The sequence below is a fragment of the Streptomyces sp. NPDC001100 genome (assembly GCF_053598575.1).
In genome coordinates this window covers 55546-97547 of sequence record NZ_JBSFKO010000039.1, presented here as the reverse complement: position 1 = coordinate 97547, position 42002 = coordinate 55546, and the positions used below count along the sequence as shown (strand labels likewise).

The 42002-nt window shown below is 70.1% G+C and carries 33 protein-coding genes (1 of these 33 running past the window's edge); 14 read left to right on the top strand and 19 right to left on the bottom strand.

Translation table 11 applies throughout. From position 1 onward, the window contains the following. The 14 genes from ACWDEW_RS39540 to ACWDEW_RS39475 form a co-directional block, all read right to left on the bottom strand. On the bottom strand, nucleotides 1–238 hold a 238-nt coding region (locus ACWDEW_RS39540; protein WP_450519752.1), incomplete at its 3' end, for an NAD(P)-binding protein. A 102-nt stretch (nucleotides 239–340) separates the two neighbouring features. Next, the gene (locus tag ACWDEW_RS39535; RefSeq protein ID WP_450519740.1) at nucleotides 341–967 is read right to left on the bottom strand and encodes a hypothetical protein; all 627 of its coding nucleotides are present in this window, start codon (nucleotides 965–967) and stop codon (nucleotides 341–343) included. A 64-nt stretch (nucleotides 968–1031) separates the two neighbouring features. Then, complete coding sequence (locus ACWDEW_RS39530) at nucleotides 1032–2360, bottom strand: cation:proton antiporter (RefSeq protein ID WP_450519738.1); 1329 nt, start codon at nucleotides 2358–2360, stop codon at nucleotides 1032–1034. Between the two features lie 30 nt (nucleotides 2361–2390). Beyond that, entirely contained in the window at nucleotides 2391–3356 is a 966-nt protein-coding gene (locus ACWDEW_RS39525; RefSeq protein ID WP_450519736.1) for a chlorinating enzyme, read from the bottom strand. Nucleotides 3357–3400: 44 nt separating this feature from the next. Then, a complete protein-coding gene (locus tag ACWDEW_RS39520; protein ID WP_450519750.1) occupies nucleotides 3401–4180 on the bottom strand; it encodes a thioesterase II family protein in 780 nt (259 codons plus the stop codon). Nucleotides 4181–4206: 26 nt separating this feature from the next. Further along, complete coding sequence (locus ACWDEW_RS39515) at nucleotides 4207–4998, bottom strand: thioesterase II family protein (RefSeq protein ID WP_450519734.1); 792 nt, start codon at nucleotides 4996–4998, stop codon at nucleotides 4207–4209. A 30-nt stretch (nucleotides 4999–5028) separates the two neighbouring features. Then, the gene (locus ACWDEW_RS39510) at nucleotides 5029–6297 is read right to left on the bottom strand and encodes a cytochrome P450 (protein WP_450519732.1); all 1269 of its coding nucleotides are present in this window, start codon (nucleotides 6295–6297) and stop codon (nucleotides 5029–5031) included. Further along, on the bottom strand, nucleotides 6294–8546 hold the full coding sequence (locus ACWDEW_RS39505; protein WP_450519730.1) for an amino acid adenylation domain-containing protein: 2253 nt from the start codon (nucleotides 8544–8546) through the stop codon (nucleotides 6294–6296). Before ACWDEW_RS39505 ends, ACWDEW_RS39510 begins: the two co-directional genes overlap by 4 nt. A gap of 235 nt (nucleotides 8547–8781) precedes the next feature. Next, nucleotides 8782–10047, bottom strand: a complete 1266-nt coding sequence (locus ACWDEW_RS39500) for a cytochrome P450 (protein ID WP_450519728.1) — start codon at nucleotides 10045–10047, stop codon at nucleotides 8782–8784. Between the two features lie 295 nt (nucleotides 10048–10342). Continuing rightward, the gene (locus ACWDEW_RS39495; protein ID WP_450519726.1) at nucleotides 10343–11179 is read right to left on the bottom strand and encodes a hypothetical protein; all 837 of its coding nucleotides are present in this window, start codon (nucleotides 11177–11179) and stop codon (nucleotides 10343–10345) included. Between the two features lie 74 nt (nucleotides 11180–11253). Then, nucleotides 11254–12828, bottom strand: a complete 1575-nt coding sequence (locus ACWDEW_RS39490; protein ID WP_450519724.1) for a carbamoyltransferase C-terminal domain-containing protein — start codon at nucleotides 12826–12828, stop codon at nucleotides 11254–11256. After that, nucleotides 12822–13604, bottom strand: coding sequence for a thioesterase II family protein (locus tag ACWDEW_RS39485; protein WP_450519722.1), 783 nt, complete (start codon nucleotides 13602–13604; stop codon nucleotides 12822–12824). The genes ACWDEW_RS39490 and ACWDEW_RS39485 overlap by 7 nt, the downstream gene beginning before the upstream one ends. Before the next feature lie 60 nt (nucleotides 13605–13664). Next, on the bottom strand, nucleotides 13665–14960 hold the full coding sequence (locus tag ACWDEW_RS39480; protein ID WP_450519720.1) for a cytochrome P450: 1296 nt from the start codon (nucleotides 14958–14960) through the stop codon (nucleotides 13665–13667). Beyond that, nucleotides 14957–16807 (bottom strand): non-ribosomal peptide synthetase, encoded by a 1851-nt coding sequence (locus tag ACWDEW_RS39475; RefSeq protein ID WP_450519718.1) that lies wholly within the window; start codon nucleotides 16805–16807, stop codon nucleotides 14957–14959. Before ACWDEW_RS39475 ends, ACWDEW_RS39480 begins: the two co-directional genes overlap by 4 nt. 439 nt (nucleotides 16808–17246) lie before the next feature. On the opposite strand from ACWDEW_RS39475, the gene ACWDEW_RS39470 reads away from it, so the two are divergent. Further along, entirely contained in the window at nucleotides 17247–18200 is a 954-nt protein-coding gene (locus tag ACWDEW_RS39470) for a TauD/TfdA family dioxygenase (RefSeq protein WP_450519716.1), read from the top strand. An 83-nt stretch (nucleotides 18201–18283) separates the two neighbouring features. Here the strand turns inward: ACWDEW_RS39470 and ACWDEW_RS39465 are convergent, their stop codons facing one another. Further along, nucleotides 18284–19261, bottom strand: coding sequence for a D-2-hydroxyacid dehydrogenase (locus ACWDEW_RS39465; protein WP_450519714.1), 978 nt, complete (start codon nucleotides 19259–19261; stop codon nucleotides 18284–18286). Beyond that, nucleotides 19261–19473 (bottom strand): MbtH family protein, encoded by a 213-nt coding sequence (locus tag ACWDEW_RS39460; RefSeq protein WP_450519712.1) that lies wholly within the window; start codon nucleotides 19471–19473, stop codon nucleotides 19261–19263. Before ACWDEW_RS39460 ends, ACWDEW_RS39465 begins: the two co-directional genes overlap by 1 nt. Before the next feature lie 299 nt (nucleotides 19474–19772). Here ACWDEW_RS39460 and ACWDEW_RS39455 point away from each other — a divergent pair, with 299 nt between their 5' ends. The 10 genes from ACWDEW_RS39455 to ACWDEW_RS39410 all read left to right on the top strand — a co-directional run bounded on the left by ACWDEW_RS39455 (nucleotide 19773) and on the right by ACWDEW_RS39410 (nucleotide 36967). Then, nucleotides 19773–20411: a phosphopantetheine-binding protein gene (locus ACWDEW_RS39455; RefSeq protein ID WP_450519710.1), complete on the top strand. Its 639-nt coding sequence runs from the start codon at nucleotides 19773–19775 to the stop codon at nucleotides 20409–20411. Between the two features lie 55 nt (nucleotides 20412–20466). Further along, a complete protein-coding gene (gene gntD / locus ACWDEW_RS39450) occupies nucleotides 20467–21492 on the top strand; it encodes a guanitoxin biosynthesis L-enduracididine beta-hydroxylase GntD (protein WP_450519708.1) in 1026 nt (341 codons plus the stop codon). Between the two features lie 89 nt (nucleotides 21493–21581). After that, the gene (locus tag ACWDEW_RS39445; protein WP_450519707.1) at nucleotides 21582–22778 is read left to right on the top strand and encodes a pyridoxal-phosphate-dependent aminotransferase family protein; all 1197 of its coding nucleotides are present in this window, start codon (nucleotides 21582–21584) and stop codon (nucleotides 22776–22778) included. 83 nt (nucleotides 22779–22861) lie between these two features. Continuing rightward, nucleotides 22862–23983, top strand: coding sequence for a capreomycidine synthase (gene vioD / locus ACWDEW_RS39440; protein WP_450519705.1), 1122 nt, complete (start codon nucleotides 22862–22864; stop codon nucleotides 23981–23983). After that, nucleotides 23983–27867, top strand: a complete 3885-nt coding sequence (locus ACWDEW_RS39435; RefSeq protein ID WP_450519703.1) for an alpha/beta fold hydrolase — start codon at nucleotides 23983–23985, stop codon at nucleotides 27865–27867. Before vioD ends, ACWDEW_RS39435 begins: the two co-directional genes overlap by 1 nt. A gap of 37 nt (nucleotides 27868–27904) precedes the next feature. Continuing rightward, complete coding sequence (locus ACWDEW_RS39430) at nucleotides 27905–28651, top strand: thioesterase II family protein (RefSeq protein ID WP_450519701.1); 747 nt, start codon at nucleotides 27905–27907, stop codon at nucleotides 28649–28651. A 61-nt stretch (nucleotides 28652–28712) separates the two neighbouring features. Continuing rightward, entirely contained in the window at nucleotides 28713–30530 is a 1818-nt protein-coding gene (locus tag ACWDEW_RS39425) for a non-ribosomal peptide synthetase (protein ID WP_450519699.1), read from the top strand. Between the two features lie 52 nt (nucleotides 30531–30582). After that, a complete protein-coding gene (locus tag ACWDEW_RS39420; RefSeq protein WP_450519697.1) occupies nucleotides 30583–32265 on the top strand; it encodes a PhpK family radical SAM P-methyltransferase in 1683 nt (560 codons plus the stop codon). Nucleotides 32266–32339: 74 nt separating this feature from the next. Further along, nucleotides 32340–35687 (top strand): amino acid adenylation domain-containing protein, encoded by a 3348-nt coding sequence (locus ACWDEW_RS39415; protein WP_450519695.1) that lies wholly within the window; start codon nucleotides 32340–32342, stop codon nucleotides 35685–35687. After that, entirely contained in the window at nucleotides 35684–36967 is a 1284-nt protein-coding gene (locus tag ACWDEW_RS39410; RefSeq protein WP_450519693.1) for an MFS transporter, read from the top strand. The genes ACWDEW_RS39415 and ACWDEW_RS39410 overlap by 4 nt, the downstream gene beginning before the upstream one ends. A gap of 71 nt (nucleotides 36968–37038) precedes the next feature. Here ACWDEW_RS39410 and ACWDEW_RS39405 read toward each other — a convergent pair whose 3' ends face one another. Together ACWDEW_RS39405 and ACWDEW_RS39400 are read right to left on the bottom strand one after the other, a co-directional pair. Continuing rightward, the gene (locus tag ACWDEW_RS39405) at nucleotides 37039–37776 is read right to left on the bottom strand and encodes a LuxR C-terminal-related transcriptional regulator (protein WP_450519692.1); all 738 of its coding nucleotides are present in this window, start codon (nucleotides 37774–37776) and stop codon (nucleotides 37039–37041) included. 64 nt (nucleotides 37777–37840) lie between these two features. Beyond that, nucleotides 37841–38029, bottom strand: a complete 189-nt coding sequence (locus tag ACWDEW_RS39400; protein ID WP_450519690.1) for a hypothetical protein — start codon at nucleotides 38027–38029, stop codon at nucleotides 37841–37843. A gap of 317 nt (nucleotides 38030–38346) precedes the next feature. Between ACWDEW_RS39400 and ACWDEW_RS39395 the strand changes: the two genes are divergently transcribed. Both ACWDEW_RS39395 and ACWDEW_RS39390 read left to right on the top strand, forming a co-directional pair. Further along, on the top strand, nucleotides 38347–39318 hold the full coding sequence (locus ACWDEW_RS39395) for a LuxR C-terminal-related transcriptional regulator (protein WP_450519748.1): 972 nt from the start codon (nucleotides 38347–38349) through the stop codon (nucleotides 39316–39318). A gap of 556 nt (nucleotides 39319–39874) precedes the next feature. Further along, complete coding sequence (locus tag ACWDEW_RS39390; protein WP_450519688.1) at nucleotides 39875–40546, top strand: hypothetical protein; 672 nt, start codon at nucleotides 39875–39877, stop codon at nucleotides 40544–40546. Nucleotides 40547–40849: 303 nt separating this feature from the next. Here the strand turns inward: ACWDEW_RS39390 and ACWDEW_RS39385 are convergent, their stop codons facing one another. Beyond that, the gene (locus ACWDEW_RS39385) at nucleotides 40850–41449 is read right to left on the bottom strand and encodes a TetR/AcrR family transcriptional regulator (protein WP_450519686.1); all 600 of its coding nucleotides are present in this window, start codon (nucleotides 41447–41449) and stop codon (nucleotides 40850–40852) included. Nucleotides 41450–41551: 102 nt separating this feature from the next. Between ACWDEW_RS39385 and ACWDEW_RS39380 the strand changes: the two genes are divergently transcribed. Then, on the top strand, nucleotides 41552–42002 hold the beginning of the coding sequence (locus tag ACWDEW_RS39380; protein WP_450519684.1) for an epoxide hydrolase family protein. Its footprint extends 713 nt past the window's final position; only the first 451 of its 1164 coding nucleotides appear in the window; its start codon is at nucleotides 41552–41554; its stop codon lies off the right edge, out of view.

Sequence of the window (42002 nt, the reverse complement as noted above, 5' to 3'; positions counted from 1 at the left end):
CGAAGAGACGGATCTGCGGCTTGTCCAGGACCTGGTGCAGGGCGGTGATGATGCCCTTGATGCGCGGGTGGTCGGGGGCGACGCCGTACCGGATCAGGCCGAAGGGCGCGGGCATCCGCTCGAAGAGGTCGATGGACACACCGGGTTCGGCGGCCACCTCGGACTTGAGCAGGGCGTCGGCGGCGTAGATCCCGGCGGGGCCGGCTCCGACGATGGCTACCCGCAGGGGGCGCGGCATGATCAGGTTCCCTTCGAGAGACGGCATACGACGTCCGCGACATGTGTCACGGGGTGCGGACGGAACGGATGTGGGGCCCATCGCGGCGACGGCACCGGGAGGTCACCCCGTACGGTCACCGGCGACAAGCACCACCGACACACGCCCCGACTCGCTCCGCAGTGCGAGAACATCCGTCCCGGCAAGTGTGGGCACCGAGGCGGACGACGGGCGTGCGACGTTCAGGACGTCCCGGTAGAACGCGGCGTGCCGATCCGGGATCGTCGGGTCGAACCGCAGCGCCACATGAGTGGCGCCGGGCGCGTCCCGGTGGGTTGCCTGAGGGGAGATGGGCACCCAGTTGCGGCCGTCGGAGGGGAATCCGGTCCGCGCGCCCGTCGGCAGCAGTGTGCACGTGACGTCGGCGATGCCGGAGACGATCGGGTGGCCCTGCGCGGACCGGGTGACCGTGGCTCCCGCCGCCAGCGCAGCGTCCCGCGTGGCGTTCACGTCGTCGCAGGTGACAGCGATCTCCGCGACGCGTTCCGCAGGACGGGGTCCCCAGGGGCACGTCGCCCAGCCCGAGGTGACGACCACTCGGACGTCACCACGCCGGAGCAGCACCGAACTGCGGTCCACCTCGACGGAGTCGGCCACCCGCGTGAAACCGAGCGCGGAGACGAGACGGCGGATGACAGGGATCTTGTCCCGCGCGTAGATCTCGATGTGCGACACGTCGTGCGTCGTCATGGTGTCTCGCTCCTTCCGGGGGCTGTCTTCTTGGATGCCGGTACCGGCAGTCCTGCCGTGCGGTTCAGGTGGTGGTGACGGGCTCACCGACGAACCGGCGTTCCCGCTCGATCTCCGTGCTCGCCAACGGGATCCGGTTCGTGGTCCGCCGCAGGATCGGCGGTGCCATGACCGATGTCACCAGCGCCACCAGCACGATGACGGTGTACGAGGCCGTGTTGAGCAGTCCGATACCCAGGCCGACCGAGGCCAGGACGATCTCCACCACCCCGCGCGCGTTCAGTCCGGCGCCGACGGCCAGCGACTCGTGGTGACTCGATCCGCTCAGCCGTGCTCCCGCATAGCCGCCCGCGAGTTTCGCCCCGACCGCGACGGCCAGCGTGACCAGGGCCGCTACCAGCACCGAGGGGTTCGCGAGCGCGTACAGGTCCGCCTGAAGTCCCGCGGTGGCGAGGAACAGCGGGGCGAGAACCGCCATGACGAACGGCCTCACCGTACGCAGGAACCGTCGTCCCGCCGCGCCGCGAGCGCCGATGACGATGCCGCAGAGGAAGGCGCCGAGGATCGGCTCCATCTTCAGGGCGTGGGTGCCGGCGGCCGCCAGCACGAGCAGGACGACGACCGTCGCGGCGCCCACGCCGTCGGAGTTGTCCGACCTTTCGACCAGGCGCAGCAGCCGTCCGATCACCGGCCGCGCCACCCACACCGTCACCAGGAGGATCAGCAGCAGACAGCCCACCGACTCGGCCACGGTGCCCGCCCCGAACCCCGCGGTCGCCGTCGCGGACACGCCGGACAACAGCAGCCAGCCCACGATGTCGCTCACGGCCGCCGCACCGATGATCAATTGGCCGACGTTGCGGTGCAGGAGCTTCATGTCCAGCAGCGTCTTGGCGATCACCGGTAGGGCGCTGACCGCGACGGCAACCCCGATGAACAGCGCGAAGGTCGTACGGCTGCCCCGCTCCCCCAGCATCGCCGCCGGCAGCAGGAACCCGAGGCCCACGCCGACCACGAGCGGCAGCAGCACACTGCCCGCGCTCACCGCCGTGACAGCGGCCCGTCGGCGGCGCAGCAACGCCAGGTCGATGTGGGCTCCGGTGATGCCCACCAGGAGAAGGACTCCCAACTGGGCGACCGCGGCGAGCAGGTGCGTCTGGCCGGGGTCCGCGGGGAACAGCCGGTGGGAGAGGTCAGGGGTCAGGTGGCCCAGCACGGACGGACCGATGACGATTCCTGCGGCCAGTTCGCCCACGACGGGCGGCAGGGCCAGCCGTGCCGCGAGCCGTCCGAGCACGGTGGCCAGTGCGAGCAGGACACCGCTCTGGGTAAGGAGGAGGAGCATCTGATCGTGCGGGATCCCCGCTACCGCGGCGACGCCGAGTGTCGACATGTCATTCCCTCCGGTGTGCTCCCCTTTCGCCTATTCGGCGCCGACGCGGCTGCGGACCTGAAAGGGGTAGCCGCGCTGCGAGGTCTCCACGAAGCGGTTGTGGCCGTAGACGTCCCGGCCCGACACCAGGACGTTGCCGAACTTCTCCAGGGACGCGCTGCCGCCGAACTCCTGTAGTGCCGAGGAGTGCGGGTACACCTGGACGGAGGTGGGCAGATACCGGCCGGCGAAACCGAGCCGCATCTGCTTCGACAGGCCGGCGTGCGGGTGCGATGCGTGCATGAGCGTCGACCAGAAGATTACGAACTGTCCCTGCCGCATCACCTGGGAGACGGCGGCGGACTCGTCGGGCCGCCACTGCGGGTCCTTCTGCAACTGCCGGTAGTCGTAGCCGAAGAAGCCCCGGCGTACGCCGTCCTTCTCGCGCCGGTTGATCGCCGCCGGGTCGTAGGTCATGGTCTTCGACTCGTCGTAGTTCATCGTGCGGTGCGAGCCCGGGATGAACTGGAGACAGCCCGTCTCGACCGTGGCGGGGGTGAAGGCGGTCCACACAGTGACGGTGCCGCCGAACCCGGCGTCCTCGGGCCAGACGATCTGCGGGTGCTTGGAACCGGCGACGTTGGAGAAATTGTCGGCCTGATGCCAGTCCGTCCCCTCGTCGCCCGGATACTTCGGGAAGAACTCACTGCGCCAGCACAGCGTGTCGGGCCCGAGGACGGAGGAGACCCGGTCGACGATCTCCGGCCGGGTGATGTGCTCGGACAGGAAGTCCACGTCCAGGTGGCGGTCGTAGTTGGCGAGGTTGGTAGTCCCGGAGGCGCTGTTGTCCGAGCTGTAGACGGCCAGGTCGGTGTCGAGGAGGTCCGCGCGGAGCCTGCGCAGGTGCTGCTCCATCTCCTCCTCCTCGTACAGGTCGAAGGGACCGAGGTAGCCGTCGCGGCGGAACTGCTCCAGTTCCGCGGCGGTCAACGAGAAGTCGGAGGACTGTGGGTTCATGGTGTCTCCAGAGGCGCTACGGGTGGGGGAAGGACGGGCGGGCTTCAGGGACGGACCGTCCGGCCGGTACCAGAACGGACGGCTCCGTCGGCGCGCCGCGGGAACAGCTCCAGCAGGTCGCCGGCGATCACGTCCGCCACGGTCGCCAGTGAGCCGTTGATGAAGAAGTGGCCGCCCGGCAGGACGCTCTGGCGGAACGTGCCGTGGGTCTCCATCCGCCACGCCCCCATCCGCTCCGGTGAGGCCGGTCCGTCCTCGGCACCGGAGAACGCACGAATGGCCATGGGCAGCATCGGGCGGGAGCGGTAGGGCCAGGTCGCCACCGCGGTCAGGTCGGCCCGTAGCGTCGGCAGCAGTAGTTCCAGCAGGTCCGGATCGTCCAGCACGTTCGGTGCGGTGCCGCCGAGATCGCGCAGGTAGGCAACCAGCTGCTCGTCACTCTCGTTCCAGGCCGGCACCTCGCGCTGCAGATACGGTCCCGGACTCGCTGCCACGAACAGAGCGGAGGGCAGCGGCAGTTCGCGGGCGCGCAGGGCGTGCGTGAGGTTGTAGGACACCTGGGCGCCCATGCTGTACCCGAAGAAGGCGTACGGCAGGTCCAGCCGCGGACCGAGCGCCTCGGCCAGCGCCTCCACCAGCGGGCCCATCCGGTCGAAAGGGGTTTCGGCGATCCGGTTCTCGCGGCCGGGCAGCAGTACCGCTTCCACACCGACGTCGGCGGGCAGGTGATCCGGCAGGTTCCGGAACATGCCCGGTCCGCTGCCGGCGCAGTGCAGGCAGATCAGCCGACAGCGGGGGGACTCGCCGGGACTCAACCGCCGCACCCAGCGGTCCCGTCGACCCGTGCCGGTCACCGCGGCCCATCCGCGGTCGTGGGCAGCAGGCCGGCCGAGAACCGGTCGAGAAGCGCGGCCGGTGCCTCTGTGAACGTGTGGTGCTCGCCCTCCAGCACGTCGAAGACGGTGTCGCCGCAGCGGTCCCAGCCGCCCATGGTCTCGTGTGGGACCTCAAAGTCCCCGCTCCAGCCGAGGACCGTGAGCGCGACAGGCAGGCGGGGCGGATCGGGCACGTGGTAGCGCTTGTTGGCCTCGATGTCCTCGCGGAGGATGCTGAGCGTGAGGTCGATCAGGCTCGGTACCGGTTCGCCGCCCAATTGGACCGTCAGCTGACCTATTTCCTCGCGCAGTTCGGCGTCCGTCAGGCCGAGGAACCGGCCGCGCGGACCGTCCTGCGGTGCGACCTGCGAGGAGAGGAACAGCTGGGTCGGCAGCCGGTACCCCCGCTCCGCGAGACGCACGGCGGTCTCGTACGCGGCGAGGGCGGCCCCGCAATGGCCGAACAGACCGTAGGGCCGGTCGAGGTAGGGCAGCAGCCCGTCCGCCAGGTCGTCCGCCAGCGCCTGGTACGTCTCGTGCGGCCGCTCCCGTATCCGGTTCTCGCGGCCCGGGAGCTGCACCGGGCAGATCTCGACGCCGTCCGCGAACCGCGGCCACCGCCGGTACATGCTCGCTCCGCAACCGGAGTACGGAACGCAGAACAGCCGGGCCGGTGCGTCCGCGGACGGTTCGCGCAACAGCCACGGGCTGCTTGGGCGCTCTGACGGCGACGGCGGGGCGTCGTGATGATGTGGTGGGCTCGGCATCGCAACCATTTCCCTGGGTCGGGCGACCGGTCAGTAACCGACGGGTCCGCGCCGGGCCCGTACCCGTGCGGTGATCGGCAGGTGGGTGTATCCGTGCACGAAGGCGGAGTACAGCCGGCGGGGTGTACCGGATATCTCGAAGGAGTCGAAGCGGCTGAGGAGTTCCGCGAACAGCAGGCGCAGCGTGACCTTGGCTACGGTGTGACCGACGCAGAAGTGGGCTCCGGCGCCGAAGGTGATGTGTCGGTTGGGCCGGCGCCGGATGTCGAAGGTGAACGGGTCGGTAAAGACCTCTTCGTCGAAGTTGGCCGAGTTCAGCCAGGTGACCAGGGCGTCGCCCCGGCGAATCCGGGTCCCGCGCAGGCGCGCGTCGCGGGTCGCGTAGCGGAGGAAGTGGCCGGCAGGCGAGGACCAGCGCAGCGCCTCCTCCGTGCCCCGGACAGTCAGTTCCGGATGGGCGGCCCAGTCCTCGAGCACGCCGGTGTCCGCCTGGGTGGCCAGAACGCTGCTGGCGACGTGGCCGGTCGTCACGTTGGCACCGAGCAGAAGGCTGTAGCAGTTGGACATGATCTCGCCGGGTGACATCGTGCGGCCGCCGAGGTCGAGGGTCAGCAGAAAGCTGAGCAGGTCGTCGCCGAGGTTCTTCTCCCGTTCGTGGGCGAGGTCCTGGAAGTAGGCGAAGAGTTCGCGGTGGGCGGTCTCCAGAGTGGCGGTGGGCCCGTCCGCAAGCATGAGCTGGGGGTCGTCCGGCGCCACGCAGGCACTGGTGAAGCCGGTGAGCGGCTCCCAGTCGGCTTCCGGGATGCCCATCAGCACGCCCGTGACGGCCATCGGCAGCAGCGTCATGGCCCGCGCGAAGTCGAAGACGGCGCCGTCGGCGAGCGGTTCGACGAGGCGGGTGACGGTGCTGCGGATACGTTCACGGTGGGCGTCCACCGACTTCATCGACAGGGCCCGTTGCAGCGGCTCGCGCATCCGCGCGTGCCGGGGCGGGTCGGTGACCGCCATCTGCCGGCCGCCGGCCGGGTCCTCCGTGCCGAGCATGCGCAGGAGGTTGCCGCGCTCGGAGGTGAACGCCGTGTGGTCGCGCAGGACGCGGTCGCAGTCGCGGTACTTGGTCAGCGACCAGTAGTCCCGGCCCGACACGGTCGTGCGGTGGTCGACCGGACTGTGACGGCGCAGCTCGCGCCATACGGCGTGGGCCTCGCGGCCGTCATCGGTGTGCAGGGCCGGATCCGCGGGGTCCAACCGCCCGGCGTGTGCCGGGCAGCCGGTCACCACCGCGGCCGGTGCACTCACTGACCGAGTCCCTTGGCGAACTCGGCGACGGTCGGCCGCAGATAGAACTGCCGGGCGGGGACGTCGATGTCGTGGGACCGCTTGAGCGTGGCGAGCACCTCCGCGACCGTGAGGGAGTGTCCGCCGAGGTCGAAGAAGTTGTCGTCGACTCCGATCGGGTCGATCTCCAGAACCGAACCCCACAGCTGCGCCAGCCGGCGCTCCATCTCGGTGCGCGGGGCCACGAACGGCGTGCGCAAGGTACGGGGACCGAAGGACGGGTCGGGCAGCCGACGGCGGTCCACCTTTCCGTTGGGGCTCAGCGGCAGTTCGGCGCTGACCAGGACGGCCGACGGCACCAGATAGGGCGGCAGGGTGGCGCGCAGCCTCTCGCGCAGCAGGATGCCGAGGTCGTCGCGGCCCTCCCCGGCGCCGGACGACGGCACCACATGGGCGATGAGCCGTTTGCCGCCGGTCTCGTCCGGCTGCGCGACCACGACGGCGTCGCGCACCTCGTGGAACGCCTTCAACTCGGCCGCCACCTGGACGGGTTCGACCCGGTAGCCACGGATCTTCACCTGGTCGTCGATCCGGCCCAGGAACTCCAGGTCGCCGTCCGTGTTCCAGCGAGCCAGGTCTCCGGTCCGGTACATCCGGGCGCCCGGCACTCCCGAGAACGCGTCCGGCACGAACCGTTCCGCGGTGGCAGCCGGGCGATGGGCATAGCCCTGGGCCAGGCCGTCCCCGGCCGCATACAGCTCACCGCGCACACCGGGCGGCACCGGACGCAGCAGGCTGTCGAGGACGGCGACATGCGTGCCGGTGACGGGGCGTCCGATGGGGACGGCATCCGTCCCGGCGAGGTCCCGGCTGGTCCAGCAGGTCGTGAACGTCGTGTTCTCGGTGGGCCCGTAGGCGTGGGTGAACGTCAGGTCCGGGTGAGCGTCCAGGAGACGGCGCCGATGGTCCGGCGACATGACCTCACCGCCCGCCATCAGGTGCCGCAGGCCGGCGAAGGCGTCCAAATGATTGCTGACGAGTTGGTGGAACAGACCGGTCGTCAGGAACAGGACACTGACCCGCTCGCGGCGCAGTACGTCGCCGAGCTGTCCGACCTCCAGCGTCCCCTCCGGCGCCACGGCGAGCCTGCAGCCGTGCACCAGGGGTGCCCAGATCTCCAAGGTCGAGGCGTCGAACGCCACCGGGGCCAGTTGCAGGAAGACGTCCTCGGGCGTGATGTCCATCCAGTTCGGTTCGCGCACCAGGCGCGACACGGCACGGTGGGACACCGTGACACCACGCGGTTCACCGGTGGACCCGGAGGTGAAGCTGACGTAGGCAACCGAGTCCGGGTCCTGCGCCGCCGGGGCCTTCGGCACGCTGCCCCGGACAATGTCCCGGGCGGCCGGATCGATCACGGGAAGGCCCGCCGGGGCACGGTCGCCCAGGCCGCCCTCGGCCACCAGGAGGTAAGCGCCCGCGTCGCGGACCAGCCGCGCGTGGCGCTCGGGCGGGTCCTGCGGGTCGAGAACCAGGTAGGCCCCGCCGGTCTTGAGGATGCCGAGCAGGGTGACGATCAGCTCCGGGGAGCGTCGCTGGAGCACGGCGGCCAACCGGTGCGGGCCGAGCCCGGCCGCTCGCAGCTGTCCGGCCAGTCCGTCGGCCCGCGCGTCGAGTTCTCCGTAGGACAGCGTCCGATCGCCCCGGCCGACGGCCGGCGCGTCGGGTGTGGCGGCGGCCCGTTCGGCCACCAGTTCGTGCACACAGCGGGCCGGTGGTGGTGTCCGGTCACCGTGGCCGAGTAACGCGAGGCCGGGGCCCTCCGCCTCCGTCACCAGGTCCAGGGCAGAGATCCGGCGGTCGGGGTCGTGAGCAGCGCTCAGTGACGCGGCGCGCGCGGCGGCTTCGATGCCCGGGGCGCGGGCACCGTGGACGAGCAGTGCCGTGGTGTCGCCCTCGTGCAGGAGCAGGTGGTCGGCGTCCGTTCCGCCTGCTGGTGTCCCGGTCTCGTCCTCAGCGCCGCAGACCGGGACGGCCGGGAGGTCGTCCAGGGCTGCCGCCGCCCGTTCGGCCAGCTCGCGGAACGCGGGGTCGTCGCCCAGTCCGAGGGTGACGGTGCCGGAGGTGACCGTGGCGTCGCCGCGGACACGACAGGAGACGGTCACGTCGTCTTGGCCGGTGTGCCGGTGGACCACCGCGGCGAAGGCGGCGAGGGCCCGCGGCGCCGTCACGGTCTGCGGTGCTTCGGTCCTGCTCATCAGTTCGGTCATGGCCGTCCTTGTGGAGGGGGGCGAGAGAGGAGATCAGGGGTTTCGGCCTCCGGGCAGGCGGCTCAGATGCCGTTCTTCACAATCACCGGAATACGCCTGTCAGTAATACTTAGATTTCTTTTCTACTGGCCTCTCACAACAACGTCAATCGCCACCGAATGAGAGGTTGGTCGGAATTTTGTAAATAGACTGTCAGAATTCTGTTGAATCACGTCCTCACAGGTGAGGAGGCATGTCAGGAAATTCCTGCAGGCTGCGGAGTGAATTGGACCGGAAGCGAGGTGACGCCGTAGAACGATGTGATGTCGGGAAACCATGTGACGGCACCCCGGTCGCTCACCCGGTAATCGGGAATCCGCGTCAGTACCTCTTCCATCATTACCGTGAAGAGCGCACGTACGAGCGAGGCGCCCAGGCAGTAGTGCGGGCCGGCGCCGAACGCCAGATGACCTGCGGTCTCCCGGTCGAGGTCGACGGTGTCGGGGTGGGGAAAGACAGCCGCGTCCCGATTGGCCGAGGCCCAGCTGACGAAGACCCGCTCCCCGGCCCGCAGCGTGCGCCCGCCCAGCTCGGTGTCCTCGCCGGCGGTCCGGCTGGTGCCCTGCACCGGTGACATCCACCGGGCGTACTCCTCCGCAGCACGTGGGACGAGTGAGGGGTCGGCGATCAGACGATCCCTCAGCCGAGGATGCTCCGCCAGGTGCAGCAGAGCCGTCGCGGTGAGGGAGGACACCGGGTCAATGCCCAGGAGGATCAGGTACAGCATCGACAGGATGTCCTCGTCGGACACCGGCTCGCCGTCCACCGTGGCCTCGATGAGGGACGGGAGGACGCTGCGGTCCGCGCTGTCGCTGCCGTGTTCCTGGCGGACGTCCAGCTCCTCCACAAGGGCCATCGTGATCTGCTGGGCGTGAGCACGGGCTCCCGGCAGATCGTGCGGTGCGGCCAGCAGCGCTCGGTGGACCAGCGAGTCCATCTCGAACCAGCGGTCGTCGGACAGCCCCAGGTCGCGCATAGTGACGATGCCCGGTACTCGCAGCGTCAGCGCGGTGACGAGGTCGCCGGCGCCCTGTGAGATCACGGCGTCCAGGCTCTCCCGGGCCAACTGCCGGAACTCCGGCATCCGCGCGCGGATTCGGCCGGCCGAGTAGAAGGAGGAGAGCAGCTTGCGGTACTTCAGGTTGCGCGGCGGGTCCGCCTCCAGCGGCACGAGCCTGCCGGTCTGCCCCAGCGGAGGGATCGTCACCCCCTGGATGGTCCCGTCGGGCAGGAGATGCCCGGTGCGGAAGGCTCCCTCGCGTCCCGCCCGTGACGCCTCCGCGTGGCCGGCCGCGACCCAGAAGCCGCCCCAGGCCCCGCTCCAGGACACTGGGCAGCGGGACCGCAAACGTGCGTAGGTGGGAAAGGGGTCCTTGGCCAGGGCAGGGTCGTGACTGTCGAAGTCCCCGATGAATTCGGTGTCTTCCACGTCTTCGGTGGCGGAGGCTGTCTTCGCGGGCATCTCTGTGCCGCCCCTGCTGCCGGCCCCGGCCCCGCCGCCGTAGGGGCATCCGCCGCCTGACGGTTCCACGGAGCGGCTCTCCGCGTCCGGCCGGTCGTGCCGCGGCGACCGGATCGGGTCGTTCACGTCCACCTCTTGTCCACCTTCCCCTCGGTCCTGAGCGCAGCGCCGTGGGCGTTGCCAGGGCCCCCTCCCGCATCGGAGCATCGACGGCGTCGCGCGGAATCGGCGAAGCTCGGGGAGGCGGGCCCTGGACATCTGCGACGACCGGTCACGGCCGCCGGCCCGGTCGTCGTCAGGTCCAGCTGACGACCGTCCGGGGGTCGGTGAACCCCATGATGAAGGACACGGTCGTACGGTTGCCGGTGTTGGCATCCACTGCGTGCACGAAGGCACCGTTGAAGGCGTAGACGTCGCCCTCCCGGATGTCCAGGCGCAGTTCCTCGAAGTCCGCCAGAGCCTCGGCCGGGTAGGGAAGCCCCGTCAGTTCGATGCCGAGCGAGCGCCGGGTCGCGTCGTCGGGACGGATGTTCCAGATCACCAGGCGTCCACCGGCACCGTGTTCGGTGCACATGTTCACCGCGCAGATCTGGTGGTTCAGGACCTGCTGGATCTCGAAGCCGGCCTGGCGCGGGTCCTTGCACTGTGCTTCGTCCTCGTGCGGGTCGAGGGAGAAGTCGCCTGCCTTGTCCCAGGCCCGGATCAGCGCGGCGCACGCCGAGCGGCCGTTCATCCGCGCCACCCGCAAGGACGCCCCCTCCTGCCGCAGGGCCTCGTCCACACCCTCGCGGAAGAAGTGCCAGGGCGATCCCGGGGCGTCGATCACCTCCCGGACGTGGTCGGCGACCTCGGCGGACTCCTCAAGGTAGGTGTCGGCGTGCTTGTTCCAGTGGTAGGCGCCGACGTAGTGCGAGGGCTCGCCCTCACGGTGCTGCCGGGCAGGACTGGCCCAGAACCGTTGGGTCAGGTCCTTGCGCGCCGCCGGAGGTATGACGTCGCGGAAGATCACTCCCAGTCTGCGGCCGTGCAGGACGTCCAGAACGAGCTCGTAGTCCAGTTCGCCGCGCTCCTCGAAGCGGAAGAACTCCGGATCGGCCTGCTGTCCGCTCAGCCGTACCTTGCTCTGCTGCATCGGTTCTCTCTCTTTCACACGTACACCACTGCTGTCACGGGGACGGGGAAGCGGCCGGGGAGCAGGCGGGCGGCTCAGGGCCGCGGCACCCGTCGGGTCACGAAGGTCTCCCCCACCACGTAGCCGTCCAGGTCGTGCTGCTCGCCGTAGCGGATGAGGTCGCTGGTGCGGTTGATGAAGCCGCGGCCGGAGTAGTTCAGCGAGGTGTTGCACAGCACGCTGAATCCGGTCACGTCGCGGAAGGCGGTCAGCAGCGCGGCGACGGCCGGGTTCTGCTCAGAGGTCACCGTCTGGGCACGGGCCGTGCCGTCCACGTGAGTGACGGCCTTCAGGGCCTCGGAGCGGACAGTGCTGAAGTAGAGCATGTACGGGTCCGGGACGGACCCCTCGAACCACTGCCTGGCGTCCTCCTCCAGGCAGATCGGCGCGATGGGACGGTATCCCTCACGCTGCTTGATCTTGTTCAGCCGGGCGGTGGTCTCCGCGCTGAAGGGCGCGGCCAGGATCGACCGGTTGCCCAGCGCCCTGGGACCCATCTCCCAGCGCCCCCGGGCCCAGCCGATGATGCCCCCGTCCGCGATGAACCGCGCCACCTCGGCGTAGTCGAGCGGTCGGCTCTCGTACTCCTCCGGGTCGAAGGAGACGTCCTCGACGAAGTCGTCGCCCGCGTAGACGTCCCACTCGACCTTCGCCGTGCCCGTGTAGTGCAGCTGCGCGTCGATGGCGGTGCCCAGCGAGGAGCCGCTGTCGTTCGGGCACGGCGGTACGAACACCTCCGGGAACAGGCCGCATTCGGCCCAGCGCCGGTTCCACTCGCAGTTGAGCCCGCAGCCGCCTGAGATGAGCAGCGGCAGTCCCTCGGTCAAGTGCTCCTCGGCGTAGGCGTGGAAGCGGTCGAAGAGAGCGTCGGAGAACTTCGCCGCGAGGTCCTTGTACTCCTGCGACTCGACGCCGATGTTCCGGAACGGGGTCCAGCCCATCTCGTCCTTGCCCAGGGTGGTGATGATGCGTTCCTGCGCCAGCAGGAAGTCGATCAGCTCGCGCTCCTCGGCGGTGGTCGGAGTGCGCCGGGCGAAGCCGGTCAGGGCCATCTGCTTGCCGGCGTCCTGGAGCCTGAGGACACCCTTGTTGGCGGTGAACCCCCGGTCGGCCAGCGCGAAGAGGTAGGCGTACTTGTTGCCCGGATCGGACAGAACGTGCCGCAGGTGGGTGACCCCGCCGCCCTCGTCGATCCGGTAGAAGGAGCCGATGTTGCCCTCCCACACGAGGCAGTAGTACGGCTGCCCTGCGGGGAAGGGCGAGAGCCCGTGGGCGGTCATGATGTGCGAGCGCTCGTGGGTAGAGGAGAAGACGCGGACGTCCTTGCCGAAGAACCGACCCCGCTCATCGGACACCGACCCTTCGCCGACGCCGAAGTAGCCGGTCCTCGAAGGGGGTTCGTCGGAATACGTGCCCTTCACCCAGCCGCCGACCGCCACCACGTCGGGCAGCCGATCCAGCCGCTCGACCGCGGCGAGCAGCACGTCCGCGGTCAGCGAGTCGTAGCGCGGGAAGGAGTCCTTCTCGGCCTCCAGCGAGAACAGCAGGCGGCCGTCGTCGATCGCCGTGACCGCGCTGTCGTGTCCTTCCTTGAACGACAGGATCAGCATCTTCCTGCACTCCTTCCGCCGGCCGGTCCGTCGGACGGCCGCTCTGGGGTGACGCCGTCGGCCAGCAGCCGCAGCAGTTTCTCGGGACCCTCGATGAAGCCGTAGTGGCCGCCGTCGAGGACGACCTGGTCCGTGTCGCCGCACGCGGCCCAGCCGGTCATACGTTCCGGTTCCATCCCGATGTCGCCGCTCCAGCCGATCGAGGTGATCGGGCACGGCAGCAGCGGCGGGTCGGGCAGGTGGTAGCGGCGGTTGACCTCGATGTCTGCGCGCAGCACACCCAGCGTCATCGCGACGAACGTGGGCAGCGGATTCCCGCCCAACTGCACGATCAGGCCGCGCAGTTCCTCGGTGAGTTCCTCGTCGTCCATCTGGAGGTGGCGGCCGTACGGCCCGTCCTGCGGGGCCACCTCGGACGACACGTACAGTCGCGCGGGTGGTCGTGCCCCGCGGCCGACGGCTTGGAGGGCGGTCTCGTAGGAGGCGAGTGCCGCACTGCAGTGGCCGAACAGCCCGTAGGGGCGATCCAGATGGGGTTCCAGGACCTCGGCCAGCGTGCGGCCCAGTTCCTGGTACGTCTCGAACGGCTTCTCGCGCAGGCGGTTCTCCCGCCCCGGCAACTGCACCGGCACGAAATTGACGCCCTGGTACTCGGTGGGCCACTGGCGGTACATCGACGCGCCGCAGCCGGAGTAGGGCAGCAGGAACACCCGGGCGGGCGCGTCGGGCAGCGGATCTCGTAGGAACCATCGTGGGGGTCGACCGGCGGTGGGCATCGGCTGGCGGACCTCGCCTTCGGTACGGTGGACGGCCGCCCGCCGACGGGCGGCCTCGGGTCAGTAGGCGGCCCGGCGGACTTTCGGCCGGGGACGGGCGGTGATCGGCATCTCGGTCCACCCGTAGATCGTGTTGGAGTACAGGCGCTTGCCCGGGCCGACCGGGACGATGTCGCTGAACCGGCTGAACAGTTCGGCGAAGAACAGCCGCAGCGTCACCTTGGCCACGGTGTGGCCAACGCAGTAGTGCGGACCGATCCCGAACGCGAGGTGCTTGTTGGGGCGCCGGGCGATGTCGAAGGCGAAGGGGTCGGCGAAGACGTCCTCGTCCCGGTTGGCGGAGGGCAGCCACACCGCCACCGCGTCGCCGGCCGCTACCCGCGTGCCGTTCAGGGTCACGTCCCGGGTGGCGTAACGGATGAAGTGCGTGGTGGGCGTGGCCCAGCGCAGCGCCTCGTCGACCCCGCTGACGAGCAGGTCCGGCCGGTCGGCCCAGTCTTCGAGCGCCGGGGTGCCCATCAGCTCTGCGAGGGTGCTCACGGGGACCTGCGCCGTGGTCACGTTGGCGCCGAGCAGCAGGCTGTAGCAGTTGGAGATGACCTCGCCGGCGGTCAGCGGGCGGCCGTCGATCTCCATCCGCAGGAGCAGGCTGATCAGGTCGTCGCCCGGGTGGGCGCGTCGCTCGTGGACCATCTCGTGGAAGTAGGCGAACAGGCCGCGGTGCGCCATGTTGAGCACCCGGTCGATGCCCCGCTCGTCCCGGTAGCGCGGGTCCTCCGGTGCCACGGATGCGGTGGTGAGGTCCACCAGCCGGTCCCAGTCCTCCTTCGGCAGTCCCATCAGGACGCCGGCCACGGCCATCGGCAGCCGATTCGCGTGCGCCGCGAGGTCGTAGGGTCCTCCGTCGGCCAGCGGCGCCAGCAGGTCGGTGACCACCGTCCGGATCTGCTCGCGCCGTTCCATGGTCGGTTTGACGGCCAGTGCCCGCTGCAACGGCTCGCGCAGGGAGGTGTGGCGCGGGGGGTCCGTCGCCGCCATCTGGTGACCGCCCGCCGGGTCGCCGCGGCCCAGCAGATACAACAGGGTGCCGCGCTGTGAGGTGAACGTCGCGTGATCGCGCAGAACGTGATCCACGTCGGCGTAGCGGGTGGCCGACCAGTACGGGTGGCCGTCCTTCTCATGCAGGGTGACGGGTGCCGTGCGGCGGAGTTCGGTCCATACGGCGTGCGGGTCCCGGTCGCTGTAGAGCGCCGGGTCGGCCAGGTCGGCGAGGGCTCCCCCGGCGTCGTCGGCCTGGTGGGCCGGACATCCGGTGGCGATCGGCGGGACCGGCGCCTGGTGCGGTGAGACGGTCACGGTCGTTTCTCCCGTCCGGCCAGGGCCTCGCCCACGGCCTCGCCCAACTCGGCCACGGTGGAGCGCAGATACAGCGCGGTGGCCGGTATCTCGACGCCCAGCTCCTGGTGCATGACGTCCAGCAGTTCGGCGGCCAGGAGGGAGTGGCCGCCCAGGTCGAAGAAGTCGTCCTCTATGCCCACGGGCGCGGTGTCCAGCAGCGCGCTCCACAGCTCGGTCAGGCGTCGCTGGAGCGGTGTGAGCGGAGCGACGTAGGCGTTGGACACTGTGCGCGGCCGGGGTCCTTTGCCGGTCAGGGCGTCCCGGTCGACTTTGCCGTGCGCGGTGACCGGCAGCGTGGTGTGGACCAGCACGGTGTCGGGGACGGCGTACACCGGCAGTTCGGCGGCCAGGACCGCGCGCAGCCGCGGGCCGAGTTCCTCGTCCGGTGTGTGGCCGGGAACGACGTGGCCGACCAGCCGTGTGTGCCCGGCGTCGTCCCGTTCCACCACCACGACCGCCCGGTCGACTCCGGGCTGCCGGGCCAGGGCGGCCTCGACCGCGCCGGGTTCCACCCGGTATCCGCGCACCTTGACCTGCCGGTCGGTGCGCCCGGCGAACTCCAGGTCGCCGTCCGCCGGCAGCCGGGCCAGGTCTCCGGTCCGATACATGCGCGAGCCGGGCGGCCCGAACGGACAGGGCAGGAAGCGCTCCGCCGTGGCGGCGGGCCGCCCCAGGTAGCCGCGGGCCAGTCCCTCGCCCCAGGTGTAGATCTCGCCGGTGCCGCCGGCCGCCACGGGGTTCATGGTGTCGTCGAGCACGGCGACGGTGGTACCGCTGACGGCCCTCCCGAGGGGAACGGGTCCCGGTGGCGGGGTCCCGGTGGTGGTCCACCGGGTCGTGAACGTGGTGTTCTCCGTTGGCCCGTAGCCGTTGGTGAACGTCAGAGCGGGCCACGCCCGAAGGAGCCGGGTGACGAGCGCCGGAGAGGCCACGTCGCCGCCGGTCACGACGTGCCGCAGCCCCGCGAAGACGGACAGCCGGCTCTCGATCAGCCGGTGCAGCAGTCCCGTGGCCAGGTTGGCCACGGTGACCCCCTGGTCGGTGACGGTGGCGGCGAGGGCGTCGAGGTCGATCGGCCCGCCGCCGGGGTGGACCACGAGTCGGCACCCGGCGCACAGTGCGCCGAAGATCTCCAGCGTGGACGCGTCGAAGGACACCGAGGAGACCTGGAGGACGGCGTCCTGCGGGGTCAGCCGCAGCCAGTCCTGGAGCACCGCGAGACGGTGCACTCCGCGGTGGGTGACGCCCACGCCCTTGGGTGCGCCGGTGGAGCCCGAGGTGTAGCAGACATAGGCCAGGTCGTCGGCCGTCCGGGCACCGTGGGCCGCGGCTCGGGCGTCGCCGGTCCCGGCCGCGGGCGGGTCGCCCTCCGCCGGTCCGGTGTCGCCGAGTGCGGTGCCGGGTGTCAGGATCTCCAGCGTGCCGGGCAGCCGGTCGGCGAGGTCGGGGGCCGTCACCGCCAGCCGCGCCCCGGCGTCGGCGGCCAGTTCGGCCAGACGCAGGTCCGGGTCGGCGGTGCTCAGCGCCAGATAGGCGCAGCCCGCCTTCAGGATGCCGAGCAGTGTCACGACCAGCTCGGTCGAACGGTCCATGAGTACGGCGATGACGGCGTTCTCGCCGTGCACGCGGGCCCGTAGGCCGGCGGCAACCCGCTCGGCCCCTGCGTCGAGTTCGCGGTAGGTGAGCGTGCGCCCGCCACAGGTCACGGCCGGCGCATCCGGGCGGCTGCGGGCGTGCCCGGCGATCAGTTCGTGGAGCAGCACCCTGTCGGTGCCGGCCGTGGGCGGGCCGGGGCGACCGGACACGGAGTGCGACTCCGTAGGGGCATCGGCCACAGTGCTGTCGATCAACTCCAGACCACCTCTCACCCTCCGAGGAGCGGGTCCGTCCGTGGGACGGCTTGATGCCGTTCCATTGGATCCGGCTTCCGCGAAACGACATTAGGCGCCGCTGCCCGTCTGGAAATCCGTGGAACGAACGACTGTCGTCCACGGTTCCTGTTGACCCCGCGTCAGCGTTCCGTTGGCCCGCGCGCATTGAATACGTGAAGGCCTGGATACCAAAGTGCGGAATAGTCACCAAACCCTTGACCGGCCTCTCGTCAAAACCGGATGGTGTCCCTGCAACAAGGTCGGCCCCGTCTCGCCGCCGGTGTATTCGCCCGGTCGGCTCATACCGGATCGATCTCCCTTTACGAAAGGTCCCCGAAAGGTAGACCGCATGCCGGTGCAGGAAATAAGTCGCGTGGACCGGGATTTCGGAGAAGACCTCCTACGGGCGGCGCGGACGCTGGCTGTCGGCGGCGCCACCAGCGACACCGTGCTGTCCGTTCCCGGCGCGCGGCTCCCCGTGAGCCTCGCCGCAGAACTCGACGACATCGTCCGACCTCCCGATCCGCACGTCGGGCACCGGGTCGTCAAAGGGCTGCTGGCCTTCGGCGACCCGGGCCCGACCCCGCTGCACTGGCGGGAGAGTGATCCCCGGCGCGGCGCGGCGCTGGACATCGCCCTGGCCCTGGTCGCCTCCCGGCTCGGCCGGGTATTCGGCTGGCGCAACCAGCAGGAGGGGCGCATCGTCCACAACATCCTGCCCAGCCCAGGTCAGGAACGTCTTCAAGTCGGTGCCAGCAGCGTGGTCCCGCTGGCCTGGCACACGGAGGACGCCTTCCATCCGCACCGGGCCGATCTCCTGTTGCTGGCCTGCGTGCGCAATCCGGACGACGTGGGCAGCAGACTCTCCGGCGCCACCGGTGCGTCCCTGTCCGCTGCCGACATCGAGTGCCTGCGACAGCCGCTGGCCGCGGTGCTGCCCGACGATAGCTATGCCGACCAGGAGGCAGGGCAGCGTGCGCCGGTCGGTGTCGCCACGCTCTGGCACCGCGGCGGCGACGCGCTCGGCATCCGCTACGACCCCTCCTACACACGCCGGCTCAGCGACGACCCCGAGTTCGGTGCCGCATACGACCGGCTCGGTCACGCTCTGGAGGACAACGGCCGGATCGTTCCGCTTGAACCGGGCGACCTGCTGGTCATCGACAACGATGCCACCGTGCACGGCAGGCTTGCCTTCACTCCCCGCTACGACGGCACGGACCGGTGGCTCAAGCGGGTGCTGGTGCGCTCACCCCGGCCGCGGCCCGCCCGTGAACGGCAGGAGCACGGGTACGACCAGGAACAGATCGACGCCCAGGAAGGGTGAGCGCGAAAGCCGGAAGCGGGGGCCGCGCACCGTGGTGCGGCCCCCGCTTCCATGTCCGGCGCAGTCCCCCTTCCCCGGTGACCTCAGTAACCCCTGGCCGGATCGACGACATTGCGCAGCGGCAGGCCCTCACGGAAGCGGGCCACATTGTCCAGGAGCAGGTCCAGACACCGCTGATCCGTCTCGGCCGTGGCGTCCGCGCTGTGCGGTGTGATCAGGACATCCGGCTCCGACCACAGGGGCGACGACACGGGCAGCGGCTCGGACCCGAACACGTCCAGTGCCGCCCCGCCCAGCCGCCCTGTGCGCAGCGCGGCCAGCAGCGCGCTCTCGTCGACCACCGGGCCCCGCCCCACGTTCACCAGCACCGCGCCCGGACGCAGCAGCGCGAGTTCCGCGGCGCCGATCAGTCCATGCGTCTCCGGTGTCAGCGGCACGGCCACCACCAGTACGTCGAGCCCGTTCAGGAAGTCCCTGATCCGGTCGCGCCCGTACACGGCACGCGGCACCTGATCCAGGGCCCCGGAACCGGCCGGGTCGCCCGTACCCCGCCGGCAGCCCGTCACCCGCGCGCCGAACGCCTCCAGAAGACGGACCGTACGACCGCCGATGTCCCCGAGGCCCAGCACGCCGGCCCGCCGACCCCGCAATTCCGAGGCGAGCGGCACCTGCCACTTCCGCTCACGTTGCGCCGCGAACGTCCGCGGCAGCCCTTTGAAGTGGGCGAGCAGCACGGCCAGTACGTGTTCCGCCACCGCGCTGCCGTGCGTCCCGGCCCCGTTGGTCACCTCGAGTCCCGTGGCGGCGGCGTAGCGCAGCACCACGGGCGGCACGCCCACGGCGGTGGTGTGCAGCCAGCGGCACTCCGGGTGCGTGCCCAGGAACGCCGTGACCTCGGCCTCGTTGCCCTGCCAGAGGAGAGCGCCGCCGAAGCGGCCACGCCCCACACCGGCGCCCGGGCCCGCTTCCGCCACCACACCGGGCCACGACTCGGCGACCAGTTCGCGGACCCGCGGCGACGGCCCGAACAACGCCAGGCCGTCGCCCTGCCGCCCGGTCACTAGCCGCGTGCCGCGGCGCGCTCGCGCACGCTGCGCGGGCGCATGTCCGTCCACACCTCGTCGATGTGAGCAAGGCACTCCTCGCGCGTACCCGCGCGGCCCGCCTCCCGCCAGCCCTCGGGCAGCGCGCGATCGGCCGGCCATATCGAGTACTGCTCCTCGTCGTTGACGACCACCGCAAATCGCTCCGCATTGTCCAGAATTGATGTCACGTGATTCCTTCTCTCAATTCTTCCGGTACACGGATATCCGGTACACGAAGGCCGGAAACAGAGAACATCCCAGGATTCTATTCACTATATTTCTCCTGTCGCCAGCGCCGGCGCACCAACGCCGTCAGCGGATTGTTGAGGCGCTTCCGCGAATCTCTGCCGCCCTTTGATCCGACCGTTCATTGACCCTCCGCCCCAGCTGTTCCTAGGGTTTTCCTGGCTGGACGCATTGCGGAAACCGCCACGGATTTGCACCGGAGGCGGCGACGACGGGACGAGCAGAGAGTCTGGGTCGACGAATGGATCGCACCAAGCATGTGCTGGACACCTGCGCGGCCGCGCTGCACCGCCATCCCGCGGTGCGGGAAGCCATCGCCACGACGCACCGTGACAGCGAGCCGGTCGTGTACGTCCTCCCCGCGGAGGGCCACGCGTTCGACGCGGCCGAACTGCGCCGGGTTCTCCAGCAGGAGCCGGTCCCGCTGCCCGAGGGGACCGCGCTCGTCGAGGTGCCGGAGCTCCCGCGCACCGAAGACGGCCGCGTCGACCGCGCGCTACTGCCGGTGTACGGCGTCCTCGGCGGTCTGCTGCCGCTGTGGCGGGAGGCGTTCGGCCACGAGACCATCGGCCCGGACGAGGACTTCTTCGCGCTGGGCGGCTACTCGATGCTCGCGGTACGGCTCGTAGGCCGGGTCGCCGACCGGTGGGGCGTCGACCTGCCCCTGGCCGACTTCTTCGACCTGTCGACCGTGCTGGACGTGGCACACCGCCTCATCGAACTCGGAGCGAGCCCCACGGCGGCCGAGGTGGCACCGCACGCGGCGGACGAGCTGAGTCTGGAGGACCTCCTCGCCGACGTCGACCAGCTCTCCGAGGAACAGGCGCTCGCCCTGCTGGGACTGCAGGCCCCGCCGGGCGACGACTCCGCCCGCAGCTGACCATCGGCACAGGCCCCGGCCCGGCCGGGTACCCGCACCCGCCCACGGAGAGAGCATGTACCGGATCGTTCTGACGGACGCCGACCGCGAGACAGCCGAGGTCCTCGTCGACGAGTTGTTGCGCGAACGCCCCTCGTCCGACGAGGAGTTGCTCCACGCTGTGGCGCTGTGCGCGCAGGAGCTGCCGCGCCCGCTGCGGGCCGAGGTGAACACCTTCCGCCTCAAGGAGCCCTCCGGTGGCTGCGTGATCAGCGGTCTGGACGTGGACGACATCCGAATCGGCGCCACACCCGCGCAATGGGGCGAGGCCGATGCCGACGGCCGTACCCGCCGCGAGGACTTGTTCCTGCTCATGTGCGCCTCCCTGCTCGGCGACCCCATCGCCTGGGCCACCCAGCAGGACGGGCGCCTCCTGCACGACGTCGTCCCGATCAGAGGTCATGAGCACGCCCAGCTCAACTCCTCCACGGCCGAGCCGCTGACCTGGCACACCGAGGACGCCTTCCATCCCTACCGGGCCGAGTACGTCGGCCTGATGTGCCTGCGCAACCCCGACGCGGTGGAGACCACCTACGCGCTCTTCGACGACCTGCAGCTGGACGAGGAGACACGGCGGACGCTGGCCGGTGCCCACTACGTCATCCGCCCGGACAACTCCCACCAGCCGGAGAACCGCGGTGCGCACAGCGGCATCGAGGCGCCGGCCGACCTCCTGGAACGCAGCATTCGCAGGATCGACCGGCTCACCACAGCGCCCGAGAAGGTGCCCGTGCTGTTCGGCGACCCACAGAGCCCCTACGGCCGGCTCGACCCGTACTTCATGGACCGCTGCGCCGACGAGCGGGAGGCGGCGGACGCGTTCGACGCCCTCGTCGGGGAGATCGATGCCAGGCTGACCGGCGTCGCCCTGCGCCCCGGCGACGTGCTCTTCATCGACAACTACAAGGCCGTGCACGGCCGGAACCCCTACCGGGCGCGCTACGACGGACGCGACCGCTGGCTGCGGCGCGTCAACATCACCCGCGACCTGCGCAAGTCACGCGACGCCCGGGTCAGTGCCGATTCCCGGGTCATCTTCTGAAGCCCTGCCGCGCCTCCTCCCCTGTCCCCTCCCTCGCCCGTGCCCGGCCCAGCGAAAGGCATGACCGTCTCATGAGGAAATACCGGCTGATGGTCCCGGGTCCCACACCGACCCCGCCCGAAGTCACCGCCGCGGCGGTGCTCCCCATCGAGGACGAGCGCACCCGGGCCTACGCCGACGTGTTCTCCCGGGTCGTCGACAATCTCCGGCGGACCCTGTGCACCAGCAACGACGTGCTGCTCTTCACCTCCAGCATGACCGGCGCGTTCGAGGGCACCCTGCAGAACCTCTTCTCGCCGGGCGACGCCGTCCTGGTGATCAGCAACGGTGCCTTCGGCGAGCGCTGGAGCCAACTGGCCGCCGCCTTCGGGCTCGAGGTCACCGAAGTACGTCACACCTGGGGCGAACCACTGGACCTGGGCCGCATCGCCGCGGCCGCCGCGGCCCCGGGGCTGAAGGCCGCGATCGCCGTCCACTGCGAGACCTCGACTGGCATGGTCAACGACATCCGCGGATTCGTGTCCGCGTGCACGCCCCTGCTCACCGTGGTCGACTCCGCGTCCGGGGTCGGTGCCTGCGAACTGCGTACCGACGACTGGGGTGTCGACGTCGTCGTGGGCGGCTGCCAGAAAGCGCTGATGACCCCGCCCGGCCTGGCCTTCGCGAGTGTCAGCACCCGGGCCTGGAAGCAGCACGGGCAGGCCCGTCTGCCGCGTTTCTACTTCGACTGGGACGAGAGCCGCGAGGCACTGCGCGCGGAGATCGCCCGCACCCCGTGGACCCCGGCGATCTCGCTGATCAGCCAACTCGACGTGGCCCTGCGGCAGATTCACGCCGAGGGCCTGGACCAGGTCCTGGACCGACATGTGCGGCTCGGCCGGATCGCCCGCGCGGGTGTCCTGGGCCTCGGACTGCGGCTGTTCTCCCCGGATGAGGACCGCCACAGCGCGGTCACCGCCGCCGAGCTGCCCGAAGGGGTGGACGCGACCGCGCTGGTCGACCGGGTGCTGGACCGCTACGCCCTGCAACTCGCCGGTGCGCAGGCTCCCTTGGCCGGTCGTGTCCTGCGCATCGGGCACTGCGGATTCGTCGACGAGTTCGACGTCCTGACCGCACTGTCCGCCATCGAACTGGGGCTGGCCGAGGCCGGACATCCCGTCCGTCCCGGCAGCGGTGTCACCGCCGGCCTCGAAGTCCTGCACCGCCTCGACGGCCGGGACACCCCGCACCGCCCGACCGCCGACTCCCCGGCCCGTCTCGCACGGGAGGGACAGCCGGTGCCCTGAAAGCCCGCCCGATCCCACCCCGCCCGCTCGTTCACCAAGGCCGCCGAAGGACCGCGTCCCACCCCACGAATCAGGAGCACGCCATGCATCTGCCACACGCCGCCTTGGAGGACTGGATGCGTGACTTCTACTTCGACACCTCGATCGACCTGGGCAGCAGCGGTGTGCGGAGCTGGTCCCTCGCGGAACTGCGCCGGCTCCTCGGCATCACCGTCGAGGAGCTGGACGACATCGCGCTGGACGACGCTCCCTCCTACGGCGGCCCGCGCCTTCGCCGGGCCGTCGCCGACCGTTTCACCGCCGGGGACATTGACCGGGTGATGGCCACCCACGGCTCCACCGAGGCGATCTTCGTCGTGATGAACGCGCTGCTGTCCGCCGGGGACGAAGTCGTCGTGGTGGACCCCGCCTACCACTCGCTGACATCGGTCGCCGAGGCTATCGGCTGCCGCCTGGTGCGCTGGCGACTGCGCCCCGAGTCGGGTTTCGCGCCCGACCTCGACGAACTCCGGGCCCTGCTGACACCGCGCACCCGCATGATCGTCGTCAACTTCCCGCACAATCCCACCGGGGCGCACCTCACCCGCCGCCAGTTCGACGACCTGCTGACCCTGGTCGACGGCCACGACCTGCACCTCGTGTGGGACGCCGCATTCGCCGAACTGGTATGGGACAGCGAGCCGTTGCCGGATCCCTCGACGCTGCACGAGCGGGCCGTTGGCCTGGGCACCATGTCCAAGGCCTACGGACTGCCCGGCACCCGTGTCGGCTGGTGTCTGGCGGCGCCGGAGATCCTGGCCCGCCTGGTCCCGCTCCGGGACGCTGTGACGATCTGCCTGTCACCGCTCACCGAGCACCTGGCCGCGCGCGCCTTGGAAGGGGCCGACCGAATCCTCGCCGACCGCCGCGCCGGCGCGGTCCGCAACCTCGACCGGCTCGACGCCTGGGCCAAGGACAACGCCGACCTGGTGTCCTGGTCCCGCCCCGCGGGCGGCGTCACGGCCTTTCCCGCCTTCACGGGGATCGCCGACACCGAGGACCTCTGCCGCGAACTGGGCACCCGACACGACCTGTTACTGGTACCCGGTGCCGGCTTCGGCCACCCGGACCGCGTCCGGCTCGGTTTCGGCGGGGCCGAGGACTCGTTCGACGAGGGACTGACCCGTCTGCACAAAGCACTGGTGGAACGACGGGAGGCGCTCTGATGGATGTCACGGACCTCCTGGCGCGGCTCGACGAACTGCCCGCCGCGCAACGCGCCCTGGTGGAGAAGGCACTGCGCGACCGCAGCGGCCCGCAGACCTGCGAGACCTCGGTCACCCAGCAGGGACTGTGGCTCATCGACCGGATGGCGCCCGCCGACCGGCTCTACACGATCGGCTGGCAGCTGCGCCTCGACGGCCGTCTGGACACCGACGCACTGACCGCGGCGGTGAACGCGCTGATCGCCCGGCACGCCGCCCTGCGCACGACGTTCACCGTCGAGGACGGCCGCCCGCTCCAGGCCGTACAGCCGCGGCTGAGCGTCCCCGTCCCGGTCGACGATCTACGGACGCTGGAGGGGCCCGCACGCCAGCAGCGGACGGAAGCACTGTGCGCCGCCGAGGTCGCCATCGGCTTCGACCTGGAGAAAGGCCCGCTGGCACGCTTCCGGCTGATCCGCGTGGCGGACGAGGAACACGTGTTCACCATGGTCGTCCACCACATCGTCTTCGACGCCGTCTCCGTGGACGTGGCCCTGCGAGACCTCTCCCGGGTCTACAACGCGCTCGTCGCGGGAGACCAGCCGCCGCCCACCGCGCCGGCGCCCCAGTACCCGGACTTCGCCCGCTGGCAGCGCGAGCACCTCACCGGTCCACGGCTGGAACGGCTGATCGGCTACTGGCGCCGGCAGCTCGCCGGCGCACCGGGTCTGCTGGCCCTGCCGACACTCCGGCCGCGCCCAGCCGAGCAGTCGCACGCCGGAGCGGAGTACACCGCCATCCTTCCGGCCGAACTGGGCGACCAGCTGCGGGAGTTGGCCCGCGACGAACGCTGCACCCTCTACACCGTCCTGTTGGCCGGATTCCAGGTCGTCCTGTCCCGCTACAGCGGTCAGCGCGACCTCAGTGTGGGGACCGTGGTCCACGGCCGGGTCCGCAGCGAGTTCGAAGACATGATCGGCTACTTCGTCAACACGCTGGTGCTGCGCGGCGATCTCACCGGGGAGCCGACCTTCCGGGAGCACCTGCACCGCACCCGGTCCGCGTTCCTGTCGGCCTACGACCACCAGGCCCTGCCCTTCGACCGCTTGGTGGAGGAGCTCGCACCGCACCGGGGCCTCAGCCACAACCCGCTCGTCCAGGTCGTCTTCGAGTCCCACGACGAGGACGAATGGCAGCAACGCACCCAGTTCACCGGGCTGACGACGGGACAGCTCCTGCCCATCGAGCTGGGCCGTTCGAAGTTCGACCTGAACGTGTCGGCGGTCGAGCGCGACGGCACCATCGACGTGACCGTGGAATACGCCACCGATCTGTTCGACGAGCCGAGTATCGCCCGTATGGTCGCGCACTACCGGCAGCTGCTGGAGAGCGCCGTGGCGCGTCCGGACACGCCCGTCGACGAGCTGGAGATGCTCCTCACGCAGGAGCGGCTGCTGCTCACCCGGCCACCAGCACCCGCGGTCGGCCCCGTTTGCCTGCACGACCTCGTCCGGCTGCATGCGATCGCCGCCCCCCACGCACCGGCCGTGTCGGACCAGACCCACACCCTCTCCTACGGCGACCTCGACACCGGCTCGACCCGGCTCGCCCAACGGCTGAGTGAGCGCGGCGTCACTCCGGGGGCGGTCGTGGCCGTGGCCCTGCCCGCGTCACCGGACCAGGTCCTGGCCGCCCTGGCGGTCCTCAGGGCGGGTGCCGTGTGCCTGCCCCTGGACCCCGGGACGCCGGACGGCACACTGCGCGCGATGCTGGCCGACGCGCGCCCGGCGCTCGTGATCACCGGCCGGGCGACGCTCCGCGAGCCGCTGGACGACGGGACCGTCCTCCTCCTCGACGACCAGAACCCCGACTCCGACACTGCCGCACTCCCCCGTACGCCGCCGACCCTCGCACTCCCCGGCCAGGCAGCCTTCCTGCTGTACACCGCCGCGAATGACGCCGTGCCGCACGGCGTGCTGATCACCCATCACGGACTCGCCAACGCGCTGCACCACACGGCGAAGACCCTGCAAGTCACGCCGGGCGACACCGTCCGGCAGCACGCAGCTCCCGGAACCGGCCTCGCCCTGTGGGAAACCTTCACCGCGTTGACCACCGGCGCCCGGCTGGTCATCGGACCTATCGGAGAGCTGGCCCACGACCACCTCACACTCCTCTCCCCGGCCTCCGGGAACACGAGGGCCCTCGCCCTCACGGCTGAGGGGCCGGCGGATCCGGGCGCCCGTCACGACGGCGAAGCCGCGCCGGTCATCGGCTATGGACAGACCGAGACCTCCGTTCTCGCCCTCACCGCCGAGCACCGGCCGACCCCTTCCGGATTTCTCCCGGCCACGCCCGTCACCGGGGTCGGCGTCCGGGTCCTCGACTCGGACCTGCGCGGACTTCCCCCGGGGCTGGACGGCGAGTTGTTCCTCGGCGGTGCGGCGCCCGCGCTGGGCTACCACGGACGTCCCGGCGCCACCGCGGCACGGTTCCTTCCCGATCCCTACGGCCCGCCCGGCGCACGGATGTTCCGCACCGGCGATCTCGCCCGCCTGGACGACGAGGGGCGCGTCATCGTCCTCGGCCGTGCCGACCACGGCGTCCTGGTGCACGGGCTGCCCGTGCAGCCCGGCGCGGTCGAAACCGCGCTGCGGGCCCACCCGGACGTGGCGCGGGCCGCGGTGTCCATCACCGACCGCGCCGACGGTCCGCGCCCGGTTGCGCACGTGGTGCCGGCCCCGGATGCGTCCGTCGAACCGCAGGAGCTGCGCCGGCACGTCGCGGGCCTGCTCGCGGCCCACATGGTGCCCGCGGCCGTACTGGTGACGGACCGGCTGCCCACCGCGCCCGACGGGCGACTCGACCGGGCTGCCCTGCCCGAACCCGAGCCCGATTCCGGGCCGGCCGACCGGGAGCCGGGTACGGCTCGCGAGGCGGTGCTGCGTGAGCTGTTCGCCGACGTCCTCGGCCTGCCCTCGGTCGGACTCGACGACGACTTCTTCGACATCGGCGGCCACTCCATGCTGGCGGCCCGGCTGATCGCCAGGGTGAGCGACGTGCTCGGCGTCGAGATGGGGCTGCGCACGCTGTTCGAGGCCCCGACGGTGGCGGAACTCGCCCGCGCCCTGCCCCACACGGACGAACCGCGCGAGGACGGCCACGGCCATGGCGACCTCGACGTCGTACTGCCGCTGCGGCCCGCGGGCGACGGCACACCGGTGTTCTGCATCCACCCCGGCATGGGCCTGGGCTGGTCCTTCGCCGGACTCGTCCGCCACCTGCACCCCCGGCACCCGGTGTACGCGCTCCAGTCCCCCGGCCTGTCCGAAGGCCCCGGCGCCGTGCCGGAGACCGTCGACGCCACGGCCGACCTCTACCTGCGTCACATCCGCGATCTCGTCCCGCAGGGTCCGTGCCACCTCGTCGGCTGGTCCTCGGGCGGCCTGATCGCGCAGGCGGTCGCCGTCCGCATGCGCGCCCGGGGCGAACCTGTGGGCATGGTGGCGGTCCTCGACGGCTATCCGCTGGCCGGCCGCGCCGAGGCGCTGCCCTCCCGCGAGCAGGAGGCGGCCGATCTCCATCTGGAGACGGCCGGACTCGACCTCCCGGACGATCTGCGGTCCCGGCTGGCGGACGTCTACACGGCCGTCGCCCGGGGAGCGCGCCGGCACGTACCGGACCGCTACGACGGTGACCTGGTGCACGTCGCCGCCGCCGACCGGCGCGACGGCGGGGCCTTCGTGGCGGACCTGTGGCTGCCGTATGTCGGCGGCGAACTGGTGCTGCACACGGCGGACTGCACCCACGAGGAGATGACCCGCCCGGACGTCCTCGCACACATCGGGCCGCGGCTGGCGGCACACATCGACCGGGCCGACCACTTCGACGGAACGCCCCGGTGACACGGGCGGACCACGACAGCGAACGGAGACAGCCACCGTGGCAGGCAAACCCTATGTTGTGATCGGCGGTGACCCGGACACGTCCTCGTGGCGCGTCCTGCTGGTCCCGCACTCGGGAGCCGGCGCGTCCAACGCGCGCGTCCTGCTCCCACACCTGCCGCCGGACTGGCAACTGGCGGCCGCCCGGCTCCCCGGCCGCGAGTCCCGGATCCGCGAGCCGGTCGGGGACCTGGACAGCCTGGCCGCCGACGTGGCGGCGACGGCCCGCGCCCTGCCCGGCACGGCGCCGCTGCTGGTCGTCGGGGTCTGCGCGGGCGCGGTCATCGCCCTGGAGGCGGTACGGGCGCTCCAGGATTCCGATCCGGGCCTGGTGGCCGGTCTCGTCACCGTCTCCTACTGGTCCGTGGACCTTCCGCCGCACACCACCCGGCTGCTGCCCGACGGCGACGACACCGAGGAACTGATGACCGCGGTACGCGGCTTCGGCTATGTCCCGCGGCACGTCGCCGACGAGGACATGGCGCACACCTACCTGCCGCTCATCGTCGCCGACATGCGGGCCGTCCAGGACTACCGCAGCGGACCCGAGCCCGTGCTCACCTCCCCCCTCCTGGTGGTCTCCGGCCAGGACGACCCCCTGTGCCCGCAGGAGCGTGTCGCGGGATGGGGACCGTTCGCCAAGCGGACCCGGCAGGTGCGTATCCCGGGCGGCCACATGCTGCTCGTCGAACGCCCGGCGGATTTGGTGGCAGCCGTCACGGCCAACCTGGACCACTTCCGGTGAGCCCGCACAGCTCCTGCCTGCCGGCCCCCACAGCCCCATCCGACAAGAAAGGCGCACGGTGATGGAATCGACCCGGACGGCGGCCGAACGGCGGCTCGACCACCTCCTTCTCCGGCAGTGGGAGCGCGAACCGGACCTGCCGGCCCTCATCCGCGGCGACAGCGTCGTCACCTCGGGCGAACTCAAGGACCGTGTACTGGCGTCGGCCGCCGCACTCCGCGACCGGGGCGTGGTGGACGGCGACCTGGTGGCGGTCTACCAGCCGCGCTCGATCGAGTTCGTGGTGTCCGTGCTCGCCGTCGTGTTCGCCGGCGCCGCCCATGTCGCCTTCGACGTCGGCGACCCGCCCGAGCGCACCCGGCACGAGATCGTGGACTGCGCCCCCCGGCTGGTCGTCACCACCCGGGAGGGGGCGGCCCGGCTCGCCCCACCGGTACCGGCCCTGCTCATCGACGGCGACCGGCAGCCGGCCCTTGAACGGCCCGCACCCCCCCGTACAGCACCCGCCTCACCCGCGGTCGTCCTGTTCACCTCCGGCTCCACCGGTCGCCCCAAGGCCTCCGTCATCAGCCACGCCGCAGTGGCCTCCCGGATGGCGGCCTTCCAGAACGGCCACCCCATGGGCCCCGGCGACCGCGTCCTGCACCACACCGCCTGCACCTTCGACCTCTATCTCGCCGAGCTGTACTGGCCGCTGCTGGTCGGCGCGGCCGTCGTGATCGCGGAACCGGGACGACAGCGCGACGCGGCCCACCTCGCGCGCCTCATCCAGGACACCCGCGTCACGACGTTCTGCTGTGTGCCCTCACTGCTGGAACTGTTCCTCCTCGACCGCGACAGCACCGAACGCTACGACGGCCTGAAATACGTCATCGCCGGAGGCGAGGCGCTCAGCCCGGACCTGGTCCGGCGCTTCCACGCGCGCTCCACCGCCTCGCTGACCAACATCTACGGGCCCAGCGAGTGCACGGTCTTCGCCACCGCGTGGACCTGCCCGCGCGACCCGGACCCGGACCTGGTGCTGATCGGTCCCCCGGTGCCCGACACCACCGTCCACCTTCTGGACGAGAACCGGCTGGCCGTGCCCGACGGGCAGCCCGGCGAGGTCTTCATCGGCGGCGTGGGGGTCGCTGACGGATACCTCGGCCGCCCGGAGCTGACGGCCGAACGCTTCGTCACCGGTGTCCCCGGCGCCGAGGGTCGCCTGTACCGCACCGGGGACCTGGCCCGTCGACACCCGGACGGCGCCCTGGAGTTCCTGGGCCGGCTCGACCACCAGGTCAAGATCCGCGGTGTGCGGGTGGAGACCGGTGAGGTCGAGGCGACGGCGATGCGCTGTCCTGGGGTGCGCCAGGCTGCCGTGGTCGCCGCGGGCTCCGGCAGCGACAAGCGGCTGTACGCGTTCGTCGTACCGGAGCCGGGCACCGACCGGCAGGCGCTGCCGGCCGAGGTGCGCGAACGACTGCGGGAGTGGCTGCCGCAGGCCATGCTGCCCTCGGCCGTCCGCGTCCTCGACGCCCTGCCGCTGACCCAGAACGGCAAGCTGGACCGGCAGTTGCTGGCGCGGCAGGCCCCGGTCGAGCGCCAGGCCGAGCGCGCCGCTTTCCCGGCCGCCTCCGACCGCGCCACCACCACCGGTGGGATGGAAGACCTGGTGTCCGGTATCTGGCGCACCGTCCTGGGTGTGCCGCAACTCGCCCACGACGAGGACTTCTTCGACATCGGCGGGGACTCCTTCCGCGCGGTACAGGTCATGGGTGCCGTACAGGAGGCGCTGGGCCGGAAGGTGCCGCTCGACGTCCTGCTGCGGCTGCCCACCGTGGAGACGTTCTCCGCCGGCCTGCTGGAGCTGACGGGGGAGGCAGAACCCGCGCGCTGACCCTCCCGCCCCGTTCGCCGCCCGTCCCACCCGAAGAGACCGGAGCACAGCCATGGCCACCACATCCGACCTGGACTGCCTGATCATCGGCTACAACGACGTGCCGTTCTCGCAGCAGTGGAACCGCGTCAGCAACCGCGGCCCGCGCGATCCCGAGCGCCTCATGTTCATGCGTGACCACCTGCTGTTCGACGGCGAACGGCTTCCGTACATGGACGTGATGAACAAGGTCCTGCGCCGCGCGGGCAAGCTCGACGAGAACGTCTACATCCACGGCGGCGAGACGCCCAACCTCGCCTCTCACTACCTGGCCAACTACCTGATCCAGCGCGGCTATTCGGCGGAGTGCACCAGCCTCTTCGGCTGCGAGCAGGACCGCATCCGCGACATCCTGCTGACCCGCCGTCCGCGGATCGTGGCGATCACCACCACCTACTACATCATCCCCAATCCGGTCGTGGAGATCACTCGCTTCATCCGCGAGGTGCTCCCGGAGACCACCATCGTGGTGGGCGGCCCTCTGGTCGGCAATCTTCTCAAGGACCTCGACCGGGAGGAGCTGGCCGAGGTTCTGACCTGGATGGACGCCGACGTCTACATCAACGAGTCGCAGGGCGAGACGACGCTCACCCAGATCGCGGGAGCCCTGCGCGAAGGCAGCGACCTCAAGGACGTACCGAACCTTCTGCTCCCCACCGGCTCCGGCGATTTCAAACTCACCGGCATCAAGGCGGAAGCCAACGTGCTGGACGAGTGCGCCATCGACTGGGCCAGGTTCGGTGACACCCTCGGCGCCACCGTGCACACCCGCACCGCCCGCAGCTGCGCCTTCAAGTGCAGTTTCTGCGACTATCCGATCCGCGCCGGGGCGCTGACGCTGGCGAGCGTGGACGTCGTGGAACACGAACTGCGCCAGCTCGATCGGATGGGCGTCAAGCAGATGGTGTTCATCGACGACACCTTCAACGTGCCCGGCCCCCGGTTCAAGGAACTGTGCCGGATGATGGCGCGCAACGACTTCGGGTTCCAGTGGTACTCCTTCTTCCGCGCCGGTACCGCGCGCGACGAGGAGACGTACAACCTCATGGCGGAAAGCAAATGCCGCGCGGTCTTTCTCGGCATCGAGGCGGGTGACGACGGCATCCTCAAGAACATGTCCAAGGTGGCCACGCTCGACCGCTACCGGGTCGGCATCGAGCGGCTGCACGCCCGCGGCATCGACACTTTCGCATCCTTCATATCCGGCTTCCCGGGCGAGACCGAGAAGACCGTGCAGAACACGATCAAGTTCATCAACGAGGTCGGTCCCACCTTCTGGCGCACCGAACCCTGGTGGTACAACCACCGCGCGCCGGTGCAGAAGCAGGCGGCTGAGTTCGGGCTCACCGGCCGGGAGTACGAATGGAGCCACAACACGATGGACATCAACGGGGCCGTGGACGCCTGCCACGCCCTGTTCGACGAGGTGAAGAACTCCCTGTGGATGCCGGGCTACAACTTCGACTTCTGGGCGCTGCCCTATCTGATGGGCAAGGGCCTGGAGATGCCGGACATCATCGAGTTCCACCGGGTGGCCCGGCAGATCATGGAGTTCAACGACCGGTCGGACGCAGGTCCCGCGCCGGAGCTCATCGACCGCATGTACCACGTGTTCGACAACGCGCCGCACATCACCGGCAAGTTCAGTCCGCCGGCCCAACGTGACGCCTCGCCCGCCCTGGCGCTCCAGGCCTGAGCGCCAGGGCCACGCCTCGCGGCGCGTCCCCTCCCCGTCTACCCGGCAGCGCCGAACCACAAGGATGGAACCGCATGAGCGCGCCCCAAGACCTCCTCGCACCGGGGCAGTTCCCCGGAACGACGTACGACAGCGCCGGCGTGCACGACGTGTTCGCCCGGCGGGCCCGCGAACATCCAGGTGCCACCGCGGTCGTCACGGTGACCGGCTCCGACCCGGCGGCGGCCGACGCCGAGCAGGTGACCTATGCCGAACTCGACGCTCTGGCGGACCGGTTGGCGGTCCGACTGACCGAACTGGGAGTCGGCACGGGCACCCGGGTGGGTGTCTGTCTTGAGCCGTCGGTCCGACTGGCGGTGGCGATGCTCGGCATCATGAAGGCGGGCGGCGCCTTCGTGCCGCTCGACCCGGAGTATCCGGCCGCCAGGCTGAGCCACCTCCTGGAGCACTCAGGCTCCACCGTCGTCGTGGCCCAGGCGGAGACCGTCGACAGGCTCCCGCCCAGCGGCGCCCAACCTCTGTTGCTGGACGCGGAGTTCACCGCCCTCCCCGACCACGGGCCCACACTGGCGCCGACGTCCGGAACGGAGCCGGACGACATCGCCTGCGTCATCTACACCTCGGGCTCCACCGGAACGCCCAAGGGCGTGCTGATCACTCATCAGGGTCTGACCAACCTCGCGCAGGCCGCGGCCGACACCTTCGGGCTGGAACCCGGGCACCGCTTCCTCCAGCTCGCCTCCGTCAGCTTCTCCGCCGCGCTCGAGGAGATCTTCCCGCCCCTGCTCAGCGGAGCGACCCTGCTCATGGCCGGCTACCCGCGCGCGCTGCCGACGGTCCGGCACTTCCTCGACGTCCTGGAGCGGTACGCCGTCACCGGCTTCGAGATCACCACAGCCTATTGGCACCAGCTGGGCGACGAACTGGCCGAGTCGGGCGGCCGGCTGCCCGAGTCCGTCCGCTTCACGGTCATGGGCGGCGACCGGGTGCGGCCCGACCGGGTGCTGGCCTGGCACCAGTCGGGAATCCCCCTCATCCACGTATACGGGCCCACCGAGTCGACCGCCACCGCCACCTACCACCATTCGGGCCGCAGCGGGCCCCGCGCGGACGGAATCCTGCCGATCGGCTCCGCCATCGACCACACCGCCATCCGGCTCCTCGACGAGAACCTGCGTCCCGTGGCCGACGACGGCCCCGGGGAGGTGTTCGTCGCGGGCCGGTCCCTGGCCCGCGGATACCATCGCGCACCGGGTGAGACGTCCGCGCGGTTCTTGCCCGATCCGTACGGGCCGGCCGGCAGCCGCATGTACCGGACCGGTGACCTCGCCCGCCTCCTCCCCGACGGCCAGCTGGAGTTCCTGGGCCGCACCGACAACCAAGTCAAGATCCGCGGGTTCCGGGTCGAGCCGGGCGAGATCGAGACGGTTCTCCAGCAGCATCCCGCCGTCCGGCAGGCCCTGGTCACCGTGGAGCGGCGGGACGACGGAAGTGAGAACGCAGTCCTGCACGCCCATGTCACTCCGGCTCACGGCCAGGAGCCGGTTCAGCCCGACGATCCGCGCGGCCGCCAACTGCACGACTACCTCGCAGGGTTGCTCCCGTCCTACCTGGTGCCGTCCACCGTCACCGTGCTGGACACGATCCCGCTGACCCCGCACGGCAAGGTCGATTTCGCCGCTCTTCCCACCGGGCCTCAGGACACCGCGACGGGCCGGCCGCTGCGGCCGGGCACGGAGACGGACCTGGCCGGGGTCTGGCGGTCGGTCCTCAAACTGGACCATGTCGGCGCGAACGACGAGTTCCTCGCGCTCGGCGGCAACTCGCTCCAGGCGGTGAAGATCGCGGCCCGGCTGCACCGCGAACTCGGCCTCGACATCCTGCCCAACGACCTGCTCGCCTCCCGCACCGTCGCCCAGCTCGCCGCCCTCATCGACGGCAAGCGGGCGAGCGCACCGCGGGCGCCTGACGCGCCGCGCCCGGCAGGCGGGACGGCGAGTCGGGAGACGGCCCAGTGGGCCCGCAAGCGCGCGGCCGTCGAGGCCTCCCTGGCCCGGTACTCCGGCGGACGCCGCGCCGCTCCCATCTCGCCCTCCCAGCAGGGCCTGTACGTGCTCGGCCAACTCACCCGGGACATCCCGCTGTACAACGAGTCCTGGCAGTGCCAGCTGACCGGCTCGCTGGACCGCGACGCCTTCGGCCGCTCCATCCAGGAGATCGCCCGGCGGCACGAGGCACTGCGTACCTCTTTCGGCCTGCTCGGTGGAAGCCCGGTCCAGTTCGTTGCACCGGACGTGAACATCCCCGTACGGTACGCCGACGTCTCGGCCGCGCCGGACGACGAGGCGAACCTTCGCGAAGCCGAGATCCGCGAACCGATCGACCCGGCCGGGCCACCACTGCTACGGGTTCTGGTCCTGTCGCGGTCGAAGACCGAGCACATCGCCGTGTTCACCGCCCACCACCTCATCGTCGACTTCGTCTCCGTGGACGTTTTCATGGACGAACTGGCCGCCTGCTACACGGCCTTCCACACCGGGGACGCCCCGGAACTGCCCCCGCCCTCGCTCCAGTACGGCGACTACGCGCTGTGGCAGCGAAGCCATCTGCGTGGCGAGAACCTCGACCGGCTGCTGCGCTACTGGCGCGACCGGCTGGCCGGCGCCGCACCCCGGCCGCTGGAACTGGGCAGTGACCGTCCGGCACCCCAGAGCGTCGACTACCGGGGCGGGCGGCTGGCCCTGGACCTCCCGCACACCCTGCGCCAGGCTGTGCACGCACTGGCCAAACGCGAGGGTGTCACCTCGTTCATGGTGCTGCTGACCTGCTTCTACCTCCTGCTGCACCAGCGCTCGGGCCGCGAGGACCTGTGTGTGGGCACACCGGTCGCCAACCGCGGCGGCCCCGGGACCGAGCGTCTGATCGGTTGTGTCAACAACACCGTCGTGCTCCGCCAGCGGGTCCCGGCCGACGTGCGCTTCCGCGTCCTGCTGGCCCAGGTCCGCGACACCTGCCTCGGCGCCTATGAGCACCAGGACCTGCCCTTCGACCAGCTGGTGGAGAAGCTGGCACCGCGCCGGCATCCCGGCCGGAGTCCCTACTTCCAGGTGATGTTCGCGTTGGAGGACGAGAAGGCGCTGGAGCGGTCCTTCTCAGGGATGACCCTCGACCGGAACGTCATCCTGCCCAACGGCTTCGCGAAGTTCGAACTGGTCTGCGTGGTCGAGGACCACGGCGATCGGCTGGAGGTCGGACTCACCTACCGCACCAGCCAGTTCGACGAGGCAACCGTGCACGACCTGGCCGTCTCCTACGAGAGGCTGCTCACCGAGTGCACCGCCAATCCGGACCGGCCCGTCACCCAGCGGACGGACACCGGTGTCCGCACCCCGCACCCTGGCACCACCGTGGAGAAACGATGACGACCGATGCGACCGACGCATCCCGGCGGCCGGCCCCGGACCGGCCAGTGGCCGAACTGGTGCGCAACGCCGCCTATTGGCGGTGGGTGGCCGCCACCATGCTGCACCGTCTTCCGCCGATCATGGCGCCGATGGCACTGATCTGGGCCAGCACGCACTACACCGGCAGCCCTGCCGTGGGCGGCCTGCTGGTCGGTCTCGCCACCCTGCCGTGCATCCTGGCGGCGCCGCTGTTCAGCCGGCTGCTGGAACGGCTGGGCCGCGAGCGGTGGACCCCTCGTGTCCTGGCCGTGGGCGGAGCGGCCCGGCTCGGGGTGGCCGGCGGCTTCGTCGCGCACGTGCCGGTCCCGGTCCTGTTCGCGCTGTCCCTCGTCGGCAACATGGCCACGTTCGGCGTTGGCGGCGCCATCAGGACCCTGCTGCGTACCACGGTCCCACAGCGGCTCATCGGTTCGGCACTGTCGCTGGACGCGGTGCTCGTCGAACTCGTGGTCGTCGGAGCCCCGTTCGTGGTGGTGGTCTGCGCGCTCTTCGGTCCCGCGTACGCCCTGTTCATCATGGGCGCGGCCATGCTGACCAACGCGGTGCTGCTGTGGCCGAAGCCGAAACCGGTCTCCGAGGCCGGACCGCAGGCCGCCGCGAAGGATGCGGACAAGGCGGACACGGAAGACGGGATCGCGCCGGACGTGCCGGAGTCGGCCGGTGTCTGGCGCAATCCGGCCTTCCTGTTCTGGGCGCTGGTGACAATGGCGTTCGGTCACTTCCTGGGTACCGCCGAAGTGGGCGCGCTGCCCCGGGTGGCGCTCGGCGGCGGGGGCACGACCGAAGCCGCGATCCTCACCGGGGTGCTCGGCGCGTCCAGTGCCGCAGCGGGCCTGGTGTACGCCTGGTACGTGACCCGGATCCGTCTCTCGCTCACGATGCGCGCCGTCGTCCTGTTGCTGACGATGACAGGGGGTTCCCTGGTGATCGCCGGGGCCTCAGGCTGGTGGGCGCTGGTTGGGGCCTTCGCCATGCTGGGGCTGTGCGCCGCGCCGCTGAACTCCGTGATGACCGAGGCACCGGGCTATGTGGTCCCGCGGTCCCGGATGTCGGAGGCCTTCAGCGTGCTCGTCGCCACGCAGAGCATCGGGTACTCGTTCGCCGGCGGGCTCCTCGCCGTGGTGAGTGTCCACCACATGCTGTTGCTCGGCCCGGTGACCGCGGTCGTCGCGCTGTTCGCCGCCGTGGTTTTGCGTCCCGCACGGGCCTCGGCCGCGCTCGGCGCCGCCGCTCGGTAGTCGCGCCCACGACGAAGCCGGTGGTCCGTCCCGCACGGGAGGGACCACCGGCTTCGTCACGTCGTGGCGGTTCAGCCTGGTGGCCGAAGGGTCGGACGGGTGTTCGCGTAGCTGTGACCCAGCAGGACCGCCTCGGTGCGGGTGCGCAGGTTGAGTTTGGTGAGGATGTGGTAGACGTGGCTGCGGACGGTGGCCTCCTGGACGTGGAGCCGATGAGCGATCACCGTGTTGGTGACGCCGTGGCCCAACGCCTCCAACACCTCCAACTCCCGCTCCGTCAGCACGTCTTCGACCTGCGGCAGGGAGAGATGCTCACGCCGCAATCCGTCCGCTGTCCAGCCGACCAGGACCTCTGCGATCGAGGCGGACAGATAGGTTCGCCCTTCGTGGGCCTCCAGGACGGCGGTACCCAGGTCCCTCTGGCTGGTGTTGCGGTCCACGAAGCCGCGGACCGCATACTTCACCGCCCTGCGCAGGGTGACGGCGTCGTCGGGCTGCATGAGGATCACCAGAGCCGGACTCGCACCGGGCAGGAACTGTTCCGTGAGCGACGCCCCGGATCTGTCCTGTAGGCAGTCGGCCCCGATGAGCAGCACGTCGGGCCGTGCTCGCAGGGGCTGCGCGAAGGCCTGTCTCACCGAGGCAAAATCGGCGGTGATCTCGATCCGTGAGAAGGAATCGAGGATGGCCCGGATCCCGGCACGCAGAATCGGATCTTCGTCGAGGACGACCAGGTGGACGGGCCGGTCCGTCGCGCGGGGCGCGCGGCCGGCGGGGAGCAGTGCGGTCTGGCCCTCCGTCAGGGTCACGTTTCGCTCCTTGGGACGAGTGGGCGGACGGGGCGGCTCTGACTCGGCTCCAACCGGTCCGGCCTCAGAGCGAGCTGACAACGTTATCCAAGGTCACAGCGCGTTCGCCGGGAGCATGGAGCGCTGCGACCCCTCCCATGCTGTCCCAGCCGATACCGTCATCGGCTAAAGCCACTGAAGCCGTTTCTCCGGCGGTAGACAGAGAAGCGACGGCGAGAATGACGGTGGCCACAAGGCCTGCGATCTTGGGCATGGGGAGTACTCCTCGTCGATGACGCAACATGCGTTCAGTTGAATTCCCGGACAAAAGATCCCGAACTCCGGGTAGGTGGAGGATCAATCCATCCAGTGCGGCGGTCGCCTGCGATCAGCAGTCTGCTCGAAGGTCCCGCGTCGACGGAACACCCCCTCGGTGGCACCTACATGCCCGGCACCTAGGTGCCACATCCCTGGTCAACCGAGGCGGCCACCCGACACGTGGTTGATGAAGGGCCAACCGGCTGGCAGAATCGGCGCGTTGACTGCGAGGCGGGTGAGGCCATCGAACAGGAGTAAAAACGCGCGGTGACGATGTTAAGCGTTCTGGGGCTCAGCCCTGAAGCCGAAATAGTGTACACGGCCCTGACCAAAAAGTCTCAGTCCCGCCCCATGGAAATCCAGGAAGAAACAGGTCTCGCAGCGGAAGAAATAGCGACCGCTCTTGAAGAACTCACCGAGTTGTCTCTTGTCCGCCGCTCCAGAGAAGACCCCGAGTCCGTCCGCGCGGTAAGTCTCCCTGTCGCCCTCACAACGCTGCTGCGCAGCCAGGAGGTCGCGCTGTCCCGGCAGGTGAAGGAACTGACCGCCAAGAGGGCCGCCGTGGCGGAGGCCGCCTCGACGCTCAGCCTCCTGCACGACGGCACGGAACGGCTGATCGGCATCGATGCCATCGAGGCACGACTCGAAACGCTCGCGCAGGAGGTGGAGTACGAATGCCTCGCGGTGCTTCCCGGCGGGGCCCAGTCACAGGCAAGTCTCGACGCATCTCGGCCACTCGACGAAGAAGCGCTGAAACGCGGAGTCGCACTCCTGAACCTCTACCAGGACACCATGCGCCATGACGAAGCAACCCGCGCCTATGCCGAGTGGCTCACCGAACGGAACGGTCAGGTGCGCACCACTGCCGTGCCCCCGCCCCGCATGCTCATCTTCGACCGCAAAGTGGCCGTCGTCCCCATCGACCCGGACAACTCGCGGGCCGGCGCGCTCATCACCCGCGAGCCCGGGATCGTCGCCACGCTGGTCGCCACCTACGAACAGGCCTGGTTCGGTGCGGTCCCCTACGCGAGGGACCAGTCCATGCATCGGGACCACGGCCTGACCGGAGCGCAGCGCAAGCTGCTGACCCTGCTGGCCCAGGGCATGACGGACGAGGCCGCCGCGAAACGACTGGGCATCGGACTGCGCACTGTCCGCCGCCAGATGTCCGCCATCATGGAACGCCTCGGCGCACAGAGCCGGTTCGAGGCGGGCGTGAAGGCCGCACAGTACGGCTGGCTCTGAACTCCCACCTTTCCGCACCCACCGTCCGACTCCTGATACCTGACTTCCGTGTGCACAGCCCGGCGGCCCCCGTCCCGGCTGTCACGGAGGAACAGCCACGAAGATACGGACCGGTGCGAGGGAGGACGACCTCAGATTCACTGAGACGGCATCAACGTTTCGTTGACGCGCGGCGGCTGAGTCACGCCCGCCCGCCCGTCGGGGCCGGCCTCGTCACCGAACAGCACCGGCGAGCGCCCAACTCACCGGCCACGACGACACGCTCCCTCATAGGCCACTGGAGTCCTCGCTGCACAGTGCGTGGTCGATCAGACAGCCTCATCGAGCTGGACTTGTCCATCCGGGTGACGGTGCCCGGCCCGCGCGCCCCGCAAGGGAGGCAGCCGCAGCTCCGGCGTGGCACCCGAGACGTCGGACCCTCGGCGCTGCTGTGGTCCAGATATGTCGCCAAAGTCCAACACCCACAGTTCGCCGACTCGACGCACCATCGGCGACTCCGTCATGGAGCCGGGCCGGTTTGTCCCGGTTCGATGAGGACATCCTAAGAACCCACGGCGTGACGCACCTGGTGATCGCCTACAACAGCAACGACTGGAGCCTTCCCGGCAGAGTGACGCCGCTGGACGAGATGCCGACCCTCGCCCAGCTGATCGATGGTTACCCAGAGCTCATCGACCGGGGCCGGACGGCAGGGCTCACCGTGCTCCTCGCCACCGTCACACCGCATGCCCCGGATCTCGCGGGCGACCTCGGCCGAGAGGACTTCCGCCTTGCGGTCAACGAAAGGATCCGCACATCTGGGCACGAATTCGTCGACTTCGACGCAGCGATCCGCTCCGAAGCCGCCCCTTCGCTTCTCGAAGACAAATACGCCGCCCCCGACCACACCCATCCCAATGTCAACGGGTCGAAGCGCCTCGCACAGGTGATGGCTGAAGCTCTGACCCGGTCGCAGCTCCAGCCTGCAGATCCTTCAGGACGAGGCCAGCAGGATCACCGACTGATGAACGAGTCGAGTTGCTGTCGTCATCGACGAAGCCGGACGCCTTGTCCCGACCGCGCTCGAACTCCTCCAAGATCTCCGCACGGGAGCGGCCCCCGAGCCGCACACCCACAGGCCCTGGGTTATTTCCCGCTGCACATTCGGACAGGCGGACACAGGTTCGCAGTTCTCATAGACGATCCTTTGCCGGAGCATGATCGGCAACAGGCCCCGTACCCTCGTTGACCTTGTTTCGGTTCTCAGAGAGAAATAAGCGAGTCTTCTAACCGTTTTGATTTAGGAATTTCGTGTGGGTTTGGTGGGTTTCAGCTAGTCGGTGGGCTTGGCCGTAGTGCGCTTGAGCGGTGAGTGAGTACAAGCCGGACAAGACCGATCTGACCGAGCCGTGATCAAGCCGCTTATCGCGGCGCGGAAGGTACGACATCCGTCGGTTTCCGGCCATCAGGGGCGTTACGAGATGCGCGAGATCGCCAACGCGCTGCGGTACCAGAACCGGACTGGCTCCGCGGCTCCGTTCGAGTACTGCGGTCAGGACTGGTCGCCCACGAGAGCGATGGCGCGCGTCTCGGGAACTCCCAGCATCAGCAGGCTTGTGATCGTCGCCGCCCGGGCGCCGGAGCTCCCGTTCGACAGGTTGCTGTCCGCGATGGCGAACACGACGCCGTAGGCGACCTGGCTCAGGATGCCCGCCGGCAGGTGCTGTGCGAACGCCTCGGTGTCCTGGCCTCGTTTCACGAGGTCGGCGAGGAGCTCATCGACTGGCCCGAGCAGGCCGTGGATCGCCTCGCCGTACTCGCCTCGGCGCAGCGCCAGCAGCACTCGGTACCGGTGCGCCACCGGCCAGAGGCGGGCAATGAATTCGACCCATGTCGCGTCCGCTTCCGCGTCGGAGGCGTTGACTTCGGTGAGCACGGCTGCCATCTCGGCGACGGCCCGTTCCGTGAGTGTCCGGACCAGGTCGAGGCGCGAGGGGAAGTGGTCATAGACCGTGCGACGGACGACGCCGGCAGCGGAGGCGATGTCGCCCATTCCGGCGTCGGGGTTCTCTCCCAGCACATCGAGGGCGACGTCGAGGATGCGATCGCGCGTCTCGTTCATCGAGCGCAAACGGGAGGACTTGGTGGACACGGCATCAGTATTGCACACAGGTGTACAGTGAGATTCGCTGTACACCCGTGTGCAGCGAAGAGTTGCGCTGCGCTTCGAAGCTCACGAGAAGAGAAGAAGGCCATGACCGCACCGACGCCCCCCACCTCGACCCTCGTCCGCCCGTTCACCGTCTCGATCCCGGAATCGGAGATCGACGACCTCAAGCAGCGCCTGTCCACAACTCGATGGCCGGATCCGGAAACGGTGGGCGACTGGTCGCAAGGGGTTCGCGTAGAGAACACCAGGTCTCTGGTCGACTACTGGGTGCGCGGCTACGACTGGCGGCGCTTCGAGTCCGACCTGAATCGCTTCCCCCAATTCCTGACCGAGATTGACGGGCTGGACATCCACTTCATCCACGTCAGATCCAAGAATCCCCACGCGATGCCGCTGATCCTTACGCACGGATGGCCCGGCTCGATCGTCGACTTCCTGAAGCTGATCGGCCCGCTGACCGATCCGGTTTCGTACGGAGGAGACGCCACCGATTCATTCGACGTCGTCGTCCCGTCGCTCCCCGGGTTCGGGTTCT

Coding starts and splice junctions, on each gene's coding strand:
- ACWDEW_RS39495 (WP_450519726.1), bottom strand. CDS start 11,179: ATGCAGCAGAGCAAGGTACGGCTGAGCGGACAGCAGGCCGATCCGGAG.
- gntD (WP_450519708.1), top strand. CDS start 20,467: ATGTACCGGATCGTTCTGACGGACGCCGACCGCGAGACAGCCGAGGTC.
- ACWDEW_RS39435 (WP_450519703.1), top strand. CDS start 23,983: ATGGATGTCACGGACCTCCTGGCGCGGCTCGACGAACTGCCCGCCGCG.
- ACWDEW_RS39490 (WP_450519724.1), bottom strand. CDS start 12,828: ATGCTGATCCTGTCGTTCAAGGAAGGACACGACAGCGCGGTCACGGCG.
- ACWDEW_RS39485 (WP_450519722.1), bottom strand. CDS start 13,604: ATGCCCACCGCCGGTCGACCCCCACGATGGTTCCTACGAGATCCGCTG.
- ACWDEW_RS39395 (WP_450519748.1), top strand. CDS start 38,347: ATGTTAAGCGTTCTGGGGCTCAGCCCTGAAGCCGAAATAGTGTACACG.
- ACWDEW_RS39535 (WP_450519740.1), bottom strand. CDS start 967: ATGACGACGCACGACGTGTCGCACATCGAGATCTACGCGCGGGACAAG.
- vioD (WP_450519705.1), top strand. CDS start 22,862: ATGCATCTGCCACACGCCGCCTTGGAGGACTGGATGCGTGACTTCTAC.
- ACWDEW_RS39455 (WP_450519710.1), top strand. CDS start 19,773: ATGGATCGCACCAAGCATGTGCTGGACACCTGCGCGGCCGCGCTGCAC.
- ACWDEW_RS39415 (WP_450519695.1), top strand. CDS start 32,340: ATGAGCGCGCCCCAAGACCTCCTCGCACCGGGGCAGTTCCCCGGAACG.
- ACWDEW_RS39420 (WP_450519697.1), top strand. CDS start 30,583: ATGGCCACCACATCCGACCTGGACTGCCTGATCATCGGCTACAACGAC.
- ACWDEW_RS39530 (WP_450519738.1), bottom strand. CDS start 2,360: ATGTCGACACTCGGCGTCGCCGCGGTAGCGGGGATCCCGCACGATCAG.
- ACWDEW_RS39400 (WP_450519690.1), bottom strand. CDS start 38,029: ATGCCCAAGATCGCAGGCCTTGTGGCCACCGTCATTCTCGCCGTCGCT.
- ACWDEW_RS39505 (WP_450519730.1), bottom strand. CDS start 8,546: ATGACCGAACTGATGAGCAGGACCGAAGCACCGCAGACCGTGACGGCG.
- ACWDEW_RS39500 (WP_450519728.1), bottom strand. CDS start 10,047: ATGCCCGCGAAGACAGCCTCCGCCACCGAAGACGTGGAAGACACCGAA.
- ACWDEW_RS39525 (WP_450519736.1), bottom strand. CDS start 3,356: ATGAACCCACAGTCCTCCGACTTCTCGTTGACCGCCGCGGAACTGGAG.
- ACWDEW_RS39445 (WP_450519707.1), top strand. CDS start 21,582: ATGGTCCCGGGTCCCACACCGACCCCGCCCGAAGTCACCGCCGCGGCG.
- ACWDEW_RS39410 (WP_450519693.1), top strand. CDS start 35,684: ATGACGACCGATGCGACCGACGCATCCCGGCGGCCGGCCCCGGACCGG.
- ACWDEW_RS39425 (WP_450519699.1), top strand. CDS start 28,713: ATGGAATCGACCCGGACGGCGGCCGAACGGCGGCTCGACCACCTCCTT.
- ACWDEW_RS39515 (WP_450519734.1), bottom strand. CDS start 4,998: ATGCCGAGCCCACCACATCATCACGACGCCCCGCCGTCGCCGTCAGAG.